A 53517-nucleotide genomic window follows, 5' to 3' on the forward strand; every position below is an offset into this window, starting at 1 on the left:
GCGGATGCCGCTGCGGGAGGTGATCGACCTGTCGATCAACGAGACGCTCTCGCGCACCGTGATCACTGGCCTGACCGCGATCCTGGCCCTGGGCGGCCTTGCGCTGTTCGGCGGTCCGACGCTGTTCGGGTTTTCGATCATCATGATGTTCGGCATTGCGCTCGGCACCTATTCGTCGATCTACGTGGCCGCTCCGGTGATCCTGCTTTGGGGCGTCAAGCGCGGCGAGGAAGCCGAACCCATCAAGCCGGTCGGCGCGCGGCCCTGAGGCATGGCGCGCGACGCCCCCAGCGTGGACGCCTACGGCGAGGGCGGCTTTCGCCTGTCCGGCGCCTGGTGGTCCGGCTCGGTCCTGATCCTGCGGGACGAGGCCAGGGCCTGGACCGTGTCGACCCTGGCCGAGGCGACGCCCGACAGCCTGGCCGACGTGATCGCCGCCGGGCCCCGCGAGGTCGAGTTCGTGCTGATGGGCGTGGGCGCGGCCAACGCCCTGCCGCCGCGGGCGACGCGGGAGGCGCTGCAGAGGGCCGGGATCGGCCTGGAGTTCATGGATACGCCGGCGGCGGCGCGGATGTACAACGTCCTGACGGCCGAGGGGCGACGGCTGGCCTGCGCCCTCATCGCCGTCTGAAGCCCCCTCACACGGTTGAGCTCGGCTTTACCTTGAGCCGAAAGGCCCTATACCTGACTCCCAGGGCAGGAAATGTGAGGGCTTTCCCATGGCAGGACTTCTCTCGAACCTTCGCAACACGATCATCGTCAGCCTGGTGCTGTCGGTCATCGTCATCGCGGGTTACGGGATCCACAACGGCGCCGCGGACGCGCTCTTCTGGCAGGCGCTGTTCCGCTGGTTGCACGTCTTCTTCGGCATCCTGTGGATCGGGCTGCTGTACTATTTCAACTTCGTCCAGATCCGGAAGATGCCGGACATTCCCGCCGAGCTGAAGCCGGCGGTCTCCAAGTACATCGCCCCCGAGGCGCTGTTCTGGTTCCGCTGGGCGGCGCTCTTCACCTGGATCATGGGCGTGATCCTGGCGTGGAACCGCGGCTACCTTGTCCAGGCGTTCACCCTGGGCGCGATGGACGGCTTCTCGGTGCCGCAGCACACCTTCATCGGGCTCGGCATGTGGCTGGCCACGATCATGTTCATCAACGTGTGGGCCTTCATCTGGCCGGCGCAGAAGATCGCCCTCGGCATCGTCGAGGCGGACGCCGACGCCAAGGCCAAGGCCGGGCGCACGGCCATGCTGTTCTCGCGCACCAACACGCTGCTGTCGCTGCCGATGCTGGTGACGATGACCATGAACCAGACGCTCTTCGGCTGATCGTCGAGGCGCCTTATGACTGAGGGGCCCGCCGCGAGGCGGGCCCTTTTCGTTAGTGCAGGGCCCATGGCCGATTCCCCAGAAGATCTCGACGCTCAGGTCCGCCGGACCGATCCGGACCGCTGGCTTTCGAGCCGCTTTGTCGCCGAGCCGGCCGCTCGGGCGCATGTGATCGCGATCTACGCCTACGACTACGAGCTCGCCAGGGCGCCTCGGGTGGCGTCCAACTCGCTCCTCGGTGAAATCCGCCTGACCTGGTGGCGCGAGGTGCTGGACGAGATCTTCGAAGGCCGCGCCGTTCGCATGCATCCCACCGCCCAGGCTCTGGCCGCCGCGGTGCGCGCGCATGACCTGGCGCGAGCGCGGCTGGAGACGATGATCGACGCGCGCTACCGCGAACTCGATCCCGCCGCGATGAACGCCGAGGAGGCGCTGTCATGGGCGCGCGACTCCGCGGGCGCCGCCGCGCGCCTCGCGGCCGGGCTCCTGGACCCGAACGGCGATACGGCGGCGGCGGGCGATGCGGGGGCGGCCTGGGCGCTGGCCAGGCGCGCCGGAGCCGGCGGCGCTGATGCGCACGCCTTCGCCGAGGCCCTGGCCGGCCTGTGGCCCCAGGCGCGGCGGGGGGCGCGCTCGATGCCAGTGGCGGCGTTCCCTGCGATCGCCCATGCGGCCCTGGTGGATCGACTGGCCGCCGGCGGCCGCCCTGCGGATTGGGCGGTCCGCCTGCGCCTGGTCTGGGCGGTGGCGAGGGGCCGGCTCTGACCTATTCGGCGGCGGCCAGGTTCAGCGCCCCGGCGAGCCAGGCGTCCAGCTCGGCCAGCGCTCGCTCGCCCATCAGCCGCTTCTTGGCCCGGCCGCGTTCCTTGGGCGCAAGCCGCTTGCCCTCGGCGTCCCGGCGCGGGGGCTCCAGCGGGGGAAGCAGGCCGTAGTTTATGTTCATCGGCTGGAACGAGCCGGCGCCGGCGTCCAGATGCCCGCCGGTGATATGGCCGATCAGGGCCCCGAGGGCCGTCGTGGGCGGAGGCGGGGCGAGGCTGCGGCCCTGCGCCTGGGCGGCGGCGAAGCGCCCGGCCAGGAGCCCGACGGCCGCGCTCTCCACATAGCCTTCCACGCCGGTGACCTGACCGGCGAAACGCAGCCGCGGCTCGGCCTTGAGCTGCAGGCTGCGGTTCAGGAGGCGCGGGCTGTTGATGAAGGTGTTGCGGTGCAGGCCGCCCAGTCGCGCGAAGACCGCTTTCTCCAGGCCCGGGATGGTCCGGAAGATCTCGGTCTGCGCGCCGTGCTTCAGCTTCGTCTGGAAGCCGACCATGTTCCAAAGCGTGCCGAGCGCGTTGTCCTGGCGCAGTTGCACGACGGCGTAGGGCTTTTCCTCGGGCCGGTGGGCGTTGGTCAGGCCGACCGGTTTCATGGGGCCGTGCCGCAAGGTTTCGCGCCCGCGTTCGGCCATCACCTCGATCGGCAGGCAGCCGTCGAAGTAGGGGACGTGCTCCCACTCCTTGAACTCCGACTTCGGGCCGCTCAGCAGGGCGTCGATGAAGGCCTCGTACTGCGCCTTGTCCATCGGGCAGTTGATGTAGGCGGCTGCGTCGCCGCCGGGCCCGGCCTTGTCGTACCGCGACTGGCGCCAGGCCACGTCCATGTCGATCGACTCCAGGGTGACGATCGGGGCGATGGCGTCGAAGAACGAAAGCTGGCCTTCCCCGGTGAGTTCCAGGACGGCTTGGGAGAGGGCGGGCGAGGTCAGCGGGCCGGTGGCGACGATGACGTTGTCCCATTCCGCCGGCGGCAGTCCGGCGATCTCGCCGCGCTCGATGCGAACGTTGGGATGCGCCTCGAGCCGCTCGGTGACCGCCTGGGAAAAGCCCTCGCGGTCCACGGCCAGCGCGCCGCCGGCCGGCACCTGGTGGGCGTCGCCCGCGGCCATGATGATCGAGCCGCATCGGCGCATTTCGGCATGCAGCAGCCCGACGGCGTTTCCGGCCCAGTCGTCGGCGCGGAAGGAGTTGGAGCAGACCAGTTCGGCCAGGCGGTCGGTCTGGTGCGCATCGGTGCCGCGCACCGGGCGCATCTCGTGCAGGACGACGCTCGCCCCGGCTTCGGCGGCCTGCCAGGCTGCCTCGGAGCCGGCGAGGCCGCCGCCGATGATGTGGATGGTGGAGGTGGACATTCGCCCTAACTAGCAACGAACGCGGTCCTCCGCGAGCGGGGCCTTGTCGGGCGCCGCGAAGGCCCTACGTTGCAGCCAATGGGCCGCCGACTCGTTGATGCGGGAACGGTGAGGGCCTGGGGGATGCTATGACCACGTTTTCGCCAAGCGACGCGGCTCTGGAGGGTTTCCGGCTCACGCGCGAGCAGCCGCGCGTCCTGCTCCTGTGGGCGTTGTTGCAGTTCGCTGTCAGCATGGGAACGGCGGCGGTCATGATCGGCCTCGGCGGTCAGCACCTGATGGCCCTGGAGGCCGCGGGCGCGGATCCCTCGCCCGACCCGGCCCTGATGATGGAGGAGATCCGCAATCTGGCGCCTCTCTACGGCGTCCTGCTGCTGGCGGGGCTGCTGATGATGGCGGTCATGTCGGCGGCGGTCTACCGGGCGATCCTGGAGCCGGGCGAGTCCAAGTGGGGCTACCTGCGGCTTGGCGCCGACGAACTGCGGCTGGCGGCCCTGAAGGTCATCTACTTCTTCATCTGGGGCGCGATCATCTTCGTCGTGGTGTTGATCGCAGCCATCGCCGGACCGATTGGCGCAGGTCTCGGCGGCGCCTTCGGCCAGCTCCTGCGGCTGTTCGTGGGCCTGTTCTCGCTCGGCTTGCTGCTGTTCATCGCCGTGCGCCTGTCGCTCGCGCCGGCGATCAGTTTCGCCGAGCACCGCATCAGCGTCTTCGACTCCTGGGGCCTGACCCGGGGCTACTTCTGGCGGCTGCTGGGCGCCTACACCCTGGCGCTGGCGGCGATCGTCGTCGTGGCGCTGTTGGGCATGGTGATCTTCGCCGCGATCAGCGGCGTGGCCGTCGTGATGCGCGGCGGGGATCTGGCCGAGGCCGGGGCGGCCTTCAGCCCCGACCCCACCTCCCTCGGCAGCTATTTCACGATCCTGACGGTGGCCTACCTGGCGTTCGCCGCGGTGCTGACGGCGCTCTACTACGCCGTCGTCACGGCGCCGGCGGCGATGGCCTACCTGGCGATCAGGCCCCGCGCCGGCTAGGCGGCGGCGCTCGGCCGCGCCGAGACGCGGTCGTGCCAGTCCTTGAGCGCGCCGAACTCCTCGCCGAGCTCCAGGCCGATCCAGGTGGCGAAGTCCACCGTCGACAGGGCGCAGATGTCGGCCATGGTGAAGGCGTCGCCGGCGATGAATTCGCGGTCCTCCAGCTCGCGGTTCAGCCACCGCTGGGCGCCCGCGTAGGCCTCGCGGTTGGATTCGCCGAAGTCCTTGTACTGGGTCAGCAGGGCCGCCGTGCGCGGGTGGGCGTGGCGCCAGAAATTGCCGACCGGCGTCATCAGCACGAACTCGATACGGCGCACCCACATGTCCACCAGGGCTTTTTCGACGGCCGTGGTCCCGAACAGCGGCGGCTCGGGGTTGGTCTCCTCGAAGAAGCGGCAGATGGCGACGGTCTCGGAGATGACGGTCCCGTCGTCGAGCTCCAGGGCGGGGATCTGGCCCAGCGAGTTCTTGGCCCGGAACTCCGGCGACTTGTGCTCGCGCTTCATCATGTCGACGCGCGTCTCAGGCAGGTCGACGCCCTTCTCGGCCAGGAACATGCGCACGCGGCGAGGGTTCGGCGCCGGCATGGGCGCGCCATAGAGAATCATCGTCGTCTCCCCAATGAACAAAGCTATGGGGCGACGCTATTTCGAACGCGCGTTTGAGAGCAAGCCAGCTTTCCTGACAGCGGCGGGCGCGCAGAGCGGCCTTTGTCCGCCGCGCGGCAGGGTTTAGTCTGCGCCCAAGGCTAGTGGATGGAAGCAATGAGCGACGCCGTCGGCCCTGGCGATCTGGTGCTTTGCGTCAACGCCGCCCCAAACCACGTTACGGGAAGGCCGGTGCCCCTGCAGGCCGGCGAGACCTACCGCGTGATGGGGGTCATGGAGTTCGCCTGCCCGTGCGGGCGGTCCGACGCCCTGCTCGACGTGGGCGTCGACTTCGCCTGGTGCCAGAGCCGCTTTCGCCGGCTGCCCAAGCCCAAGGCCCAGGCCAGGACGCGCAAGGCTTCGGCGCCCAGGGAGAAGGAAACGATCCGCTGAGGGGCGGGGCGCGGCTTCGGCCGTCCGCCGACGTTCCGAAGTTCGGCTATTGGGGGGAAGCCGTCATTTCAGCTGTGTCAAAGCCCCTGCTGACATGGCCTCATAACCTTCTCGAACTGAAACGCATCCCCATCGCCCGGTAGATCGTCCTGCTCTCCCGGTTGGTTGGGGTCAGGGTGGTGTTCGTTGAAGAACTCGATGATCTTGAAGCCGCACTTGTTGACGTAGAAATGGATGTTGCGTCTCTCGAAGTAGGGTGTGTGCGTCTGCCAAGTTATCGTCTCGGGAAATCGCTGCTCGATGGCGAACCAGGCCTTGAGCCCGAGACCACGCCCATGCTCTCCGACCCTGATGAAAAACAGATCGAGCGAGTTGTGGTGAGTCTCGGCGTTGATCGTGACGATCGCACCGCCGACCTTGCGGCCATCGCACAGGATCCGGAGCGCCAAAGCGCCAGGCGCGTTGATGGCTTCATCCAAGGTCTGGTCTGACGGAATCGGCCCGTCCGGCAGGCCTCCAAATTCATCGACCACCGCCAATGCAAAGGCGTCCTGTAGCTCCGTCTTGAAGGACGTGAGGTCGTCCGGATGAGCATTCGCGAGCGTTACAACTTCGTCTGTCATGCGGCGTTTCCATTGCGTACCGGAATATCCCGCTGCCGATCCGAAGCCCGTCAGCGGCGCGTCCAAACGGCTATTACCCCAAAGCCCTCCAGATCTGGTGTCTTCGGGAAAGCGCGTCGCTTACGAATTCCAAGCGGAGCCAATAGCCCGCGCCGCCAGCGGGAGAGACCGCTCAACCCAAGTCTCATCGTTCAGAACCGTATTGATGTCGGTCATTTCTCTCCCTGCATGCAATCCAGCGGGTGCGCCCTCGCTGTCGATGGGGCGTTGGAGGGAATGGAGGAATGCTGCAAAGCGGCCTTTCCCAAGGTCGCCTGAGGGTCGGAAGCCGGCGTCTTTCGCCGCGGAGCCATCAGGCGCGCCGGCGAAATCGAGATCGGCTCGCGCATGACGCCAGTACGTCGGGCGATATCGTTCCTTGAGGCAGGACAACGCATCCTTCTGACCGCCGCCCTGGCGGCGCGCGTCCCAGCCGCTGCGAGTGTCCGCCGGGAGTCGATAGACGCCTCGCGTTGAGCACCCGAACGGTCCGATGGACGCCGCAGGTGCCGGCACGCCTGCGCCAGCGCCTCTGGCCGGCCGCCTCTACGCCGTGAGCAGCGTTCGCCGCTCGCCCCGGCGGGCCTCGTGGCGGTCGAGGAGGTCCTTCAGGTAGCGGCCGGTCCAGCTCCTGGTGTTGGCGGCCACCTGCTCCGGGCTGCCCACGGCGACGATTTCGCCGCCGCCGTCGCCGCCCTCGGGGCCGAAGTCGACCAGCCAGTCGGCGGTCTTCACCACGTCGAGGTTGTGCTCGATCACCACCACGGTGTTGCCCTGGTCGACCAGCTCGTGCAGCACCTCCAGCAGCTTCTTGACGTCCTCGAAGTGCAGGCCCGTGGTCGGCTCGTCGAGGATGTATAGGGTGCGGCCGGTGGCGCGGCGCGACAGCTCCTTGGACAGCTTCACCCGCTGGGCCTCGCCGCCGGAGAGCGTCGTCGCCTGCTGGCCGACCTTGATGTAGCTCAGGCCCACGCGCTTGAGCGTCTCCATCTTCTCGCGCACTGGCGGGACGGCCTTGAAGAAGTCGGCGGCCTCCTCGACGGTCATGTCCAGCACGTCGGCGATCGACTTGCCCTTGAACAGGATCTCAAGGGTCTCGCGGTTGTAGCGCTTGCCCTTGCACACGTCGCACGTGACGTAGACGTCAGGCAGGAAGTGCATCTCGATCTTGATGACGCCGTCGCCCTGGCACGCCTCGCAGCGCCCGCCCTTCACGTTGAACGAGAACCGGCCCGGCCCGTAGCCCCGGGCCTTGGCTTCCGGCAGGCCGGCGAACCAGTCGCGGATCGGCTGGAACGCGCCGGTGTAGGTGGCCGGGTTGGAGCGCGGCGTGCGCCCGATCGGCGACTGGTCGATGTCGATGACCTTGTCGAAGTGCTCCAGGCCCTCGATCCGCTCGTGCGGGGCGGGCGCGTCCGAAGCGTTGTGCAGCCTGCGGGCGGCGGCCTTGTAGAGGGTCTCGATGGTGAAGGTCGACTTGCCGCCGCCGGAGACGCCGGTGATGCAGGTGAAGGTCCCGACCGGAATGTCGGCGGTCACGCTCTTCAGGTTGTTGCCGGCGGCGCCGACGACCCGCAGCACCTTCTTCTTGGAGATCGGCCGACGGTCCAGGGGCACGGCGATCTCGCGCGCGCCGGAGAGGTATTGGCCGGTGACGCTCCGGGGATTGGCCATGATGTCGGCCGGCTTGCCCTCGGCCACCACCTCGCCGCCGTGAACCCCCGCCGCCGGGCCCATGTCGATGACGTAGTCGGCGGTGAGGATCGCCTCCTCGTCATGCTCGACCACCAGCACCGAATTGCCGAGGTCGCGCAGGCCGCGCAGGCTGTTGAGCAGGCGGGTGTTGTCGCGCTGGTGCAGGCCGATGGACGGCTCGTCCAGCACATAGAGCACGCCGGTCAGGCCCGAGCCGATCTGACTGGCCAGCCGGATGCGTTGGCTCTCGCCCCCCGACAGGCTGCCCGAGCCGCGGGACAGGTTCAGGTAGTCCAGTCCCACGTCCACCAGGAAGCGCAGGCGGTCGTTGATCTCCTTCAGGATGCGCCGGGCGATCTCCATCTGCTTGGCGCTGAGCTTGGGCTCCAGGCCGACGAACCAGTCGCGGGCGTTCTTGATGGAGAGCTGCGAGACCTCGCCGATGTGCCGCCCGTCGATCTTCACCGCCAGGGCCTCGGGTTTCAGGCGATAGCCCTCGCAGGCGAGGCAGGGGGTCTCGGACTGGTAGCGGCCGAGCTCCTCGCGCACCCAGGCGGAGTCGGTCTCGCGCCAGCGCCGCTCGAGGTTCGGCAGCACGCCCTCGAAGGTCTTGCTGACCTCGTATTTGCGGGCGTTGTCGTCGTAGACGAACTTGATCTTCTCGGCGCCTGAGCCGTACAGCACCACGGTCTTGGCCGGCTCCGGCAGCTTCCACCACGGCTCGTCCATCGAGAAGCCGTAGTGGCGCGACAGCGCCTGCAGGGTCTGGGTGTAGAGCGGCGAGGGGCCCTTGGCCCACGGCGCCACCGCGCCCTTGTGCAGGGTCTTGTCCTTGTCCGGAACCACGAGGTCGGCGTCGAAGGCGAGCTTGGCGCCCAGGCCGTCGCACACCGGGCACGCCCCGTAGGGATTGTTGAACGAAAACAGCCGGGGTTCGATCTCGCTGATGGTGAAGCCGGAGACCGGGCAGGCGAACTTCTCCGAGAAGATCAGCCGCCGGGGCTCGCTCTCGCCATCGGCCACGTCGGCCCATTCGGCCACGGCGATGCCGTCGGCCAGGCGCAGCGCGGTCTCCAGGCTGTCGGCGTAGCGGCTCTCCAGCCCGCCCTTCGTCACCAGCCGGTCCACGACGATGTCGATGTCGTGCTTGAACTTCTTGTCCAGCGTCGGGGCGTCCTCGATGGGATAGAACTCGCCGTCGATCTTCAGCCGCTGGAAGCCGGCCTTCTGCCACTCGGCGATCTCCTTGCGGTACTCGCCCTTGCGGCCGCGCACGACGGGGGCCAGCAGGTAGAGCCGCGTCCCGTCTTCCAGGGCGGTCAGCTTGTCCACCATCTGGCTGACGGTCTGGCTCTCGATCGGCAGGCCGGTGGCCGGCGAATAGGGCACGCCGACCCGCGCCCAGAGCAGGCGCATGTAGTCGTGGATCTCGGTGACCGTGCCGACCGTCGATCTCGGGTTGCGGCTGGTGGTCTTCTGCTCGATCGAGATGGCCGGCGACAGGCCCTCGATCAGGTCCACGTCCGGCTTGCTCATCAGCTCCAGGAACTGGCGCGCATAGGCCGACAGGCTCTCCACGTACCGCCGCTGGCCCTCGGCGTAGATGGTGTCGAAGGCCAGCGAGCTCTTGCCCGACCCCGACAGTCCGGTCAGCACGACCAGTTCGCCGCGCGGGATGTCGACGCTCACGTCCTTCAGATTGTGTTCGCGCGCGCCGCGCACGCGGATGAAGTTCAGCTGTTCGGCCATCTTTTCCGGAAACTCCCCGTCCGCCGCCGCACGGCGGACACCGCCTAATGTAGTTCCGCGACTCTCCGATAGCACGGGAACAATAGGCGAACAAATCTCTCCGTTCCGGCTCCCGCCACCATGCCGCCATCCTCCCTTGACGCTTCAGCCGAAGCCGCCGATGCGTGGACGTCCACAGGAGCGAAGCGCATGAGCGTGATGGCCGCCTACGCCTACAAGAACGGCGCGCGCGCCCGCGCGGTTTCGCTCGACGGCCCGGACGGCCTCAAGCTCGAGCCGGACGAGTTCGTCTGGATCGGCATCGTCGAGCCCGACCCCGACGAACTCGCCAAGCTGCAGGCCCGCTTCGGCCTGCACCCGCTGGCCGTGGAGGACGCGCTCAAGGCGCACCAGTCGCCCAAGCTGGAGATCTATGGCGACCAGCTCTTCGTCGTGGCCAAGACCGCCCATCTGGGAGAGGTGCGGATCGAGTACGGCGAGACCGACATCTTCGTCGGCGAGAACCACATCATCACCGTGCGGCACGGATCGGCGCGCGCCCATACCCAGCTGCGCTCCCAGCTCGAAGCCTCGCCAGGCCTCCTGAAGAAGGGCGTCGACTACGTCCTGCACGCCATCCTCGATTTCGTGGTCGACGGCTACCTGCCGATCGTGGAGTCCATGGAGGAGGAGGTGCTGGCCATGGAGCGCCGGGCCCTGGACACCTTCATGAGCCGCGGCGAGGTCAATCGCCTGTTCCACCTCAAGCGCGACCTGATGCGCTTCAAGCGGGTGCTGGCTCCCATGGGCGAGGTCTGCAGCCGCCTGGAGCATTTGGATACGCCCTGCCTGGACGCCGACGTGCGGCCCTATTTCCGCGACGTCTACGACCATGTGCGCCGTGTCGAGGGCATGACCGACGCCCTGCGCGACGTGATCACCTCGGTGTTCGACGTCTCCAACCTGTTCGAACAGCAGCGCCAGAGCGCGATCACCCGCAAGCTCGCGGCCTGGGCGGCGATCCTGGCGGTGCCCACGGCCGTCGCCGGGATCTACGGCATGAACTTTCAGCACATGCCCGAGCTGCACTGGCGCTTCGGCTACCCTCTGGTGCTGGCCGCCATCGCCGCCGTCTGCGCGGTGCTGTACGTGCGCTTCAAGCGTAGCAACTGGCTCTAGGCGATCGCGCGCCCGCGCCGGCTACCTGGCCGCGCCGTCCTCCGCCGCCTTCAGGACGCGAAGCGCGTTGCCGCCCCAGATCTTGGCCACGTCCGCCTTGGAATAGCCGGCGGCGATCAGCCGCTCGGTGATCTTGGGGTAGTCGGCCACGTCCTCCAGGCCCTCGATGCCGCCGCCGCCGTCGAAGTCGCCCGACACCCCGACGTGGTCGATCCCCGCCACCTCGATCGCGTGCAGCATGTGCTTCATGAAGTCGTCCAGGTTCGCCCGGGGCACGGGCCACTTGGCGTCGATCGCGTTGCGCCCCTCCAGGTAGGCCTTGCGCTGCGCCGGCGTCATGTCGCGGCCTCCCGCGCCGATCGACTTCGCCAGATCGGCCAGGGCGGCCTCCCGCTCCGGGATCTTGGGCGTCGGCACCATGTAGTTCGAAAAGGCGTTGATCTGGATGACGCCGCCCTTGGCGGCCAGCTTGCGCAGCAGGTCGTCCGGGATGTTGCGCGGATGCTCGAACACCGCGTCCAGCCCCGAATGCGACAGGATGATAGGCGTGGCCGACAGCTCGATCATCTGCTCGGTGGCCGCGTCGGAGGCGTGGGAGGCGTCGATCACCATCCCCAGCCGGTTGGCCTCGGCGACGAACCGGCGGCCCAGCGGCGAAAGCCCGTTCCACTCCGGGCCCTTGGGGTCCGTGGAGCTGTCGGCCAGATCGTTGTTCAGGAAGTGGACCGGCCCGATCATCCGCACCCCGAGGGCGTAGAACGTCTGCATCAGCGACAGGTCCTGGCCGAGCGGATAGCTGTTCTCCACGCTCATGAAGACGAAGCGCTTGCCCGCGGCGTTGATCGCCGCCGCGTCGGCGGCCCGGGTCGCCAGGGCGAACGCCTCGCCGTGCTTGGCCACCATCTCGTGGATCTCCACGGCTCGGACAATGGCCGCGTCGCGGGCCTTGGCGTCGGCCTGCGGCGAGCGCTCGCCCTGCGGGGTGAAGATCACGAAGAAGCCGCCATCGACGCCGCCCTCCACCATGCGCGGATGGTCCACCTGGCTGCCGTCGGCCTCGTAGTCGTGCCGGTCCATCATGTCCCAGCCGGGCAGGTGGAAGTTGGCCGGCGTATCGAAGTGGGTGTCCAGCACCAGGGCCTCGGCGTGGGCGGCCTGGGCCGGCGTCTGGGCGTGCGCCGCGCCCACGCTCAGCGCCAGGCCGAGCGAACACATCAGGACAGCTTTGAACTTCACTTGGACTCTCCCCGAACAGGGCCGTAGCTGAGCCTGTCGCCGCCGCCCGGGCAAGGCCCTGGCCGCCGTTCGGAGGTCTAGCTGCGGTCGATGCGCGCGGCGTAGCAGCCGCGGCCCGCGTTATGGGCGTGCAGATAGGCCGTGTCCGGCCGCGCCAGCAGCTTCAGGATCGACGGCTCCAGGTCCGCGCCGGGGGCGATCGCCGCATCGAGCATCATGCCCGCCGCGTCGAAGGCCCGAAGCGATATCCAGGGGCGCGCCGACAGCACCGGCGGAATCTCCCCTGCGAAGCGGCGTGTGCTCCGGGCCGCCTCGTTGACGAAGATCGCGTGGCGCGAACGATAGGGGGTGTCGACCGCAAGGTGCTCGTAATTGAGCAGCAGCAGGGTCTCGCCGGGCTGGGCGTCCTCGAGCTGCACGCGACAGGGAAAGCCGATCGGGGCGTCGGCCGTCACGCGCAGCACGCCGCGGGCGGCGAGGTCCGCCTCGCTCAGGCCGAACAGGGGCGCGAAGGCGTCCAGCGGCAGGCCGCTGATCACATAGCTCATGGGGATCTCCAAGGTGTCAGGCGGCGTCGTGGAAGATGACGCCGAGGGTATGGCGGCGGCCGGAGCGAACGCGGCTGACGCCGTGGCGCATGGCCACGCGGTAGGTTCCGCGCGACCCTCGCACAGGCCTGTGGGCCACGGCGAACACCAGCGCGTCGCCCTGGGCGAGAGGGGCCACCTCGGCGCGCGACTGCATGCGCGGCCGCTGCTCGGTCAGCACGAACTCGCCGCCGGTGAAGTCGCGGCCGGGCTGCGAGAGGAGCACCGCCGCCTGCAGCGGGAACACCTCGGCGCCGTAGAGGTCCTGGTGCAGGCAGTTGTAGTCGTCCGGTCCGTACTGCAGCAGCAGCGGCGTCGGCCGGGTCTGACCCGCCGCATGGCAGCGGGCCAGGTACTCGGCATGGCTCGCCGGGAAGACCTGCTCCAGGCCCATGGCCGCGTTCCAGCGGTTCGCGATCCGGGCGAGGGGCGGGAACAGCTCGGTCCTCAGCGTCTGCACCGGCTCGGGCAGGGGATAGGCGAAGTAGCGGTACTCGCCCCGTCCGAAGCCGTGGCGGCTCATCACCACCCGGCTGCGGAACCCCTCCTCGGCGGCGTAGAGGCCGGCCACGGCGGCGCAGGCGGCGGGATCGAGCAGGCCCGGGATCACCGCCGAGCCCTGCGCGTCGAGATCGCGTCCGACGGCCTCCCAGTCGATGGCGGCGAGCCGCCGTTGCAGCAGGCCGCTCACGCCGCAGCCTCGCGATCCAGCAGGGTCTGCTTGCGCTCCACGCCCCAGCGGTAGCCCGAGAGCTCCCCGTCCTGCCGCACCACACGATGGCAGGGAATCGCCACCGCCAGCGCATTGGCCGCGCAGGCGCCGGCCACGGCCCGCACCGCCTTGGGCGCGCCGATCCGGCGGGCCACGTCGGCATAGCTTTCCCGCCCGCCCGGCGGGATCTCCCGCAGCGCCTGCCAGACGCGATGTTGGAAGGCGGTCCCGCGCACGTCGAGCGGCAGGTCGAGCCCCCGGCGGGGATCCTCCACCAGGCCCACCACCTGGGCCACCACCGCTTCGAAGGCTTCGTCGCCGCCGACCAGTTCGGCCCGGTCGAAGCGGTCCTGCAGGTCGCGCACCAGCGCCTCGGGATCGTCGCCGAGCAGGATCGCGCACACGCCCCGGTCGCTGGCGGCCACCAGCACCGCGCCCAGCGAACACTCGCCCACGGCGAAGCGGATCACCGCGTCGCGCCCGCCGGCCCGATAGGCGCCGGGCGTCATGCCCAGGACCTCGCCCGCGGTCTCGTAGAATCGGCCGCCCGAATTGAAGCCGGCCTCGTAGATCGCCTCCGTCACCGTCTCGGCCCGCTTCAGGCCCGCCCGCACGCGTTCGGTGCGGCGCGCCGCGGCGTAGGCGCGGGGCGTGACCCCCACCACCTCCTTGAAGACGCGATGGAAGTGGTGCGGGCTCATGCCCGCGGCGCGCGCCAGCGTCTCGAGTTCGGGCGGGGTCTCGGCCTCCTCGATCATGCGGCAGGCGAGGGCGGCCGCCGCGGCCCGGCGCTCGTCCAGCGAAGGCTCCTCCGGCCGGCACCGCTTGCACGGCCGGAACCCGGCCGCCCGGGCCTCCTCGGCGGTGGCGTGGAACGCCACGTTCTCCCGCAAAGCGGGGCGCGCGGCGCAGGACGGACGGCAGAACACGCCGGTGGTCCTCACCGAATAGAGGAACGCGCCGTCGGCGGCGCGGTCCTTGGCGACCACGGCGGCCCAGCGGGCCTCGTCGGTCACGGAAAGGGTCTGCATCTTCGACTCCATCGAACAACTCCTGTCCGCTGGTCTAGGCCCCGGCGGCGCGCCGCGAACTCCGCCGCTTGCGCTCAAATTCGCCGCCGGGCCGGCGGCCGCAAGGGGACGCCGAACGCCGCGTCCGATTTGCGCCAGGACGGCTCAGCGCCTATATCGGCCGTCTCACTTAATGGAGGCCCCGGCCATGGAACGCGTTCTGGACACCCGCTTCGTCCTCGCCGTCCACCGCGCCCAGGTCTCCCATGCCCGCCTTCATCACCCTCGACAGCCTCGCCTTCAGAACGCCTGAGGGCCGCACCCTCTTCGACGACCTGACCCTGGCGTTCGGCGCCGAGCGCACCGGCCTTGTCGGCCGCAACGGCGCCGGCAAGACCACCCTGCTGCGCCTGATCCTCGGCGAACTGGAGCCGGCGGGCGGGAGCCTCGCCGTCAACGGCCGTCTGGGCGTGCTGCGCCAGGCGCACGAGCCGCCACCCGGCGCCAGCCTCGCCGACCTCATGGGCGCGGCCGCGCCGCTCGCGCGCCTGCAGCGCATCGCAGAGGGGCGGCCCGAAGCCGACGATCTCGACCTGGCCGACTGGACCCTTGAGGAGCGGCTCGCCGCCGCCCTGGCCGAGGTCGGTCTGGAGGGGCTCGACCTGTGGCGGCCGGCCGCCTCGCTCAGCGGCGGCCAGGCGACGCGGGCCGCCCTGGCCGGGCTGCTCGCCGCCGAGCCGGACGTGCTGATCCTCGACGAGCCCACGAACAATCTCGACGCCGAGGCCCGCGACCTGGTGGCCCGGGTCCTCGCCCGCTGGAAGGGCGGGGCGATCGTGGTCAGCCACGATCGCGGCCTGCTTCGCCAGATGGACCAGATCGTCGAGCTCTCCTCGCTGGGCGCGAAGGTCTATGGCGGCGACTACGACCTCTACGCCGAGCGCAAGGCGCAGGAGGCCGCCGCCGCCGCCCGCGAGCTCGAGGCGGCCGAGCGCAACGTCCAGCGCGTCGCCCGCGAGGTCCAGGCCGCCGCCGAGCGCAAGGCCCGCCGCGACGCCGCCGGCCGCAGGTTCGCGGCCAAGAAGAGCGAGCCCAAGATCCTGCTCGGCGCCATGGCCGAGCGGGCCGAGAACTCGGGCGGTCGCGCTGACCGCCTGGCCGAGCGCCAGCGGTCCGAAGCGGCCGCCGGGCTCGAACAGGCGCGCAGCCGCGTCGAGCGCCTGCGCCACCTGGACTTCGAGCTGCCGGCCTCCGGCCTGGCCGCCGGCAAGACGGTGCTCTCGCTGGAGGGGGTGGGCTTCGCCCATCCTGGCCAGGCGCCGATCCTGACGGGCGTCGACCTGCGCATCTCCGGGCCCGAGCGCGTCGCCGTCGTCGGACCGAACGGGGCGGGCAAGACCACGCTCATCCGCCTGGCCGTCGGCGAACTCCAGCCCACGCGCGGGCGCGTCACCTGCGGCGCGCCCGCCGCCTTCCTCGACCAGAACACGGGACTCCTGCGCCGGGACGAGACCCTGCTCCAGGCCTTCCGCCGGCTCAATCCGGCGTCCGACGACAACGCCGCCCATGCGGCGCTCGCGCGGTTCCTGTTCCGCAACACCGCCGCCCACAGAACGGTCGCCAGCCTCAGCGGCGGCGAGCGCCTGCGCGCGGCCCTGGCCTGCGTGCTGATGTCCGCGCGCCCGCCCCAGCTCCTGGTGCTGGACGAGCCCACGAACCACCTGGACCTCGATTCCATCGCCGCCGTCGAAGCGGCGCTCCGCGGCTACGACGGGGCCCTGCTCGTGGTCAGCCACGACCCGGACTTCCTCCAGGCGGCGGGGGTGGACCGCGAGGTGCGGCTCGGCTGACCGCGCCTCGCGTCCCGGTCTGCGTCAGTCCACGCCTTGCGCCAGCAGGACCACGCCGTCGCTGGCGGCCAGGCGGTCGACGGCGATCGCCTGGTAGTCCGGCGAGCGGGACCAGGCCAGGGCGGCCTCCTGGTCGGGGAACGCCAGCACGATCAGCTTTTGGCGGTCCCAGTCGCCTTCCATCACCTGCGCCGCCTCGTCGGCGACGAGGAGTCGGCCGCTATGGCGCTGCAGCACGGGCATGAAGCCCGCGACGTAGCGGTCATAGCGGGCGCGGTCGCGGATCGTGATCTGGGCCACGACATAGGCGGTCATGCGGCGGCCTCCCTGGGCTCGGCCTTGCGCACCACGCGGAACACGGCGTTGGCCTTGGCGCAGGGCTGGCCGTCGGCGGTCACGAAGGCCTGGGTGAAGCACAGCGTTCCGCCTGGCTTGACGAACACCGTGTCGAACTCCAGCCACTGGCCCATCCGGGCCGAAGCCAGGAAGTCCAGCGAAAGGTTCACCGTCACCAGGCTCTGCAGGTCGCCCAGCCGCCGCGCGCAGGACAGGCCCATGGCGTTGTCCGCCAGGGCGCTGATCAGGCCGCCGTGGACGAACCCGCGGCTGTTGGTGTGCGCCGTGTCGGCCAGGAAGCCCAGGATCACCGCCCCCTCGGCCTTGCGGCTGTAGAGCGGCTCCCAGGGGTCGGTCACCGGGCTTTGGCGGTCGTGACGCTCGAAGCCCGGCGGGGGCGAGAAGGTCGGGTCCATGGTCGCCGCCTCACGCCGCCGCCAGCCGCGCCAGGCTCTCCAGGGTCTGGGCGCAGGCGCGGGCCGCCTCGGCGCCCTTGACCAGGAAGTGCTCGCGGAAGAACTCGGCGTGCACCTCGTGTTCGTGGAAGTGGTGCGGGGTCAGGACGACCGAAAACACCGGCGTTTCGGTGGCGAGCTGCACCTGCATCAGGGCGTCCACCACGGTGGCGGCGACGAAGTCGTGGCGGTAGATGCCGCCGTTGACCACGAATGCGGCCCCGACGATGGCCGTGTAGCGGCCGCCCTTGGCCAGGGCCTGGGCGTGCAGCGGGATCTCGAAGGCGCCCGGCACCTCGAACACGTCGATGGCGTTTTCGGGAAAACCCAGCTTGACCATCTCAGCGACGAAGCCCGCCCGCGCCTGGTCCACGATCTCGGCGTGCCAGCCGGCCTGGATGAAGGCGATGCGCGTGGCGCGGAAGGCGCCGTTGGCGGTGGGGAATTCGAGGGGTTGGGTGACAGTTTGGGTCATGGTCGACTCCCAGAGGGGTTGAAACCACGACTCAGGGAGCGCCGCAGGCGCACGCCCGCGCAGGCGCGGACGGACGCGATCGGCGGTTCTCATAACCGGACTCTAACCGTCGGCCCCGGGATCTCACCGGTGTCTGCTAGTCCCCGGCGGCGATGTGGCCGCCGGGCGCCCGCGGGCTCGTGCGATGCGGCCTTCGCCGCAGAGCGCCATTACCGCCGGTGGGGACTTTCACCCCGCCCTGAGAACGCGGCCGCCGGAACAGCCCGGCGACGTCGCCAGAGTAGGCGCCGATCCAGCCGTCAAACAAGTGTTTAAGCGTGACTGCGCCGCAAAATCTGCGGCGCGCGGATCAGGCGCGCTGGTTCAGGGTGATCGCCGTCGCCGCGCCCGTCGCCGGGGTCGCCGCCGCCCGCGGGCCATAGCCGCCGGCGTGGCTGCGCTGGCTCGCCACTTCCTCGGCGATCGCCCGCACGATGCCTTCGGTCACGGTCTTGGCCGCCTCCAGGGCCCGGCCCTGGCGGGCCAGCACCGCATCGAACGCCTCGGTCGCCCGCACCAGCCGGGTGCGCTGGGTGAGGGGCGCGTCGGACACGAGCTTGGGATTGGCGCGGATGCGCATCGACTCGTGGCGATAGATGTTGGCCAGCTTGGTCGTCTCGGCTTGGTGCGCCAGCGCGTCCTGCGGCCTGCGCGCCTCGAACGCCTGGGCCTCCAGCGCGATCAACTCGGTCAGCCGTTCGGTCAGGATGATCATCTGTTCGACGCGGTCGCTGGCGTCGGCGGCATGGATCGCCATCGCGCTCTCCCTTACTCGAGACCCTGAAGCTTCAACATTTCGCGGCCGACCGTGTCGGCCAGGCCGATCCCGCCGCTCTTGGCCATCTGCTTGGCGAAGGCGTCGGTCATGAACGACTTGAACATTTCCTCGCCGTCGCCGCCGCCGAACGGCTTGGAGGTCTGCACGTCCTTGAACATCTGCTGCAGCATGATCGACAGGAACGAGGCCTCGAACTCCTCGGCCGACTTGCGGATGTTCGAGCGCGTGGCCAGCTCGGCCGTCGAGGCCGGCGCGGCCTGGGCCTGGATCAGGTTGGTCGGGGCGACGATCGGGCTGAAGTCGGCCATCACATCACCTCGATGTCCGCCTGCAGGGCGCCGGCCGCCTTGATGGTCTGCAGGATCGAGATCATGTCCCGCGGCGTCACGCCAAGGGCGTTGAGGCCCGAGACCAGGGTGGCGAGCGAGGCGCCGTTCCGCACGGTGAGGAACTGCTTGCCTTTCTCTTCCTCGACGCTGACGCCCGACTGCGGCACCACCGCCGTCTCGCCGCGGCTGAACGGGGCCGGCTGGCTCACCGCCGGGCTCTCGGTCACCGTGATCGTCAGGTTGCCCTGGGCGATCGCCACGGTCGACACCCGCACGTTCTCGCCCATGACGATCACGCCGGCGACTTCGTCGATCACCACCTTGGCGGCGTTGTCCGGCTCCACGTTCAGGTTCTCCACCTGGGCCACGAAGCTCGTCATGTCCTGGCCGGCCGGCGGGCGGATCGACACGATCGTCGGGTTCTCCGCGGCGGCGGCGCCGGGGAAACGCCGGTTCACCGCATCGGCGATCCGCCGGGCGGTGGTGAAGTCCGGGTTGCGCAGGGTCATGCGCATCTGGCCCATGTTCGCGAGCTGGAAGCCGAGCTCGCGCTCGACGATCGCGCCGGCGGCGATCCGGCCCGCGGTCGGCACCCCCTTGGAGATGCTGGAGCCGGACGCCCCGCTGGCCGAGATCGCGCCCGTCTGCACGGTGCCCTGGGCCACGGCGTAGGCCTCGCCGTCGGCCCCCATCAGCGGCGTCACCAGCAGGGTGCCGCCCTGCAGGCTCTTGGCGTCGCCCATCGCCGAGACGGTCGCGTCGATCTGCGAGCCGGAGGCGGCGAAGGCGGGCAGCTTGGCCGTCACCATCACGGCGGCGACATTCTTGGTGTTGAGGTTGGCGTCGCGGGTATTGACGCCCAGGCGCTCCAGCATCGCCTCCAGGCTCTGCTTGGTGAACGGGGCGTTGCGCAGCGAGTCGCCGGTGCCGTTCAGGCCCACGACGATGCCGTACCCCACCAGCATGTTGTCGCGGACGCCCTCGAACTCGACGATGTCCTTGATGCGCGAGGAGGCGAACGCCGGCCCGGCGATCAGGCTGGCGGCGAAGGCGAGGGCGCTAAAGAGACTCAGCGAACGGTGCATGGCGACCTTGCGGCGGACTGTGTTCCCACCGCCCATGCGACCGCCGTGCCAACTCTGCCGGGTCGAAAAGCTGTGTAAAAACAACGATTAGGTGATTCGGGGCGACTCCATCGATCCTGCCTGACGGCAGAAATTGCCCGGCATTAACCATACCCTAAGCATGGCCGCGGCAGGGTGCAGGGGTGAGAGTCTCAGCTTGAACGAAGTGCGCGCATGAAGGTCAGCGGAACAGGCGGCGTCGGCGGTCCGGCGAGCGGCGGTCGGACGCGGGCGGCTGGCGGGGGAGAGGGCTTTCGCCTGAACGGCCCGTCCGCCTCGGCCCCGGCGGCCCAGGCCGCCCCAGCCGCGGGCGTCTCCGGCGTCGTGAGCGTCGATGCGCTGCTGGCGCTGCAGAACGTGGGCGGGCCGCTCGAGCGCCGCCGCCGCGCGGTCGGCCGGGCCGGCCGCATCCTCGACGTGCTGGAGGAGGTCAAGCTCGCCATGCTCGCCGGCGGCGTCAGCGCGGCCGATCTGGAGCGCCTGGGCCGGGCCGTCCGCGACCAGCGGGAGGCCACCGACGAGCCCGGGCTGGAGGGGGTGCTCGACGAAATCGAAACGCGCGCAGCGGTGGAGCTTGCAAAGCTTGAACTAGCCAAGCGTGCGTTCTAATAGCACGCGTCACGCGACGTGCGTTGAAAGCGTCGCCGGGTTTGCTATAAGCCCCGAACTCGTTCTTGGGGTGTTGTCCAGGGGGCGTGAGGTGTCGATGACCGCAGCCGCTGTTCTGGCTGAAGAAGCTTATCGTCCTTCCGAGGACGAGGAGTTCATGAACGAGCGTCAGCTTGAGTATTTCAAGCAGAAGCTCTTGAACTGGAAAGAGGACATCCTTCGCGAATCTCGCGAGACGCTGTCCCATCTCCAGAGCGAAACCGAGAACCATCCCGATCTTGCGGATCGCGCCTCCTCGGAGACCGATCGAGCGCTTGAGCTGCGCACGCGCGATCGCCAGCGCAAGCTGATTTCCAAGATCGACGAGGCCCTGCGCCGGATTGAGGACGGCTCCTACGGCTGGTGCGAGGTGACGGGTGAGCCGATCGGCCTGGCCCGCCTCGAGGCGCGGCCGATCGCGACCCTGAGCCTTGAGGCCCAGGAGCGGCACGAGCGCCGCGAGCGCGTCCACCGCGACGACTGACCCCTTGCGCGCCGCAACGCCCGATAAGCCGGCGTTCGGCGCCTAGCGTTTGTTCAGACTTCACCAAGCTGACACGCCGCCGTAGCCGTAGGGTCACGGGTCAGGACTAGCGACCGCCCCCGAACAACAAATCGGGGATCTCCATGAAGCTTCTGTCCACCACCGCCTGGGCCGTGCTCGCGTTCGCCCTGGCCCAGCCGGCGCACGCCGAAACGGCCGCCGATGCGGCCAGCGTCGACGAACTGATCGTCACCGGCACGCGCCGGGCGGACCGCACCGCCTTCGATTCCGCCGCGCCGGTCGACGTGGTCTCGGCCTCGGCCCTGGAGTCGATCGTCTCGGACCAGATCATGGACAAGCTGGCGGCCACCACGCCCTCGTTCAACGTCCAGCGCCTGCCCACGGCCGACGGTCAGCAGTTCGTCCGTCCCGCCACCCTGCGCGGGCTTTCCCCCGACCAGACCCTCGTGCTCGTCAACGGCAAGCGCCGTCACCGCTCGGCCTTCCTGGGCTCGCGCGGGGCGCAGGGCGTGGACCTCGGCCAGCTCTCGGCGATCTCCATGGAGCGGATCGAGGTGCTGCGCGACGGCGCCTCGGCCCAGTACGGCTCGGACGCCATCGCCGGGGTCATCAACATCATCCTCAGCGACGAGCCGGGCTTCTCTGGCTTCGCCCAGGCGGGCCAGTACTACGAAGGCGACGGCGAGAAGGTCGAACTCGGCGCCCGCTACGGCTGGCGGCTGGGCGAGCGCGGCTTCGTGGTCGCCAGCCTCGACTACACCGACGCGGGCCTGACCTCGCGCACCCGCCAGCGGGCCGACGCCATCGCCTTCCAGGCGGCCAATCCGACGCTCGACGTGCCCAACCCCGTGCAGCGCTGGGGCCAGCCTGACCGGCAGATGTGGCGCGGCGCGCTGAACGCCTCCTACCAGGCGGCCGACGGCGTGGAGCTCTACGCCTTCGCCACCTACACCGACTCCACCGGCGTCAACGACTTCAACTGGCGCAATCCCTCGACCGACAGCTCCTTCCGCACCGCCGCGGTGTTCCCGGGGTGGAACCTGCGCTCGATCTATCCGACCGGTTTTTCGCCGCAGTTCGGCCAGGACGAGACCGACTATGCGGTCAACGCCGGCGTCCGCGGCGCCTTCGCCGGATTCGACTGGGACCTGAGCGCCTCCGTCGGGCGCGACGAGATCGACTACTTCATCGAGAACACCATCAACGCCTCCCTGGGCCCCAACTCGCCCACCTCCTTCCGCCCGGGCGTGCTGATTCAGGACGAGAAGAACGTGAACCTCGACGCCGTGCGCCCGCTGGCGTTAGGCTTCCTGGCTCAGCCGGCCAACCTCGCCCTCGGCCTGGAGCGGCGCGAGGAGACCTACGAGATCGAGGCTGGCGATCCCGCCTCTTGGCAGGTGGGCCCCGGCGCGGCCAACGGCCTTCCGTCCGGCTCCAACGGCTTCCCCGGCTACAGCCCCTCCCAGGCCGGTTCCTGGGACCAGACCAGCTATGCGGCCTATGTCGACCTGGACCTGCCCTGGACCGACGCCTTCTCCACGGATCTCGCGATCCGCTACGAGGATTTTTCGGAGTTCGGCTCCACCACCGACGGCAAGATCGCGCTCCGCTACGAGATCTCGCCGCAGCTCGCCCTGCGTGCGGCCTTCTCCACCGGATTCCGCGCGCCCACGCCGGGCCAGCTCAACAGCACCCGGACGTCCCAGGGCCTGGACACCACCACCCTGCAGCTCTTCACGGCCGGGCGGCTTTCGCCCCTGGATCCGGTGGCCGTCTTCTTCGGCGCCAAGCCGCTGAAGCCTGAGACCTCGCAGAACCTCTCCGCCGGGCTGGTCTATCGCAACGACGCGGGGTTCACCGCCTCGCTCGACGCCTACCAGATCGAGGTCGAGGATCGCTTCGCGGTCTCGCGCAGCTACACCGTGACGCCGGCGATCCGCGCCACCCTGCTGGCCCAGGGGGTGCCGGGGGCCGACTCGCTGACGTCCCTCAACTACTTCACCAACGCTTTCGACACCCGCACCCGCGGCGTCGATCTCGTGGCCTCCTGGCGAACGGACCTGGCCGGCGGGGTGCTGACGCTCACCGGCGCCTACAACTGGAACGACACCAAGGTGACCCGCTACTCGACCGCCGAGCTCTCCGAACTCGCCGTCATCAATGTCGAGGACGGGCTGCCGCAGCAGGCGGGCAACCTCACGGTGACCTACGCCCGCGGCCGCTTCGAGGGCATGGTGCGCGCCCGCCACTACGGCGACTGGACCGACGCCCAGTTCCAGTCCTCTGCGAATCTGATCCAGGAGTTCGGCGCCAAGACCTTCGTGGACGTCTCGGTCAGCATCGACGTGACCGAAGCCATCAAGGTCACCGCCGGCGCGGAGAATCTCTTCGACACCTATCCCGACGAGGCCACGTTCCAGGCCTCGCGCGGCCTGATCTACTCGCGCAACGCCGTCTATGACACCGACGGCGGCCTCTACTACGTGCGGGTCAGCGCCAGCTTCTGACGCCCTCGGCCGGCCTCCGCGGCGCTCGCCGCCGCGGAGCGCCATGCGGAGTGGCCTGCGCGCGCGGCGCGGGATAAGAACCGGCCATGACCGATCGTCTCGTCATCGCCGCTGTCCAGGCGAATCCCATCGTCGGCGCCGTGGAGCGCAACGAAGCTCTCGCCCGCGATCTGCTCGCCCAGGCCTGCGCCGCGGGCGCCGACCTCGCGCTGTTCTCCGAGCTCTTCCTGACCGGCTATCCCCCGGAGGACCTGGCGTTGAAGCCGGCGCTCTGGATGGCGAGCCGCGCGGCGGTGGAGCGCCTGGCCGGCGCCACGGCGAACGGCTGCGCGGCCCTGGTGGGCGCGATCTGGCCGCCGGAGATCCCCGGCGGGCGGCCGCGCAACGCGCTGGCCTACCTGGCCGACGGCGTGGTCAAGGGCGTGGCCTTCAAGTGCGACCTGCCCAACTACGGCGTGTTCGATGAGAAGCGCATCTTCGATGCCGGCATGGGGCCGGAAGTGTTCGAGCTGAAGGGCGTCAAGATCGGCGTCCCGATCTGCGAGGACATCTGGGACAAGGCCGTCTGCGCCGAAGTGAAGGCCAAGGGCGCGGAGCTGATCCTGGTCCCCAACGGCTCGCCCTTCCGCGTCACCGCCGACGACGAGCGCATGGACGTGGCCCGCGCCCGGGTCGCCGAGACAGGCCTGCCGCTGATCTATGTGAACCAGGTGGGCGGCCAGGACGAACTGGTGTTCGACGGCGGCTCGTTCGCCCTGCAGGCCGACGGCGCCCTGGCCATGCGACTGGCCATGTTCGAGGACCGCCTGGCCCTCACCACCTGGGAGCGGGGCGAGCGGGGCTGGTCCTGCGTCGAGGCGCCTATGGAGGACTGGTGCGCCGGCGCCGAGGAGATCTACCGCGCCATGGTCCTGGGCTTGCGCGACTATGTGAGGAAGTCGGGCTTTCCCGGCGTTCTTCTTGGACTTTCCGGCGGCGTCGATTCGGCGATCACGGCGGTGGCGGCGGCTGACGCCCTGGGCCCGGACGCCGTACGCTGCTTCATGCTGCCCTCCCGCTACACCAGCCGCGAGAGCCTCGAGGACGCCGCCGACTGCGCCGCTCGCCTGGGGGTGCGCCTGGACGAAATCCGGATCGAGCCGGCGGTCGGCGCCTTCGCCGAGATGCTGACGCCGCTCTACGAGGGCAGGGCGCCCGACATCACCGAAGAGAACATCCAGGCCCGCATCCGCGGCCTGTCGCTGATGGCCCTGTCCAACAAGCTCGGTCACATGCTGCTCACCACCGGCAACAAGTCGGAGATGGCGGTGGGCTACGCCACGCTCTACGGCGACATGTGCGGCGGCTACAATGTGCTGAAGGATCTCTACAAGACCGACGTCTACGCCGTCTGCGTCTGGCGCAACGCCAACAATCCCTTCGGCGTGGCCGACAATCCGATCCCCGAGCGCATCCTGACCAAGCCGCCCTCGGCCGAGCTGCGCCCGGACCAGAAGGACCAGGACAGCCTGCCCGAATACGCCGAGCTCGACGCCATCCTGCACGGGCTGGTGGAGGAGGAGGCGACCCTGGACGAGATCGTGGCGCGCGGCCACCACCCCGACACGGTCGAGCGCGTCCAGCGCCTGCTCTATTCCTCGGAGTACAAGCGGCGCCAGGCGCCCCCCGGCGTGAAGATCGGCCGCCGCGCCTTCGGACGCGACCGGCGCTACCCGATCGTCAACGGCTTCCGGGACAAGGCGTCTAGGTGATCTGCGCCGCCGCGGCGGCCGCGTCGGGACCGCGCCGCTTGGCGCCGCGAAGGGCCGGGATGATGTCCTCCACCGCGTCCACTTCCACCCAGGCGTCCAGGAAGCTGGGCGGCGTCAGGCTGCGTTCGACCGTGTGCTGAAAGAGGTCGAACAGGGGCCGCCAGAAGTCGCCGGGGCTGTGGAACACGATCGGCTTGGCGTGCAGGTCCAGCCGCCGCCAGGACAGCAGCTCCACCACCTCTTCCAGCGTGCCGATGCCCCCGGGCAGGACGACGAAGCCGTCGGCCTCCTCGAACATCATCATCTTGCGCTCGTGCATCGAGCCGACGACCACGGTCTGCACCGACTCCAGCGCCCGCTCGCGGCTTGTCAGGAAGCCGGGGATCACGCCCAGCACCTGGCCGCCGGCCTCGTGCGCCGCGCGTGCGCAGGCGCCCATCAGGCCCACCCCGCCGCCGCCATAGACCAGGCGCAGGCCCTCGCCGGCCAGGGCCGCGCCCAGGGCGGCGGCGTCGGCCAGGAAGGCCGGGTCGGCGGCGTCGGACGATCCGCAGAACACGCAAACGGACCGCAGCCTGGGCGCTTGCCCCATGATGGAGGACTCCAGATGAACTCGACGCGCGCTTGCGGCGGCGTCGCAAAAGGCCAAATAGCTATGGCCGGTGCCGGGAGATTCAAGCAAGCCGTGAACAAAGCGTCGATTCTGATCCTGGCGGGCGCCGCCGCTTGCCTCTGCGCCTGCTCCAGGGACGTCGGCGCGGCCAAGGCGCCGGCGGCGGGCGAGGCGGCGGCTGGCGCCGGCTACGTCACGCCGCCCAGCCTCCTGTCCGGCGCGGCGACGGCCGAGGGCGTGGCGCTGTCCGGACGCGCCCAGCCGGGCGCGCGGGTGCGCCTCGCCAGTCCCGACGGGCGGGCGCAGGTCGCCGACGCCGACGCCGAAGGCCGCTGGCGCATGGTGCTGCCCCGGCTCGACCCGCCGCGGCTCTACGGCCTGTCGATGGCCGCCGACGGTCGCCAGGTCCAGGCCCAGGGCTACGTCCTGGTCGCTCCGGGCGGGGAGGTGGCGCTCATGCGGGCCGGGTCGGGCGCCCAGGTCCTGTGGGGCGACGGCGGCGCGACCCGCATCACCGCCCTGGATTTCGACGCCGAGGGCGGCGCCGTGGCCTCCGGGTTCGCGCCGCCGGAAGCCACCGTCACCATCCGCGCCGACTCCGTGCAGGTCGCCGAGGGGCGCAGCGATGCGGCCGGGCGCTTCAGCATCGCCTTCAACCAGCCGCTCGCCGCCGGCCGCCGGCTGATTCAGGCCTCGGGCGAGGAGTGGGAGACGCAGGCGGCGTTCGACGTGGCGCCCGCCGAGCCGGTGGCCGGCGCCCCCTACCGCGCCCGCGACCTGGGCGATGTCATCCGGGTGGACTGGAGCACGCCGGGCGGCGGGCTGCAGTCGACCCTGATCCGCAAGCGGAGCTGACCCTTGGCCTTTTCCCACGCCGGCCACGGCCACGGCCGCGGCCTTGCGACGCCCGGCGCCGTCGCGCCGGCTTCGGTCAAGTTCGACTTCTGGACCTCGATGGCCGACCTGTGGCGGCTGGTGATCCGCTCGGGCGCGCCGCAGTTGCGCCTGCGCCTGGGCCTCGCGGTCGGACTGGTGCTCGTGGGCAAGCTCGCGGGGGTGGCCGCCCCGGTGATGCTGGGCGACGCCATCAACACCCTGACGCCGGCGGGCGGCGCGGTCGTCCTTGGCGCCGGCTTCGTCGCCCTGGCCCTGGCCTTCGCGGGTCTTCGGCTGCTGGCCGCCTGCGCCCCCTACGCCCGGGACGCGGTGTTCACCCCGGTCTCGCAGGCCACCCTGGCGCGGGCGGCGGTGGAGACCTTCGGCCATGCCCTGGCGCTTTCCCTCGACTATCACCAGACCAAGCAGACCGGCGCGCTCGCCCGCATCATCGACCGCGGCGCCCGCTCCACCGACTTCCTGATCCGCAGCGTCGCCTTCAACCTGGGGCCGACGGCGGTGGAGCTGGTGCTCGCCATGGCCGTCATGGTTCTGCGCCTCGACTGGCGTTTTGCGCTCACCGCCTTCGTCACCATCGTCGTCTATGCGGTGCTGACCTTCCGCATCACCGACTGGCGCCTCTCGCATCGCCGCGAGCTCAACGAGGCCGACTCCCGGGCCGCTGGCCTCTCGGTCGACGCCCTGATGAACTACGAGGCGGTCAAGACCTTCGGCTCCGAGGCGCGGACGGTCGACGCCTATCGCGCGAGCCTCGCCGATTACGTGCGCGCGGCGGTCAAGGCCAACACCTCCCTGTCCCTGCTCAACTCCGTCCAGGCGGTGGTGCTCAACGGCGGTCTCGCCCTGATGGCGATCATGGCCGGCATGGAGGTGCTGGAGGGCCGCATGCGCGTGGGCGACGTCACCACGGCCATCCTGCTGCTGATCGGCATCTACGGCCCGCTGAACATGCTGGGCTTCAACTACCGCGAGATCCGCCAGGCCTTCATCGATATGGAGCAGATGGTGGCGCTGACCTCGGTCGCCCCGGACATCGTCGACGCCCCCGACGCCCGCGACCTGCCGCCGGCGACGGGGCAGGGGGCCGAGGTGGTCTTCGAGGGCGTGGATTTCCGCCACGACGCCCGCTCCATCGGCCTGATCGACGTCAGCTTCCGCGCCGCCCCCGGCGCCACCGTCGCCCTCGTCGGCCCCTCGGGCGCGGGCAAGACCACCGCGGTGCGCCTCGCCCTGCGGCTGGTCGATCCCCAGGCGGGCCGGGTGCTGATCGACGGGGTCGATCTGCGCCACGCGACCCAGGCGTCCCTGCGGCGCGCGGTGGCCCTGGTGCCGCAGGACGTGGCCCTGTTCAACGACACCCTCTACGCCAACATCGCCTTCGCCCGCCCCGACGCGCCGCCCGCCGCGGTGCGGGCCGCGGCGGATGCGGCGGAACTGGGGCCCTTCATCGACGGCCTGCCGGAAGGGCTCTCCACCCGCGTCGGCGAGCGTGGGCTGAAGCTTTCGGGCGGGGAACGCCAGCGCGTCGGCATCGCCCGGGCCCTTTTGGCGAATCCGCGCCTGCTCATCCTGGACGAAGCCACCAGCGCCCTGGACGGGCGCACCGAGGAGGCGATCCAGGCGACCCTGCGCAAGGTGCGGGCCGGCCGCACCACCCTTGTGGTGGCCCACCGCCTCTCGACCATCGTCGACGCCGACGAGATCATCGTCCTTCGCCGGGGCCGGGTCGCCGAGCGGGGAACCCACGCCGAACTCCTCGCCAGGGGCGGGGAATACGCGGCCCTGTGGCGGCGCCAGACCCGGGAGAGCTGAGCCCTATTCCGCGGCCTTGCTGAGGCCGCCCTGGACGACCGGTCCAGGCGCAGCGCCCCGGCCCTTGCGGAAGCGGCCGAACATCCGGCCGAACCGCTCGGCGTAGACCTTGGGCGCGGCCAGCAGCACCGGCGTCAGCACCAGGGTCAGCAGGGTGGCGAACGACAGGCCCCAGACCACGGCCGAGGAAAGCTGCACCCACCACTCCGAGCCCGGCGCGCGGTATTCGATGTGCGCGGCCCGGAAGTTGGGGTGGATCTGGAACATCAGCGGCAACAGGCCCACCACCGTCACCAGGGTGGTCAGCATCACCGGCCGGAACCGCTGCACGGCCGAGCGCAGGGCCGCGTCGTCGGCGGCATAGCCTGAGCGCCGCAGCTGGTAGAAGGTGTCCACCAGCACGATGTTGTGGCCCACCACCACCCCCGCCAGGGCGACGATGCCGGTGCCCAGCATCAGCACCGAGACGTAGTCGAAGGTGTGGGCGACGTTGAGTTGGATGCCCAGCAGGACGCCCATGGTCGAGAGCACCACCGCCGACAGCGTCACCAGCACGCCGTAGAAGCTGTTGAACTGCCACAACAGGATGATCATCATCATGAACAGCGTGGCCGCCATGGCGGTCGCGAAGAACTTCGCCGCCTCCTGGCCTTCCTCGTCGGCGCCGGTGAACTTCCAGCGCACGGAGGGGGCGATGTCGGCCTTTTCCAGCCAGGGCCTCAGCTCCGCGATCTTCTGGTTCGCCGCCACGCCCTCCACCGTATTGGCCTGCAGCAGCACCAGCCGCTGGGCGTCCCGCCGCTGGATCGTCGTCACCTGCTGCGCAGGGACGCGGTCGATGAAGTAGCTCGCCGGCACCGGCCCCAGGGCCGTCGACACCTTCAGGGTGTCGAACGCCGCCAGGTTGCGCGCTTCGGGCGGGAAGCGCATGCGGATGTCCAGTTCGTCGTCGGCGTCGTCGGGACGGAAGCGGCCCACCAGCACCCCTTCGGTGACGAACTGGATCGCCTGGCCCACCGACAGCACGTCCACGCCGTAGCGCCCCGCCGCCTCGCGGTCGACGGTCAGGTTCCACTCGATGCCGGGCGAGGTGCGGTTGTCCTCCAGCTCGATCAACTGGCGGTCGGAGGCGAGCTTGGCCTTCACCATGTCGGCCGCCCGATTCAGCATCAACGGATCGGTGCCCAAAAGCTCGACCTGCACGTCCTTGCCGACGGGCGGCCCCCCCTGCGGCTCGCGCACCTCGATCTGCACCCCCGGGACGTTGGCGACCCGCTTGCGGATCACGGCGGCGATGTCGCTGCCGCGCAGGCCCATGGCCACCCGGTCCTCGTATTCCTTGAAGTTGATCCAGATCCGACCCACCGTGTCGTTCGGCGCCGCGTTCGGTCCGCCGCCGGGGCTCGTGGCCCCCGAGCGCACGTACATGGACTCCACGCCCTTGACGCCCTGCAGCCGGTTCTCGACCTGGCGCACCAGCACGTCGTGCGCCTCGGGCGAGAGGTTGCCGCGGGCCTTCACGTAGACGGTCACGAACTCGGGGTCCTGGCGCAGGAAGAACTCGGTCGGGTGATCGGTGATGGCGAACCAGACGAAGATCCCGACCACGATCGTCAGCGAGCCCGCAATGGTGCGCGACGGGTGGCGGCCCAGGTACTCCAGCACCCGGGCGTAGCGGCCCATGAAGCCGCTCATTTCACGCGGGTCGCCGTGCTCGGACTTCTCGATCTCCGCCAGGGCCTCTTCGTCCACCGCCGCCTTGCGCCCGAAGATCGAGCCCAGCGCCGGGGTGAAGATCAGGGCCACGAAGATCGAGGCGCCCAGCACGAAGAACAGCGTCAGCGGCAGGAAGCTCATGAACTTCCCGGCGATCGAATTCCAGAACATGAACGGCAGGAAGGCGCAGAGCGTGGTCAGCGTCCCGTTCACCACCGGCCAGAACATGCGCTTGCCGGCCGCCGCGAAGGCCTCCTCCTTGGTCAGGCCCTCGGCCATCTTGCGGTCGGCGTACTCGACCACGACGATGCCGCCGTCCACCAGGATGCCCACCGCCAGCACCAGGCCGAACATCACCATCTGGTTCAGGGTGATGCCCATGGCGTTCAGCATCAGGAAGGCCAGCATGAAGCAGGCCGGGATCGCCGCGCCCACCATCAGCCCCTGGCGGATCCCCAGGCTGGCGATGATGATCACCATCACCAGGATGGTCGCGATCAGAAGGCCGGATTCCAGCACCACCAGGGTGCGGGCGATGAAGTCGCTCTCGTCGTAGGTGTAGGCGACCTTCACCGTGCTGGGCCAGCGCGCCTGCTCCTCCTTCACCACGTCGCGGACGCGTTGCACGGTCTCCAGGATGTTGGCGCCGCTGCGCTTGGCCACGTCCAGGGCGAACGCGGGCTCGCCGTTGAAGCGGGTGATCAGCGTCGGTTCCTTGAAGGTGCGCCGCACGTCGCCGATGTCGCCGACCGTGATCACCCGGTCGCCGCTCTTCTTGATCGGCAGGGCCAGGATGTCCTGCGGCTCCTCGACGACGCCGGGCACCTTCACCGCGAACTGCCCCTGGCCCGAGCGCAGGTTGCCCGCCGGCACAAGCTGGTTGTTGCGGCTGATCACCTGGGCGAGCTCGCCGGTGGTGATGTTGTAGGACTCCATCCGCACCGGATCGACGGTGACTTCCAGAAGCTCGTCGCGGGCGCCGTTGAGATAGACCTCCAGCACGCCCGGCGTGGCTTCCAGCCGCTCCTTCAGGTTTCGGGTGATGCGGAACAGCTCCCGCTCGGGAGCGGCCCCCGACAGTACGATGCCCACCACCGGGTCGCCGGCGAAGTTGGCCTCCTCGATGATCGGCTCCTCGGCGTCGGGCGGGAACTTGCCGCGCGCCAGGTCGACCTTGGCGCGGACGTCGGCCAGGGCCTTTTCCTTGTTGAAGTCCGCCTCGAACTCCATGTTGACGACCGCCATGCCCTGGCGGGCCACCGCGTTCATCTCCTTGATGCCTTCGATGGTCTGCAGCTCCACCTCGAGCGGCTTGACCAGCAGGCGCTCGGCGTCTTCGGGGCTGACGCCGGGGTAGGGGACCACCACCGTGATGAACGGGATGTCGATGTTCGGCTCCGACTCCCGCGGCATGCCGAGGTAAGCCAGAATCCCGAACAGGCTGGCGATCAGCGTGACGCCGAGTACGACCTTGCGTCGCTTGATGGCGCCGTCGATCAGGGAACCGATCATCTACAGCCTCCAGGGCGAGCGTCGCGTCAGCGCGCGGACGCCACCCGAACCTTTTGTCCTTCACCCACGTAGGACTGCCCCACGGTGATGATCTTCACGGCGCCGCGCAGACCGCGCACCCAAACGCCTTCGCTCGTCTCTTCCATCACGCTCACCGGCGAGAAGCCCACCGTGCCGTCGGCCTTCACGAAGCGCACCCCCTGCCGGCCCGCGGCGTCCAGCACCAGGGAGGAGACGGGCACCAGGTGGGCCGGCCCCACGCCCGCGCCGATCCGCACTTCCGCCGACAGGCCCGAGCGCGCCGCCAGCCGGGGGTTCGAGGCGAGCACCTCCACACGGTAGGTCCGCGTCTGGGCGTCGGCGTCGCGCGCGACGTAGCGGACCTTGCCGCTGACCTTCTCGCCGGAGACCAGGGTCGCCGTGGCCGGCGCGCCGATGGCGAACCGGCCCGCTTCGGTTTCCGGCAGGTCGCCGACCACCAGGATCGGGTCGAGTTCGATGACCGTGCCGCAGGCCTGGCCGGGGGACAGATAGGTCCCGATCTCCGCCTCGCGCCGATCGAACACCCCGTCGAAGGGCGCGCGCAGGTTCACCTGCTCCAGCGCGATCTCGGCCTGGCGCACGGCCGCCGCCGCCGCGTCGAGGTTGGCCTGGTCCTGCAGCACCTGGGTCTGCGAGCGATAGCCCTTCTTGGCGAGCTCCATGGTCGCCTGGCGGGTCAGCTCCCGCGAGCGCAGCGCGGCGCGCGCCTGGTCCAGCGTCGCCTGGCGCGCATCCACCGCCAGGCGGCAGAGCACCGCGCCCTTGCGGACGACGCTGCCTTCCACCGCCGGAGTCTGGGCGACCACGCCGGAGGTTTCCGAGCGCACCACCACCGAGCGGGCCGCCTCGGTGCGGCCGCGGATCACGACCGTGTATTCGCGCGAGACCTCGGGCGAGACCTTGGCCTGGACGGTGGCCGTGTCGTCGGCCGCCTTGGCCGTGGCGGGCGCGTGGTCGCCGCCCCCTGTCAGCGCGCCGACGATGAAATAGAGCCCGACCAGCCCGACGATCACCAGGGCGAATAGGTGTGACGACTTCAAACGCATAAGTGCTTCCCCGAGCGCAGGGCGCCGTCCTCCCGGTCCCGACGCGCCAGCCCCTCGTAAATCCGAACATCGGTTTCTCAGGGCGCCCGTGACCAAGAGCAAATGAAATCGCCGACAGAATGATGATGGCGCAGAGGTTGTGCCCGGCGCGCCGCACTCGCCGGCAGGGGCTTGCGTTGCTCCGCCGACAGGCCCAACTGCGGCTCTTCATGAAGGGCGCCCTCGATGAAATACCTGCACACCATGGTCCGCGTCTCCGACCTCGACGCCTCCCTCGACTTCTATTGCGACAAGCTCGGCCTGCGCGAAGTCTCGCGCATCGAGAATGAAGCCGGCCGCTTCACCCTGGTGTTCCTCTGCGCGCCGCAGGACGTCGAGCGCGCGGCGCAGGATCGCGCGCCTCTCGTCGAGCTCACCTACAACTGGGACCCGGAGAACTACGGCGGCGGCCGCAACTTCGGCCACCTGGCCTACGCTGTGGACGACATCTACGAGACCTGCGAGCGCCTGAGGGCCGGCGGGGTGACGATCAACCGGCCGCCCCGCGACGGCCGCATGGCCTTCATCCGCTCGCCGGACGGCATCTCCGTGGAGCTGCTGCAGGCCGGTCCCGCCAAGGCGCCGGCCGAGCCCTGGGCCTCGATGCCCAACGTCGGGACCTGGTAGCCGGCCCCTCAGAGGGTTGTGGCCGCGCCCCTGAGGCGCCACTGTTCATTCATGACCTCGCACGGGACGATCTCTCGTCGAGGCGCAGTCGGGCGCGGCCTGGTCCACCTTTGCCTCCTGGTTCTCGCGCTCGGCCTCGCCGCGGCTTCGCCGCCGCCGGCCGCCGACGGCGGACGCCGGGCCGTCCTGCTGCAGGTCGACGGCGTGATCGGCCCGGCGAGCGCCGACTACGTGCGCCGCGGTCTCGCCGAGGCCGCCGCCTCGGGGGCGGCGATCGTCGTGCTCCAGATGGACACGCCCGGCGGTCTCGACGCCTCCATGCGCGACATCATCCGCGCGATCATCGCCTCGCCGACGCCGGTGGCCAGCTATGTCGCGCCGGGCGGGGCGCGGGCGGCCAGCGCCGGAACCTACATCCTCTACGCCAGCCACGTGGCCGCCATGGCGCCCGGCACCAACCTGGGCGCCGCCACGCCCGTCCAGATCGGCGGCCCTCCCGGTCTGGCGCCGCAGGAGCCGCCCGACAAGGCCGCGCCCGCGGGCAAGGACGAGGCGGGCGCCGCCCCCGCGCCGCAGCGGGGCGGCGCAATGGAGGCCAAGGCGACCAACGACGCGGTCGCCTACATCCGCGCCCTGGCCCGGCTGCGCGGGCGCAACGCCGACTGGGGCGAAGAGGCCGTGCGCGAGGCCGCCAGCCTCGACGCCCGCGCGGCCCTCGAGGCGAACGTCATCGACCTGGTGGCCGTAGACGCCGACGACCTGCTGGCGCAGGTGGACGGCCGTACAGTGGACGTCGCCGGCGAGCCGAGAACCCTGCGCACCCGGGGCCTGGCCGTCGAGGTCGCGCCGCCGGACTGGCGGCACGGTCTGCTCGCCGCCATCACCAATCCGAACGTCGCCCTGATCCTGATGATGATCGGCGTCTATGGGCTGATCTTCGAGTTCATGAACCCCGGAACGCTCTATCCCGGGGTGATCGGGGCGATCTGCCTGCTGGTCGGCTTCTACGCCCTGGCGGTGCTGCCGGTGAACTACGCCGGCCTGGCGCTGATCCTCCTTGGCGTCGCCCTGATGGCGGCCGAGGCCTTCGCGCCCTCGTTCGGCGCGCTCGGGCTTGGCGGGGCGGCGGCCTTCGTCCTGGGCGGACTGATCCTGATCGACACCGACACCGCCGAGTTCGAGGTCTCTCTCGCGCTGCTCGCCGGCATGGCGGTGGTCAGCCTGGCCTTCATCCTGCTCGCCGCCCGCCTGGCCCTGGGCGCCCATCGGCGGCGGGTGGCCACCGGCCGCGAGGAGATGATCGGCGAGTCCGGAAAGGTGCAGGACTGGAACGGGGCCGGCGGCCATGTGTTCGCCCATGGGGAGCGCTGGCGCGCGGTCTCGTCCGGCCCTCTGGCGCCGGGGGATCGCGTGCGGGTCCAGGCGGTGGAGGGGCTGACCCTCGTCGTCGCGCCCGAGCCGCCCGACGATTCCCGGTGAGGTCAGGAGGACCCCATGCTCACCAGTCTCGCGTTCTACACCCCCATACTGATCCTGCTGCTGGCGCTGCTCGCCTCGGCGATCAAGATCCTGCGCGAGTACGAGCGCGGGGTGGTCTTCACGCTCGGACGCTTCACCGGCGTGAAGGGGCCCGGGCTGATCCTGCTGGTGCCGTTCGTCCAGCAGATGGTCAAGGTGGACCTGCGCACCATCGTCCTCGACGTGCCCAGCCAGGACGTCATCAGCCGCGACAACGTCTCTGTCCAGGTCAACGCCGTGCTCTACTTCCGCGTGGTCGAGCCGGAGCGGGCGACGATCCAGGTGGAGAACTACCTGCAGGCCACCAGCCAGCTCGCCCAGACCACCCTGCGCTCGGTGCTCGGCAAGCACGACCTCGACGAGATGCTGGCCGAACGCGACAAGCTGAACGCCGACATCCAGGAGATCCTGGACTCCCAGACCGACGTCTGGGGGATCAAGGTCGCCAACGTCGAGATCAAGCACGTCGACATCGACGAGAGCATGGTCCGCATGATCGCCCGCCAGGCCGAGGCCGAACGCGAGCGGCGGGCCAAGATCATCACGGCCGAGGGCGAGGAGCAGGCGGCGCAAAAGCTGCACGAGGCCGCCGTCATCCTCAGCCGGCAGCCCGAGGCGATGCAGCTTCGCTATCTCGGAGCCTTGCAGGTGATCGCCAACGACCGGTCCAACACCATCGTCTTCCCGTTCCCGGCCGAGGCCGGCGCCATGCTGGCGGGCCTGGGGAGGGGCGGGGGGGGCGCCCCCCGCCTGAGCCCCGTCAGGGCAGCGAGTGGGCGCCGCCGGTCTTGCCCGGCTGGATCGCATCGGTGTCGACCCCCGTGGCCAGGCTCCGGTCGGGGTCCTGCCGGCGGCCGCGGCCCGGCTGTTCGTCGTCGTGGCGGGGCTTGGTCCCGGTCTGGCTGCGCTCGGCCGCCTTGTCGGTCTTCCGCGGGTCGGTGGTTTGTCCCATGACAGCTCTCCTCTTCGGCTGCAGGGCAAACGAGGGGCGCAGCCGGGCGTTCCTTCGGCCAAGCCTTTGACGATCCACGCCTTGCGCGTCCCGCGGCCGGACGCGGGCGCTAGATCTGGCGCAGCCAGACCTCGCCGATGGAGTGGTCCGCCCGCTTGCGCAGCACCACGTCCGCGCGCTCACGGGTCGGCAGGATGTTCTGCAACAGGTTCGGCCGGTTGATGTCCCGCCAGATCCGCCGCCCGGCGGCCGGCGCCTCCTCGGGGTCCAGGTTGCGCATGTGGTGGAAGTAGGATTCCCCCTGGCGGAACACCGTGCGCTGCAACAGCACGAAGCGCTCGACGTACCAGCGCTCGATGTCGGCCTCCTCGGCGTCCAGGTAGAGCGAGAAGTCGAAGAAGTCCGAGACGATGGCCGAAGGCGCCCGACCGGCGGCCGACCCCGTCTGCAGCACGTTCAAGCCTTCGAAGATCAGCACGTCCGGCCGCTCCACCACCTGGGTCTCGTCGGCGACGATGTCGTAGGTGACGTGCGAATAGACCGGCGCCTCGACCCGGTCTTCGCCGGCCTTGACGTCGGACAGGAAGTCGACCATCCGGCGCAGGTCGTAGCTTTCCGGGAAGCCCTTGCGCTGCATCAGCCCGCGGGCCTCCAGCTCGGCGTTGGGGAACAGGAAGCCGTCGGTGGTCACCAGCTCCACCCGCGGGTGTTCAGGCCACCGCGACATGAGCGCCTGGATGATGCGGGCCAGGGTGCTCTTGCCGACGGCCACGCTGCCGGCGATGGCGATGATGTAGGGTCCGCCCGCCGCGGGCCGGCCCAGGAAGGCGTCCTTCACCCCCGTCAGGCTGCGCGCCGCCTTCACGTGCAGGTTCAGGAGCCGCGAGAGCGGCAGGTGCACGTTTTCCACGTCGTCCAGGGAGACCTTGTCGTTGACCCCGCGCAGGCTGGCGAGGTCCGCCTCGGACAGGGTGAGGGGCGTGGCCGCCCGAAGGCGCGCCCAGGTCTCGCGGTCGAAGGTGAGATAGGCGTTGTCATGCATGGCGACCCCCGACGTCGCGGCGGCGCCCGGCGACCGCCGCTCGCGTGCTGCCACAAGCCCGGCTCGGACGCCAGATTGCGCTGCGTCAAGGCCTGGCGCGGCGGGAGGCGCTAGCGTTTGATGGTGACGGGCGCACCCGCCCGTCAGATGCGGAGAGTTCGACCATGGACCAGCGGACTTCGCCCCGCAGGCGCGCCCCGGCGCAGGCCGCGGCCGGCGCCGCGCTGGCGGTCCTGGGCTCGCTGACCCTCAGCCTTCTGGTCTGGATGTCCAACAGCGCCTCGCCGGCGGCGCACAAGCTGATGTTCGCCCTCGGGCTCGGCCTGACCAGCCTGGTCTCGGCGGCGGCGCAGGCGCTGGTCTTCTACGGCCTGTGGACGATGTGGCGTGCGTTCAGGCGCGAGCGCTGAGCCAGGGGCGGCGGCTGCGGCGACGACGGCGACGATGTGCGGAAGAAGCCGCCGATGGCTCCCCGGGCAGGAACCTAACTGCCGTCTCTGGCCGGAAATAGCTGGATCGGACCCCCTTGCGCCACAAGGGTTTGCAAGGCCAAGGTGTCGCCACGCGGTGCTGCGCAGCGCCACGAAACACCGTCAACTTTTAGGGTTGGATTTAGGGTGGCGCGCCGGCCTCTGAACCGTCTGACCGCCGTGGAGGTGCGCACGATCCGCGCGCCGGGCCTGCACGCCGACGGCGGCGGGCTCTACATGGAGGTGGACCGCGACGGGGCTGACGGCGCGCCCGGAGCCCGGCGCTGGGTGTTCATCTATCAATGGCGCGGCAAGCGCCGGCAGATGGGCCTGGGGCCGGTGGAGCTGGCCAAGGGCTCCGACACCCTGCGCCGGGCCCGCGACGCCCGCGACCAGGCGCGCCGCTGGCTGGCCGACGGCCTCAACCCCATCGACGAGCGGCGCGCGGCCGCCGCGGCGCCGGCGGAAGTCCCGGCCTTCGGGGTGTTCGCCAAGGCGGTGGTGGCGGGCCTGGCGCTCGCCAGCGACAAGCATCGCGCCCAATGGGAACGCACCCTGACGGACTACGCCCCGACCCTGCAGGCCCGGCCGGTGGACGAGGTGACCACCCAGGACGTCCTCGAGGCGCTCAAGCCGCACTGGCGGCGGGTGGACGAGGCCACGGCGGACGCCCTGGCGCAGATCCTCTCGGACACCTCGCCCCAGCGCTTCCGCTACGTGAAGGACCGCCTCACCGCGGCGCAGAGGCGCCAGGCGCTGCTCGACGCGCTGCGCGACAGCCTGTCGCGGGGAAGCCAGGCGGCCGCCGGCGGGGCGGCGGCGGGACAGCAGCAGACGGGGCCGTGAGTATGGAGCGCACCTTCTACCATCCGAGCCTCGGTCGCTGGCTGGCCGCCGCTCTGTCAGCCTGGGATGATCGCCGTGACCAGGTCGATCGCCAGCACCAGGCCGACCAGCAGCGCCAGCGTCGCGAAGGCGGCGACGGGAATCCCCACGATCACCAGCAGCGGATACCAGCGCCGAATGAAGGCGCGACGGCGCCACCAGCTCGGGTGGCGCATGAAGAGCGGGTCGCCGGAGGCGTTATACTGGCCGGTGAAGTACCAGCCCTTTTCGCGCCGATGCTCGTCGCCGACGCGGTAGGGGCCGCCCACCACCTCAAACTCGGCGTCAACGATTTCCCGAACGTCTCCCACGGCCGCGAACATGACGCGCGGCGCGGGCCTGGGCAAGAGCCCCCGCGCGGGCCCAACGTCGGGCTGATCTGGTCGACCCTTCTGTGTGTGGCCGTGTACGCCGTGGCGTTGCGGGCCTGCGTCTCCTGAGAGTCTGATGCCCGTCACCAACCGTCCCAAGCTGATCCCTGTGGCCGACGTGAGCTCTGGCCCGATCGCCGACGCGATCCTGACCCACGCCGAGGCGATGAATCGGGTGGCCGCCTCGATCGAGGCCGTCGGCGCAGCGATCGAGGCCGCGACCGACCAGCGCAAGCCCGTCGACGAGTTCTACGAGGGCGCGACGCGGCGGCTGGAGATGCTCTGCCGCTGGCTGCGCCGCAAGGGCCCCTGGATCCTGGCTACAATCCCCGGGGTGCTGGTCGCAATTCAGGCGATCTCGCCGCAGGCCGCCAAGGGCCTGGCCGTCCTCCTGCAGGGCCTGGGCGGCTGATCTGGGGTTCTGACCGGGGGAGCGGGCATGGGCTACAAGCTGGGCAGGCGCTCGCTGGCCAACCTCGAGGGCGTGCATCCCGACCTGGTGGCGGTGGTGCGCCACGCCATCAACTTCTCCGAACAGGACTTCACCGTCATCGAAGGCGTGCGCACGCGCGAGCGCCAGCTGGAGCTCTACGCCCAAGGGCGGACCAAGCCGGGCAAGATCGTCACCTGGACCCGCAACAGCCGCCACTTCCCCGGCCCCGACGGCCTGGGCCGCGCAGTGGACATCGCGCCCTATCCCATCGACTGGGCCTCGACCCCTGAGAACCTGGCGCGCTTCGACGCGGTGGCGAAGGCCATGTTCAGAGCGGCCATGGATCTGGGCCTGCGGATCCGCTGGGGCGCGGACTGGGACCGGGACGGCAAGCCGCGCGAGAAGGGCGAGCACGATTCCCCGCATTTCGAGCTGGCGGACTGAGCCGTGGACCTGGCCGCGCTTTTCCGGTCCAACAGCTTCACGCGGGCGCTGACGACGCTGGGCCTCGTCGGCACGGTCCTGTGGTCGTTCGTCCATATGGTGATGTACGGCGTGCCGGCCGGCGCCGAGGCGCCGCTGCTGCTGACCGTCCTGGGCTGGATCGTCAGCGAGGCCTCGGCGGCCCTGAAGTACCTAAACGGAACGACGGAAGGCAGCGGCGCGAAAACCGCCGCCATGGTGGCCATGGCTGAGCGCGCGCCGCCGCCGCCGCCGCTTTCGCCGCCCCGCCCTGATCTCGACATCCCGCCGGCGCCGCCGGCCACATAAGGAAGCGGTTATGTCTTCATACCTCTCGCGCCTGAAGTCGGGCGAGTTCACCGCGCTGGAGTTCCTCAAGCGCTCGGCCGGCTGGCTGGCGCGCCAGGCCGGCGCCACCGACGAGACCATCGACGAGCTGGTGTTCAAGGCCGACCGGGCCACGGACGAGGCGGTGATCGTCGTCGAAGGCGCGATCCTGGCGGTGCTCGCCAAGGGCTTCCCGGCTCTGCCGGCCGCCGCCGCCGCGGTGGTGGCGCATCGCGTGGCGGTGATCGCCATGGAGCAGGTGGACACGGCGATCTCGGCCGCCGGCGCCGTCATCAAGGACGCCAACTAGTGCCGGCGCTGCTGGCCAGGCTCGTCGCGTGGCTGGTGGCGCGGCTGACCCAGTCCAAGGCCCCGCCGCCCGCCGAACGGGCGGCGGCGGCCGAAACCCGCAACCAGACCCACGAGGCCAACCAGGATGCGCTACGCCGCGCCCTTGATGCTCGCCGCGGCGCTGACGCTCAGCGCGTGCGCGACCCCGACTCCCTTCGCGCGCCCGACCCCTACAGCCGCGACTGAACCTGTCGTCGACGGCTCGGTGGTGGCCTGCAGCGCGTTCGGGCCGATCGGGTTCTCCCGGCTTTCCGACACGCTGGAGACGATCGCGGCCGTGAAGGCCCACAACGCCGCGTGGGAGGCGCTCTGCAAGCGCTGAGCACCCGTTGGGCGGCCTCGGCCGCGAGCGCCAGCAAGGAGACTGCTATGACTGTATCGGTGCGCGTCAGCGTGAATGGACCCTACAAGCTGCCGGTCAGCTACCGTCAGGGCGACCGCGAGGAGAGCTTCGTGCTGTCCGGTCTGGGCAAGGCGGGGCCCGACGAGCGGCACATCGCCTTTACGCATGGGCCCGACGCCATGACGCTGCAGATCGGCCCGGAAGAATATGACCATGGCGAAGCCGACGCGGCCTAGCGGCTCCAGGTCGGTTCTCGGCCCGGCCCTTCCTGCGAGGGGCCGGGCTTTTCTATTTGGCCCTGGCGGCCGCCGCGGCGGTCCTGGCCAGCCACTTCATGAAGCGTTCCGCCGTCTCCCGCGTCGGGCGGTCCATGGCCGTCGTGCCGGGCCGTCGGATGTAGGTGTAGCCGAAGCGCAGGCCGTTGGCGTCCTCGAGCCACAGGGCGTCGTCGGTGCTGCGGATCTTGAAGGGCGGGGAGAGGCGTTCGGCCATGCGCGACCTCGTCCAAGGGCGATCAGCTTTTAGGGTCGGATTTAGGGTCGGCCGGATGGGCCTAGACGCGAGCCCTTGCGCGGTAAGGCTTTGGGCCCTCCGCGATGGCTCCCCGGGCAGGACTCGAACCTGCGACCCGGCGGTTAACAGCCGCCTGCTCTACCAACTGAGCTACCGAGGATCATCGTCGGAGGCCGGGCGTATACTGCGCGCCGCGCGGCCGCGCAACCCGCCGTGCACGGCCTTTTGTCACGCCGGGCCCGGCGGCGGCGCTGTGCGGAGCTAGAACCCCGCCGCCTTGCCGTTGGGAACCCCGTCCACGATCTGGTCCAGGTATTCGCTGAGCCCATAGCCGACAAGGTCGCCGCAGCGGTACTCGGTCATGCCCTCGGTGATTCGGGTCTGCAGTTCCCGTCCGTCGGGGGTCGTTCGCCGGTTGCGCAGGGGAATCAGCGACAGGACCTTGCCCGTGACCTCGTAGGCGTGGCCCGCCTCGGTGGTCACCTTGGCCCGCAGCGCGGTCTGGTAGCCGTGCTCGTCCCAGTCGCTCTCGATCCGGCACTGCTTGATCAGGTCGTAGACCCCGTCGCGGAACACCATGCCGCCTTCGCGGGCGCCGCCTTTGCCGTCGCCGATCACCGACAGCATCATCCCGAAGTCGCGGCCGAAGTTCATCGGGCACCAGCGGTACCATTCGATCGCCTGCCAGTGGCGCGGTCCCCACGACTTGTCGCGCAGGCCGAAGCCGCTGATCTCGAACCGTTCGTCGCCGACGGTGATCACGCCCCTGGCCGCACAGTGCTGCTCGTAGTGCGCCTTCGCGAAGGACTTCTCGGGGTCGATCTCGATCGGGCCGCCGTCCGCCTTGACCGTCTCCCCGCCGTACATCGGCGAAACCCCCTCGTAGTCGAGGTCCACCGTGCAGGGGACCGAGGGGTTGTCCCGATAGGCCTTCTTCGGATCGGCCATCTCGTGCGGCCGCTCCAGCACCAGCGCCTTGCCCGAATAGCTCACCCTGAGTCGCTTGAACGGCTCGAGGACCTCCACCTTCAGGCCGCCGGCGTTCATCTCGCGATTATGCTCGATCGCGGGCCGGCCGAACATGAACGCCACCCGTCCGTCCGGCAGGTAGAGGCACACGCTGGTCTCGGCGTAGTTCTCGTTCGGCCGATTGCCGATCCGGAACCAGCCCCCCGTCTTCTTCACCGGATCGAAGACGTTGAAGTACATGCTTTCGTTGTAGTTTTTTGCATCGCCGGGATCGTGCGGAAACTCGTCGTGCGGCTCCAGGCGGGTCTTGAACCCTTCGGCGGCCTTGGCCATCGCATCACCTCCCGTCGTCTGTCTTTGCGCCCAGACTAGGTCGCTTGACGCCGGGGCCGCCAAGAGCTTGCGGCGGCAAAAAAAGAGCCCGGCCGAAGCCGGGCTGATCCAAGTCGGTGATGGTGGGGTGTCTTCGGAAGAAGACGAGGCGAGAGTCCGCTCGCATGGTTAACGCCTGATTAATCGGCTGGGGTTGCGGCGTCCCGGGCGGCGACATCGGCCAGGGCGCGGTCGCGCACCGACGTCAGGATCTCCCTGGCCAGCAGGCTTTCGGCGGGGAGGGCGCGGGCCAGGATCATCGCGCCCGCCATCCGGCAGAAGAGGTCGATCGCCTGGGCCCGGCGGTCCTCGCCCGCCGCCAGGCGCTCCTCGAGCGAGTCGAAGATTCGCTGCAGCCCGCTCTCGAACACGGCCTTCACCGCCGGCGGCTGCCGCGCCGCATCGCTCCCCAGGGCCGCGGCCGGGCAGGTGCGCCCCGGCGCCTTGCGGGCGGCCTCCGACAGATAGCCGTGGACCAACTCCTCCAGCGAGCCGGCCTTGGCGCGCTCGGCGTCCATCTGGCGAAAGGCGGCGTCGATCGCCTCGGCCGCCAGGGCGTCCTTGGAGGCGAAGTGGTTGTAGAAGCCGCCGTGGGTGAAGCCGCAGGCCTTCATCAACTCGCCCACGCCCACGCCGTCGACGCCGCGCTCGCGGAACAGCCGCGCGGCCGCCTCCACCACCTTGTCGCGGTTTTCTTGCGCCTGGACCCGGCTGATGCGCATGTCCGCCTCCTTTGCTGACGTTCATCATCAATAAGCCGTGATCGGCGCTTCGGCAACCGGTCGGCGCGTTGACCTCGGTCACATAATGATGATGCTCATCATCGAAGCGGCCGGGCGGTCCGGCCGTCAATTCGGGAGAGCCTCATGCCGCTCTGGAAAATCTACCACCCGCCCGGCGCCTTCAGCCGCGAGGACAAGGCCGGACTGAGCGCCGCGATCACGCGGCTCTATTCGCGCCTGCCGAAATTCTACGTGGGGGTGGTGTTCCACGCCGTGGAGCCCGACGACTTCTGGGTCGGCGCCGAACCGCGGGACAACTTCGTGCGCATCTGGGTGGACCACATCGCCCGGACGCTGCCGACCCCCGAGGCGCGGGCAAGGGCGGTGGCCGCCTTCGACGCGGCGCTTGCGCCCTACATCCGCGACAAGGACCTGGACTGGGAGTTCCACATCGACGAGACGCCCTTCGACCTGTGGTCCATCCAGGGCCTTCGTCCGCCGCCGCCCGACTCCGAGGCGGAGAAGCGCTGGATCGCGGACAACCGACCCAGCGCCTACGAGCCGGCCTGAGGCTCCGGTCGGGGGCGGCCGCCGCCGCCCCCGACGCCGTCAGCCGTGCCGCGCCGGGATCGGCTGGGTGTACTCGCCGCCCGCGGCGTCCGCGTCGGCGTAGGCCTTCTTGCGCGGGCCCATGTAGCCGAACAGGAACGCGGCCACCTTGCGCATCTGGATCTCCTCGGAGCCCTCGGTGATCCGGTAGCGGCGGTGGTGGCGATAGATGTGCTCGAACGGCTTGTGGCGCGAATAGCCGATGCCCCCGTGCACCTGCATCGCCCGGTCTGCGGCTTCGCAGACCAGCCGGTTCGCCCAGTAGTTGCACATCGAAACCTTGTCGGAGAGCTCCTTCTCGATCTGCTTGTGCTCCATGCGGTCCATTTCCCAAGCCGTCTTGCGGATCAGCTGGCGCAGCATCTCGCACTGGGTGTGCAGTTCCACGAGCGGCCACTGGATCGCCTGGTTGTCGGCCAGCGGCTTGCCGAAGGGCTTGCGCTGGCGGGCGTACTTCACGCTCTCCTCGACGCAGTAGACCGCCGCCCCCAGCGAGGACGCCGCCTGCCGGATCCGGTTCTGGTGAACGAAGCTCTGGCCGATGCCCAGGCCGCGGTCGACCTGGCCCCAGTAGCTGTCCTCCGGCACCCACACGTTGGTGAAGCTCACCCGCGGGTGGTCGGTGGGCATGTTGAAGGTCCAGAGCCACTCCTCGACCTTCACCCCCGGCGCGTCGGCGGGAACGATGAAGCAGGTGATGCCCAGGGCGTCCCCGTCCTCGCCGCTGGTGCGGGCGAAGACCATGCAGTGGGTCGCCACGTGCATGCCCGTCGACCACATCTTCTCGCCGTTGATCAGCCAGCCAGGCTTGCCGTCCTTGTCCTGCCGGACCGCCCTGGTCTCCATGTGCGTGGCGTCCGAACCGTGGTTCGGTTCGGTCAGCCCGAAGATCGTGCGCATCTTGCCCGACAGCAGCGCCTCGGAGTCGCGCTCGTACTGCGAGTTGGTCGCGAACTCCTTGAACATCAGGATGAACGGGTTGTTGCCGACGATCGAGTGCTCGTTCTGCAGGTCGTTGTGCAGCCCCAGCCCCTTGGCCGCCAGATGTTCACGGATCACCGCCATGGCCAGGTTCGAGCCGCCCTTGCCGCCCATCTCCTTGGGCCAGGCGAAGCGGTAGTGGCCGGCCGCGTCCGCCCGGCGGCGGGCCTCTGCCAGCAGCGCCTCCCACTCGTGCCGGGGCAGGCCGCCGCGATCCCAGTCGGTCCGGGCCCATTCGCGGCGGTGGTCGAAGAAGCGCTCGTTGTCGTCCTGCGCCTGCAGCGGCTTGATCTCAGCCTCGATGAAGGCGTCGAGCTCGGCCAAGTAGGCTTCCAGCTCCGGCGGCAGATTGAAATCCATGGCGCTTCCTCGGTCAGTCTGATTTTGATGTGTTTATGTAGTTCGCCATTTACAGGAGCACGCAAGACCTTCCACAACAAAGTAACGTGCGCTCCGGTCGCTGACGCAGGGTGAACCAAAGCAAGAAACGGGAGGATGACGCCGCGTAATGAGCAATCTGGTTGCAGAGGGACTGGCCGGGCTGGGGCCGCGCCTTGCCGGCGACGGCGCGCAGCTCGAGGGACCGACCCGCCTCTCCGGCGGCGCCAGCATGGAGACCTGGGCCTTCGCCTATGTCACACCGCAGGGCCGGCGCGAGCTGATCCTGCGCCGTCGCCCGGGGGGCGCCCCGCCGCCGGACGCGGACGGCCGCGCCAACGGCCTGGCGGTCGAGGCCGCCCTGATCCGCGCCGCCGCCGCGGCCGGGGTGCCTGCGCCGCCGGTGGTCCACGTCTGCGAGCCCGGGGACGGCCTGGGGGAGGCCTACGTCATGGGCCGGGTCGAGGGAGAGACCCTGGGCCGCAAGATCGTCGGCGACGCCCGCTTCGATGCGGTGCGTCCGAAGCTCGCCCGCCAGTGCGGCCAGATCCTGGCCCGCATCCACGCGACCCCGCCGCCGGCCGGGCTAGACCTGCGGGTGGCCGACGCCGCCGACGAGCTCGACAAGTACGAGGAGATCTACCGGTCCAGCGGTGCGCAGCGGCCGATCCTGGAGCTGGCCTTCCGACACCTGCGCGGCCGCCTCCCGCCGCCGTTGGCGCCGCGTCTGGTGCATGGGGATTTTCGCAACGGCAACCTGATGTTCGACCCTGACGCGGGGGTCGTGGCGGTGCTCGACTGGGAGCTCACCCATGTGGGCGACCCGGCCGAGGACCTGGGCTGGCTCTGCGTCAATTCCTGGCGCTTCGGCCGCGCCGATCGTCCGGTGGGCGGCTTCGGAGACTACGCCGAGCTGCTGACCGGCTACGCCGAGGCGGGCGGGCAGGGGATCGACCTGGACCGCGTGCTCTTCTGGCAGGCGCTGGGCTCCCTGAAGTGGGGCGTCATGTGCCTGATCATGTACATGAGCTTCCGCACCAACACCGAGGCGGGCGTCGAACGCGCGGTGATCGGCCGGCGCGTCAGCGAGACCGAGATCGACATCGTCAGAATCCTGGAGCGCGGCCTGTGATCACCCATCCCACCGCCGTCGAACTCGTCGACGTCGTCGCCCGCTGGATCGACTCGGTGCGTCCCAGCCTTACCGGACGCGACGCCTTCATGGCGCGGGTGGCCGCCAACGCCCTCGGCATCGTCAGCCGCGAGCTGACCTCCGGCCAGGCGCTGGAGGCGGCCGCCGTCGAACGGTTCTCCGCGCTGTTGGGCCAGGAGGGCGACTTCCAGACCCTGAACGCCGAACTGTGCCGGCGCCTGCGCGAGGGGGAGATGGACCGCGACACCCCGGGGCTTCTCGCCGCCCTGGAGGCCTGCGCCGTCGAGCAGATCGCCATCGACCAGCCGAGCTACAGGGCCGACAAAGCCTGACGCCGGCGTCACCAAGGCTTGTGCGACGCCGGGTAACGCTGTTTTCTTCGCCGCACGGCGCCGGCGGAGCTCGGCGGGACGGGCGGCGCATCCGCCCGTGACGACCGGATGCGGAGGAGATTTCATGGTTGCGACCAAGGCCCACGACAGCGCTTCGATGAACGCCATCCTGGCGCGGCAGAAAGCGGCCTTCCTGCGGGACGGCGCGCCCAGCGCCGAGGTCCGGATCGAGCGCCTGAACCGCTGCATCTCCCTGCTGGTCGACAACCGCCGCGGCATCGAGGAGGCGCTCAACGCCGACTTCGGATCCCGCTCGCGGGAGGCCACGGCCTTCACCGACATCGCCGGCTCCATCGGGCCGCTCAAGCACGCCCGCGACCACCTGCGCAAATGGATGCGGCCCGAGCGGCGCAGGACCACGCCGGCGATCCTGGGCCTCTTCGGCGCCAAGGCCGAAGTGCGTTTCCAGCCCAAGGGCGTGGTGGGGGTGATCAGCCCCTGGAACTTCCCGGTCAACCTCACCTTCGCGCCGCTCGCCGGCATCCTCGCCGCCGGCAACCGGGCGATGATCAAGCCCTCCGAGTACACCCCGGCCACCTCGGAGCTGATGGCCAGGATGTTCGCCGACGCCTTCGCCGAGGAGGAGATCGCGGTGATCACCGGGGGGCCTGAAGTCGGGCAGGCCTTCTCGGGACTGGCCTTTGACCACCTGATCTTCACCGGCGCCACGGGCGTCGCCCGCCATGTCATGCGCGCGGCCGCCGACAACCTCGTTCCGCTCACACTGGAGCTCGGCGGCAAGAGCCCGGTGGTGATCGGAAAGTCGGCCGACCTCGCCGTCGCCGCCGCGCGGATCATGAACGGCAAGACGCTCAACGCCGGCCAGATCTGCCTGGCGCCCGACTACGTGCTGGCGCCGCGCGAAAGCATCGACGGCTTCGTGGGCGAGGCGCAGAAGGCGGTCGCGCGCATGTTCCCGACCATCAAGGACAACCCCGACTACACCGCCATCGTCGCCCAGCGCCACTACGACCGGATCATGGGCTACGTCGAGGAGGCCCGCGCCAAGGGCGCCCGCGTGATCGAGATGAAGCCCGAGGGCGAGGACCTGTCCCAACAGGAGCACCGCAAGATCGCGCCCACCCTGATCCTCGATCCCACCGACGACATGAAGGTGATGCAGGAGGAGATCTTCGGCCCCGTCCTGCCGGTCAAGACCTACGGCGCCGTCGACGAAGCCATCGACTACATCAACGCCCACGACCGGCCGCTGGGCCTCTACTACTTCGGCGCGGACGCCGCCGAGCAGGAGCGGGTGCTCTCGCGCACCACCTCCGGCGGCGTCACCGTCAACGACGTGATCTTCCACGTCGCCCAGGAGGAGCTGCCCTTCGGCGGCGTGGGCCCCGCCGGGATGGGCAGCTATCACGGCCACGACGGCTTCCTGGAGTTCAGCCACAGGAAGGCGATCTTCAGCCAGATCAAGAAGGATATCGGGCCGCTGCAGCAGATGCGTCCGCCCTACGGCCCCGGCATCCGCAAGTACCTGGACGCCCAGATGAAGGGCTAGGCGCTCCGGCCCTTGCGCTGCGGGCTGTCCGGCGCGGCGATCGGCGTCCGCGGCTGGTCCAGGCCGAAGTCCCGGGGATGGACGAACTCCTGGCGGTACCACGGGGCGGTGGCCGGGTCGAAGATGCTCTTCAGCCACTCCACCACCGTGCGGATCCGCGCCGACTGGCCCACGTCGCGGTGATGGACCAGCCACAGCTTGGCGGCCGGCAACGGCGGGATGTCCAGCATCACCAGCGACGGCTCGACCGTCAGGATCGCCGTCGGCAGGGCGCCCACGCCGACCCCCTGCTTGACCGCCTGCACGACTACCGCGCTCGAATTGGTCTCCACCCGCTTCTTCGTCAGGGTCTGGAAGGCGATGGCCCGCTCGCCCCAGATCTCCTACTGATGGGTCTGGGCGACGTGGTGGATGTAGGGATGGCTCAGCACGTCCGTCGCGGTGACCGGGGAGCCGTAGAGGTCCAGATAGGCCTGCGAGGCGAACAGGGCGTAGTGCACATAGGCCAGGGTGATGCCGACCGCGTCGGCGTAGGCCGGCTCGCTGAAGGTCAGGGTCAGGTCCGCTTCGCCCTCCAGCGGCCGGTCAGGCCAAAGGCCGCAGTCGATCACCAGGTCGATAGCCGGGTTGGCCCGCAGGAAGGCGGGCATGTGCGGACTGACGAAGAAGCCAGCCAGGCCGTCGGGCGCCGCCAGCTTGACCCGGCCCTCGGGCATGCGCTCGGCGTTGGCGACCTCCAGCTCCAGCGCCTCGGCCGTCTGCTCCATGGTGCGCACGCGCTGATAGGCCATCAGCCCTGACTGGGTGAGCGTCACCCCGCGCGGCCCGCGGGTGAACAGGCTCACGTTCAGCTGGCGCTCCAGCTCGTCGATCGTGCGCGTCACCGTCGATGGATTGAGCCGCAGGGCGCGCGCCGCCGCATTGAATCCGCCTGTCTCGGCGACCGCGAAGAACACCCGCAAGTGCGACCAGTCGGCTCGGCGCCGAGGGACGTCCATCATTCAAAGCCCCAGCAAATACGCCGTCACCCTATTGCAAAGTTTGCGGGCGCCCAAGCGCGTCAAGCGATCCTAGCCCTGCCGGCATCCGGGTTCCTTCAGGAGACTTGCGATGCCAGCCATGGAACTGAAGCCGGCCTTCGGGCCGGTCGTCGGCGTCATCCGACGCGAACTTGCCGCTTTCGACCTCGATCCCGCGCGGGACCGGGACATCGCCGAAGCCCGGGCCTTCGCCGCCGGCCTGATCGGCCCCCAGATCGTCTCGGCCGAAGCCCTGCAGCGGGTGCACGAGCAGAGCGGCGCGGGCCTGTTCCTGGCGCGGGAGGAGGGGGTGCTCACCGGGGTCCTGGCCTTCGTGCTCCTGAACCGCGCCGGCCTCGCGGCCGTCTGGGCCGAGAGCTTCGAGGCCACCGATCCATCGCCCTCCCATGTCAGCCTGGCGCACGAGGACCCCGTGGCCCTCTACGGCTGGGGCGTGGCCGCCACCACCAGGGCCTCCGCCGATCGGGTGATCGAGGGGGCGCGGGCGATGTGGGCCAGCGCCGTGGCCGGACTGCCCTACTTCGCCCGGCCGACCACCCCCAAGGGCGAGCGGCTGATGCGCGAGCGGCTCAATTTCGAAGACTGCCCGGGCTCGAAGACCGGCCTCGTGTGGCTGCCGCCGGACCGGGCCCAGAGGATCGCGGCATGAACCCCGGAGATCCCATGCGTCCCAACACGCCGCCCTATTCGGTCCGCGTCGCCCGCTCCCTGGAGGATCTCATGCAGGTCCAGGCCGTGCGCACCCTGGTCTACATGGGCGACCAGGCCTGCCCCTACGAGGAGGAGTTCGACGGCAACGACTTCGCCGGCGCGACCCACCTGCTGCTCACCTGCGGCCGCGAGCCCGTCGGCGTCGTTCGCCTGCGCTGGTTCGGCGAGTTCGCCAAGATGGAGCGCCTGGCGGTGCGCAGGGAGCATCGCGGCGGCCCCGGCCTCCTGATGCTCAGCCGCGCGGCCTTCGACCTCGCCGCGCGCAAGGGCTACCGCAGGCTGATGGGCCACGCCCAGGTCCGCGGCGAGGCCTTCTGGAAGCGCTACTTCAACGGTCGGCCCCGGGCGGGCCGGCCCCGGTTCAACTTCTCCCAGTACGACTACGTGGAGATGGAGTTCGACCTCGCGCCGCGGGCCGACGCCATCGGCCTGGACACCGATCCGTTCGTGCTCCTGCGCCCGGAGGGCGACTGGGATCGGCCCGGCGTCCTCGACTATGCGGCCGGCGAGCCGCGCCAGCGGGACCTGGCGGCATGAGCGGGCGCCCTGTCTCCCTCCTCGGCGCGCGGCCGCGGCTCCTGCTGTGCCTCGATCTGCTGACGCCGCCGTCGGCCTCGGACGTCGAGGCCGTCAGCCCCGTCTTCGTCGCCAACTGCCGTCGCGTGCTGGACCATGCCCGCGGCGCCGGCTGGCCGGTGGTCCACGTCCATGCGGCGGCCAGCTTTGGCGCCGGTGCGCGCGCCATCGACGGGCTGGAGCTGCTGCCCAGCGAGCCGCTGTATCACCGGCTCGGCGTCTCGGCCTTCTCGTCGCCTGAGTTTCGCGGCCTGGTGCGGGCCAATCCCCAGGCCGAGCTGATCATCGTGGGCGCGTCCCTCGATTCCACCTGCCTGGCCACCGCGCTGGCCGCCTTCGACCGCGGGATGGCCGCGGCCCTGGTCAGCGATGCGGTCTCCGTCAGCCCCAAGGAACGGGAAGGGCTGGATGGGCTGGAGCAGATCGTGCGTGCGCTCGCCGCGCCCTTCGTGAGGTTCGTCAGCACCGACGTCCTGGTCGGGCGTGCTCGTAAATTCGCCGTGATCGACGGGGGAGGGGCGCCGAAAGCGCGCGTAGCGCCCTAGTTTGCGCAACAGCCCCCTCGCGCTTCCGTAATGCCCAAAGCTTGGCTAGGGTCGCGCTCGCGGGGCGAGCCCAGTTCGAATGCGAGATGTGACACCATGGCCGACAACGATCGCAGCGATCCCATCGATGTGGCTGTCGGCTCGAGGATTCGCGTCCGCCGCCAGGCGCTGAAGATCAGCCAGTCCGCCCTGGCGGAAGCCCTGGGTCTCAGCTTCCAGCAGATTCAGAAGTACGAACGCGGCGCCAACCGCGTGTCGGCCTCGATGCTGGTCAAGATCGCCCGCAAGCTCGAATGCTCGGCCGCCGCTCTGCTCGGCGAGACCGAGGGCCACGCCGGCGACGAGGAATTCCTGCAACTGCTGTCGACGCCCGGCGCCGTCGACCTGCTCGCCGCCTTCAGCCGGATCTCCGACGCGGCCACCCGGTCGGCGGTCATCAGCGTGGCCCGCGGCCTTGCGACCAACGGGACCCGCTGCACCGCCTGAGCGGGTCTAGGCCGACTTGGCGCGCCCCGCACGGCGCGGCGCGGCCTCCGTGCTCTTGCGGCCGAGGCCCAGGGACTTGGCCATCGCCGACCTGGCTTCGCTGTAGCTGGACGCGACCATCGGATAGTCCCGCGGCAGGCCCCACTTCTGGCGATATTCTTCCGGCGTAAGGCCGCGGGTCGACAGGTGCCGCTTCAGGGTGCGGTAGGGCTTGCCGTCTTCAAAGCTGATCAGTGCATCCGGCGTGATCGACTTGCGGATCTGCGCAGAGGTCAGTTTCGGCGCCGCCTGCTCTTCTTGAACCTCGGCCTGCGGCGCAGTCTCGACCGCGCTGACGTTCATCAGGCTGGACGCGATCTGCTGGATCACGTGCGGAATCTCGGCCGCGGCCACGTGGGTGTTCGAGAAGTACGCCGCTGCGACGTCGGCGACGAGTTCGCGCAGGCGATCGTTGTCTTCAGACATAATCATACCTCTGAAATTCCGATGACTTAGCGCCTGCGATAGGCGCAGAACTCCACGGCCGCAAGGACAAGGCGCGGGAACGATAAAAGAAAGCATCTTGAGGTTGTTCGTTCCGAAGATGTGCGCGCTGTGGTGCGTCGAAAGTTATTGGCCTTCACGCCCTTCTGGTGGCGATTCACACAAATTTTGCCTTGCCGAGCTCGGGAGGGCCGACTCGATTGCCGGTTCAGGCCGGCGCGACTAGCGTCGCAGCCTTTGGCGGCCTGCGCCGACATGGAGAGTCTGAATGCACCGGATCGTCGCCGTCGTCTTGGCCCTCGCCGCCCTGGTCGCCGGGCCCGCCAGGGGCGCGGAGGCCGGCGAGGCCCAGCGCTGGGCCCGCCGCGCCGAGGCGGTGACGATCACCCGCGACGACTGGGGGATCGCCCACGTGCGCGGCGCGACTGACGCGGACGCGGTCTTCGGCGCCATCTACGCCCAGGCCGAGGACGACTTCGCCCGCATCGAAGCCAACTATCTCTTCGCCCTGGGCCGCCAGGCGGAAGCCGAGGGGGAAAAGGCGATCTGGGCCGACCTTCGCATGAAGCTGTTCGTCGACCCCGCCGATCTGAAGGCGCGATATGCGGCGAGTCCGGACTGGCTGAAGGCGCTGATGGACGCCTGGGCCGACGGCCTGAACCACTTCCTGGCCACCCATCCGCAGGTGAAGCCCCGCGTCATCACGCGCTTCGAGCCCTGGATGGCCCTCAGCTTCACCGAAGGCAGCATCGGCGGCGATATCGAGCGGGTGTCCGTGTCTGAGCTCGAGGCGTTCTACGGCGGGCGGACGGTGGCGCTCACCGAGGACGAGACCGGCGCGCGCTTCCGCGAGCCCACAGGGTCGAACGGGATCGCCATTGCGCCGTCCAACACCCGCGACGGCCACGCCCTGCTCCTGATCAATCCCCACACCTCGTTCTTCTTCCGCTCCGAGCTGCAGATGACGAGCGGGGAGGGGCTGAACGCCTATGGCGCCTCCACCTGGGGCCAGTTCTTCATCTACCAGGGCTTCAACGACTCCGCGGGGTGGATGCACACGTCCAGCGGCGTCGACGTCATCGACGAGTTCGCCGAGACCATCGTCGAAAAGGACGGCGGGCTCTTCTACCGCTACGGCCAGGAACTGCGGCCGGTGCAGGTGCGCACCGTCGTCGTGCCCTACAGGACCGCCGATGGGGCCATGGCCGAGCGGCGCTTCACCGTCTACCGCACCCATCACGGCCCGATCGTGCGGGAAGCCGACGGCAAGTGGATCAGCGTGGCCCTGATGTTCAAGCCGGTGGAGGCGCTCAGCCAGTCCTTCCTGCGCACCAAGGCCAAGGACCTCGCCGGCTTCCTCGAGGTCGCCGCCCTGAGGGCCAACTCGTCGAACAACACCCTGTTCGCCGACGCCAAGGGCGAGATCGCCTATCTGCATCCCCAG

General features: G+C 69.9%; 58 protein-coding genes, 1 tRNA gene and 1 pseudogene (2 of these 60 running past the window's edge). 34 read left to right on the forward strand and 26 right to left on the reverse strand.

The window, feature by feature from the left end; all coding sequences use genetic code 11:
• The 4 genes from secF to ACK4YQ_RS08380 form a co-directional block, all read left to right on the forward strand.
• A protein-coding gene (secF, locus tag ACK4YQ_RS08365; protein WP_409610252.1) for a protein translocase subunit SecF crosses the window boundary here: on the forward strand, nt 1–268 show its 3' portion. The gene continues 689 nt to the left of window position 1, outside the view; only the last 268 of its 957 coding nucleotides appear in the window; the start codon falls outside the window, past its left edge; the stop codon is at nt 266–268.
• A 3-nt stretch (nt 269–271) separates the two neighbouring features.
• Nucleotides 272–631, forward strand: coding sequence for an Mth938-like domain-containing protein (locus ACK4YQ_RS08370; protein WP_409610254.1), 360 nt, complete (start codon nt 272–274; stop codon nt 629–631).
• An 88-nt stretch (nt 632–719) separates the two neighbouring features.
• Entirely contained in the window at nt 720–1325 is a 606-nt protein-coding gene (locus tag ACK4YQ_RS08375; RefSeq protein WP_409610256.1) for a urate hydroxylase PuuD, read from the forward strand.
• 66 nt (nt 1326–1391) lie between these two features.
• A complete protein-coding gene (locus ACK4YQ_RS08380; protein WP_409610258.1) occupies nt 1392–2090 on the forward strand; it encodes a squalene/phytoene synthase family protein in 699 nt (232 codons plus the stop codon).
• Nucleotide 2091: 1 nt separating this feature from the next.
• On the opposite strand, the gene trmFO is transcribed toward ACK4YQ_RS08380, so the two are convergent.
• A complete protein-coding gene (trmFO, locus tag ACK4YQ_RS08385; protein WP_409610260.1) occupies nt 2092–3495 on the reverse strand; it encodes a methylenetetrahydrofolate--tRNA-(uracil(54)-C(5))-methyltransferase (FADH(2)-oxidizing) TrmFO in 1404 nt (467 codons plus the stop codon).
• 128 nt (nt 3496–3623) lie between these two features.
• On the opposite strand from trmFO, the gene ACK4YQ_RS08390 reads away from it, so the two are divergent.
• Nucleotides 3624–4529: a hypothetical protein gene (locus tag ACK4YQ_RS08390; protein ID WP_409610262.1), complete on the forward strand. Its 906-nt coding sequence runs from the start codon at nt 3624–3626 to the stop codon at nt 4527–4529.
• On the opposite strand, the gene ACK4YQ_RS08395 is transcribed toward ACK4YQ_RS08390, so the two are convergent.
• Nucleotides 4526–5137, reverse strand: coding sequence for a glutathione S-transferase family protein (locus ACK4YQ_RS08395; RefSeq protein ID WP_409610264.1), 612 nt, complete (start codon nt 5135–5137; stop codon nt 4526–4528). The genes ACK4YQ_RS08390 and ACK4YQ_RS08395 overlap by 4 nt on opposite strands.
• A 156-nt stretch (nt 5138–5293) precedes the next feature.
• Between ACK4YQ_RS08395 and ACK4YQ_RS08400 the strand changes: the two genes are divergently transcribed.
• Nucleotides 5294–5569, forward strand: coding sequence for a hypothetical protein (locus tag ACK4YQ_RS08400; RefSeq protein ID WP_409610266.1), 276 nt, complete (start codon nt 5294–5296; stop codon nt 5567–5569).
• A gap of 77 nt (nt 5570–5646) precedes the next feature.
• Here ACK4YQ_RS08400 and ACK4YQ_RS08405 read toward each other — a convergent pair whose 3' ends face one another.
• Nucleotides 5647–6192 (reverse strand): GNAT family N-acetyltransferase, encoded by a 546-nt coding sequence (locus ACK4YQ_RS08405; RefSeq protein ID WP_409610268.1) that lies wholly within the window; start codon nt 6190–6192, stop codon nt 5647–5649.
• Nucleotides 6193–6777: 585 nt separating this feature from the next.
• On the reverse strand, nt 6778–9675 hold the full coding sequence (gene uvrA / locus ACK4YQ_RS08410) for an excinuclease ABC subunit UvrA (RefSeq protein ID WP_409610270.1): 2898 nt from the start codon (nt 9673–9675) through the stop codon (nt 6778–6780).
• A gap of 189 nt (nt 9676–9864) precedes the next feature.
• Here uvrA and corA point away from each other — a divergent pair, with 189 nt between their 5' ends.
• Nucleotides 9865–10833 carry a magnesium/cobalt transporter CorA gene (gene corA, locus ACK4YQ_RS08415; RefSeq protein ID WP_409610272.1) on the forward strand — a complete coding sequence of 323 codons (969 nt, stop codon included), beginning with the start codon at nt 9865–9867 and terminating at the stop codon, nt 10831–10833.
• Nucleotides 10834–10854: 21 nt separating this feature from the next.
• Here the strand turns inward: corA and ACK4YQ_RS08420 are convergent, their stop codons facing one another.
• The 4 genes from ACK4YQ_RS08420 to ada all read right to left on the reverse strand — a co-directional run bounded on the left by ACK4YQ_RS08420 (nt 10855) and on the right by ada (nt 14399).
• On the reverse strand, nt 10855–12069 hold the full coding sequence (locus ACK4YQ_RS08420; RefSeq protein WP_409610274.1) for a dipeptidase: 1215 nt from the start codon (nt 12067–12069) through the stop codon (nt 10855–10857).
• A gap of 77 nt (nt 12070–12146) precedes the next feature.
• Complete coding sequence (locus tag ACK4YQ_RS08425) at nt 12147–12617, reverse strand: DUF1203 domain-containing protein (protein WP_409610275.1); 471 nt, start codon at nt 12615–12617, stop codon at nt 12147–12149.
• Nucleotides 12618–12633: 16 nt separating this feature from the next.
• The gene (locus ACK4YQ_RS08430; protein WP_409610277.1) at nt 12634–13347 is read right to left on the reverse strand and encodes a 2OG-Fe(II) oxygenase; all 714 of its coding nucleotides are present in this window, start codon (nt 13345–13347) and stop codon (nt 12634–12636) included.
• Nucleotides 13344–14399: a bifunctional DNA-binding transcriptional regulator/O6-methylguanine-DNA methyltransferase Ada gene (ada, locus tag ACK4YQ_RS08435; protein ID WP_409610279.1), complete on the reverse strand. Its 1056-nt coding sequence runs from the start codon at nt 14397–14399 to the stop codon at nt 13344–13346. The genes ACK4YQ_RS08430 and ada overlap by 4 nt, the downstream gene beginning before the upstream one ends.
• A gap of 245 nt (nt 14400–14644) precedes the next feature.
• Here ada and ACK4YQ_RS08440 point away from each other — a divergent pair, with 245 nt between their 5' ends.
• A complete protein-coding gene (locus ACK4YQ_RS08440) occupies nt 14645–16228 on the forward strand; it encodes an ABC-F family ATP-binding cassette domain-containing protein (RefSeq protein WP_409610281.1) in 1584 nt (527 codons plus the stop codon).
• Nucleotides 16229–16252: 24 nt separating this feature from the next.
• On the opposite strand, the gene ACK4YQ_RS08445 is transcribed toward ACK4YQ_RS08440, so the two are convergent.
• The 6 genes from ACK4YQ_RS08445 to ACK4YQ_RS08470 all read right to left on the reverse strand — a co-directional run bounded on the left by ACK4YQ_RS08445 (nt 16253) and on the right by ACK4YQ_RS08470 (nt 19725).
• Nucleotides 16253–16543, reverse strand: coding sequence for a DUF1330 domain-containing protein (locus ACK4YQ_RS08445; protein ID WP_409610283.1), 291 nt, complete (start codon nt 16541–16543; stop codon nt 16253–16255).
• Nucleotides 16540–16980 (reverse strand): PaaI family thioesterase, encoded by a 441-nt coding sequence (locus tag ACK4YQ_RS08450; protein ID WP_409610285.1) that lies wholly within the window; start codon nt 16978–16980, stop codon nt 16540–16542. Before ACK4YQ_RS08450 ends, ACK4YQ_RS08445 begins: the two co-directional genes overlap by 4 nt.
• Before the next feature lie 10 nt (nt 16981–16990).
• Entirely contained in the window at nt 16991–17494 is a 504-nt protein-coding gene (locus ACK4YQ_RS08455; RefSeq protein ID WP_409610287.1) for a 6,7-dimethyl-8-ribityllumazine synthase, read from the reverse strand.
• A 349-nt stretch (nt 17495–17843) separates the two neighbouring features.
• Nucleotides 17844–18290, reverse strand: coding sequence for a flagellar basal body protein (locus ACK4YQ_RS08460; RefSeq protein WP_409610289.1), 447 nt, complete (start codon nt 18288–18290; stop codon nt 17844–17846).
• Nucleotides 18291–18301: 11 nt separating this feature from the next.
• The gene (locus ACK4YQ_RS08465) at nt 18302–18619 is read right to left on the reverse strand and encodes a rod-binding protein (RefSeq protein ID WP_409610291.1); all 318 of its coding nucleotides are present in this window, start codon (nt 18617–18619) and stop codon (nt 18302–18304) included.
• Nucleotides 18619–19725 (reverse strand): flagellar basal body P-ring protein FlgI, encoded by a 1107-nt coding sequence (locus ACK4YQ_RS08470; protein ID WP_409610293.1) that lies wholly within the window; start codon nt 19723–19725, stop codon nt 18619–18621. Before ACK4YQ_RS08470 ends, ACK4YQ_RS08465 begins: the two co-directional genes overlap by 1 nt.
• A gap of 213 nt (nt 19726–19938) precedes the next feature.
• On the opposite strand from ACK4YQ_RS08470, the gene ACK4YQ_RS08475 reads away from it, so the two are divergent.
• The 4 genes from ACK4YQ_RS08475 (at nt 19939) to ACK4YQ_RS08490 (ending at nt 25175) form a co-directional block, all read left to right on the forward strand.
• Nucleotides 19939–20373, forward strand: coding sequence for a flagellar assembly protein FliX (locus ACK4YQ_RS08475; protein WP_409610295.1), 435 nt, complete (start codon nt 19939–19941; stop codon nt 20371–20373).
• A gap of 97 nt (nt 20374–20470) precedes the next feature.
• Nucleotides 20471–20896: an RNA polymerase-binding protein DksA gene (dksA, locus tag ACK4YQ_RS08480; RefSeq protein WP_409610297.1), complete on the forward strand. Its 426-nt coding sequence runs from the start codon at nt 20471–20473 to the stop codon at nt 20894–20896.
• Between the two features lie 143 nt (nt 20897–21039).
• Nucleotides 21040–23424: a TonB-dependent receptor plug domain-containing protein gene (locus tag ACK4YQ_RS08485; protein ID WP_409610299.1), complete on the forward strand. Its 2385-nt coding sequence runs from the start codon at nt 21040–21042 to the stop codon at nt 23422–23424.
• Nucleotides 23425–23510: 86 nt separating this feature from the next.
• Nucleotides 23511–25175 carry an NAD+ synthase gene (locus ACK4YQ_RS08490; RefSeq protein WP_409610301.1) on the forward strand — a complete coding sequence of 555 codons (1665 nt, stop codon included), beginning with the start codon at nt 23511–23513 and terminating at the stop codon, nt 25173–25175.
• Here the strand turns inward: ACK4YQ_RS08490 and ACK4YQ_RS08495 are convergent.
• A complete protein-coding gene (locus ACK4YQ_RS08495; protein WP_409610303.1) occupies nt 25168–25767 on the reverse strand; it encodes a TIGR00730 family Rossman fold protein in 600 nt (199 codons plus the stop codon). The genes ACK4YQ_RS08490 and ACK4YQ_RS08495 overlap by 8 nt on opposite strands.
• 93 nt (nt 25768–25860) lie before the next feature.
• On the opposite strand from ACK4YQ_RS08495, the gene ACK4YQ_RS08500 reads away from it, so the two are divergent.
• Both ACK4YQ_RS08500 and ACK4YQ_RS08505 read left to right on the forward strand, forming a co-directional pair.
• On the forward strand, nt 25861–26643 hold the full coding sequence (locus ACK4YQ_RS08500) for a hypothetical protein (protein WP_409610305.1): 783 nt from the start codon (nt 25861–25863) through the stop codon (nt 26641–26643).
• Nucleotides 26644–26742: 99 nt separating this feature from the next.
• Nucleotides 26743–28497 (forward strand): ABCB family ABC transporter ATP-binding protein/permease, encoded by a 1755-nt coding sequence (locus tag ACK4YQ_RS08505; RefSeq protein ID WP_409610682.1) that lies wholly within the window; start codon nt 26743–26745, stop codon nt 28495–28497.
• Between the two features lie 3 nt (nt 28498–28500).
• Here the strand turns inward: ACK4YQ_RS08505 and ACK4YQ_RS08510 are convergent, their stop codons facing one another.
• Both ACK4YQ_RS08510 and ACK4YQ_RS08515 read right to left on the reverse strand, forming a co-directional pair.
• Entirely contained in the window at nt 28501–31725 is a 3225-nt protein-coding gene (locus tag ACK4YQ_RS08510) for an efflux RND transporter permease subunit (protein WP_409610307.1), read from the reverse strand.
• 26 nt (nt 31726–31751) lie between these two features.
• Complete coding sequence (locus ACK4YQ_RS08515; protein WP_409610309.1) at nt 31752–32813, reverse strand: efflux RND transporter periplasmic adaptor subunit; 1062 nt, start codon at nt 32811–32813, stop codon at nt 31752–31754.
• A gap of 225 nt (nt 32814–33038) precedes the next feature.
• On the opposite strand from ACK4YQ_RS08515, the gene ACK4YQ_RS08520 reads away from it, so the two are divergent.
• The 3 genes from ACK4YQ_RS08520 to ACK4YQ_RS08530 are packed head-to-tail and all read left to right on the forward strand — an operon-like array spanning nt 33039 to nt 35951.
• On the forward strand, nt 33039–33479 hold the full coding sequence (locus ACK4YQ_RS08520) for a VOC family protein (protein WP_409610311.1): 441 nt from the start codon (nt 33039–33041) through the stop codon (nt 33477–33479).
• Between the two features lie 51 nt (nt 33480–33530).
• Nucleotides 33531–34958 carry an NfeD family protein gene (locus tag ACK4YQ_RS08525; RefSeq protein WP_409610313.1) on the forward strand — a complete coding sequence of 476 codons (1428 nt, stop codon included), beginning with the start codon at nt 33531–33533 and terminating at the stop codon, nt 34956–34958.
• Nucleotides 34959–34973: 15 nt separating this feature from the next.
• A complete protein-coding gene (locus ACK4YQ_RS08530) occupies nt 34974–35951 on the forward strand; it encodes a slipin family protein (protein ID WP_409610315.1) in 978 nt (325 codons plus the stop codon).
• Nucleotides 35952–36058: 107 nt separating this feature from the next.
• On the opposite strand, the gene coaA is transcribed toward ACK4YQ_RS08530, so the two are convergent.
• Nucleotides 36059–36991, reverse strand: a complete 933-nt coding sequence (gene coaA, locus ACK4YQ_RS08535; protein ID WP_409610317.1) for a type I pantothenate kinase — start codon at nt 36989–36991, stop codon at nt 36059–36061.
• A 164-nt stretch (nt 36992–37155) separates the two neighbouring features.
• Here coaA and ACK4YQ_RS08540 point away from each other — a divergent pair, with 164 nt between their 5' ends.
• Both ACK4YQ_RS08540 and ACK4YQ_RS08545 read left to right on the forward strand, forming a co-directional pair.
• Nucleotides 37156–37401: a hypothetical protein gene (locus tag ACK4YQ_RS08540; protein WP_409610319.1), complete on the forward strand. Its 246-nt coding sequence runs from the start codon at nt 37156–37158 to the stop codon at nt 37399–37401.
• Nucleotides 37402–37608: 207 nt separating this feature from the next.
• The gene (locus ACK4YQ_RS08545) at nt 37609–38307 is read left to right on the forward strand and encodes an Arm DNA-binding domain-containing protein (protein WP_409610321.1); all 699 of its coding nucleotides are present in this window, start codon (nt 37609–37611) and stop codon (nt 38305–38307) included.
• Nucleotides 38308–38363: 56 nt separating this feature from the next.
• Here the strand turns inward: ACK4YQ_RS08545 and ACK4YQ_RS08550 are convergent, their stop codons facing one another.
• Nucleotides 38364–38657, reverse strand: a complete 294-nt coding sequence (locus tag ACK4YQ_RS08550; protein WP_409610323.1) for a hypothetical protein — start codon at nt 38655–38657, stop codon at nt 38364–38366.
• 136 nt (nt 38658–38793) lie between these two features.
• Between ACK4YQ_RS08550 and ACK4YQ_RS08555 the strand changes: the two genes are divergently transcribed.
• The 6 genes from ACK4YQ_RS08555 (at nt 38794) to ACK4YQ_RS08580 (ending at nt 40869) form a co-directional block, all read left to right on the forward strand.
• Nucleotides 38794–39129 (forward strand): hypothetical protein, encoded by a 336-nt coding sequence (locus tag ACK4YQ_RS08555; RefSeq protein WP_409610325.1) that lies wholly within the window; start codon nt 38794–38796, stop codon nt 39127–39129.
• A gap of 27 nt (nt 39130–39156) precedes the next feature.
• Nucleotides 39157–39594 (forward strand): M15 family metallopeptidase, encoded by a 438-nt coding sequence (locus ACK4YQ_RS08560; RefSeq protein WP_409610326.1) that lies wholly within the window; start codon nt 39157–39159, stop codon nt 39592–39594.
• Between the two features lie 3 nt (nt 39595–39597).
• Nucleotides 39598–39921: a hypothetical protein gene (locus ACK4YQ_RS08565; RefSeq protein ID WP_409610328.1), complete on the forward strand. Its 324-nt coding sequence runs from the start codon at nt 39598–39600 to the stop codon at nt 39919–39921.
• Nucleotides 39922–39931: 10 nt separating this feature from the next.
• Nucleotides 39932–40249 carry a hypothetical protein gene (locus tag ACK4YQ_RS08570; protein ID WP_409610330.1) on the forward strand — a complete coding sequence of 106 codons (318 nt, stop codon included), beginning with the start codon at nt 39932–39934 and terminating at the stop codon, nt 40247–40249.
• The gene (locus tag ACK4YQ_RS08575) at nt 40249–40476 is read left to right on the forward strand and encodes a hypothetical protein (RefSeq protein WP_409610332.1); all 228 of its coding nucleotides are present in this window, start codon (nt 40249–40251) and stop codon (nt 40474–40476) included. The genes ACK4YQ_RS08570 and ACK4YQ_RS08575 overlap by 1 nt, the downstream gene beginning before the upstream one ends.
• Nucleotides 40477–40659: 183 nt before the next feature.
• Nucleotides 40660–40869, forward strand: a complete 210-nt coding sequence (locus ACK4YQ_RS08580) for a hypothetical protein (RefSeq protein ID WP_409610334.1) — start codon at nt 40660–40662, stop codon at nt 40867–40869.
• A gap of 52 nt (nt 40870–40921) precedes the next feature.
• Here the strand turns inward: ACK4YQ_RS08580 and ACK4YQ_RS08585 are convergent, their stop codons facing one another.
• The 4 genes from ACK4YQ_RS08585 to ACK4YQ_RS08600 all read right to left on the reverse strand — a co-directional run bounded on the left by ACK4YQ_RS08585 (nt 40922) and on the right by ACK4YQ_RS08600 (nt 43209).
• On the reverse strand, nt 40922–41125 hold the full coding sequence (locus ACK4YQ_RS08585) for a hypothetical protein (RefSeq protein ID WP_409610336.1): 204 nt from the start codon (nt 41123–41125) through the stop codon (nt 40922–40924).
• A 105-nt stretch (nt 41126–41230) separates the two neighbouring features.
• Nucleotides 41231–41306: transfer RNA gene (locus ACK4YQ_RS08590), tRNA-Asn, on the reverse strand.
• Between the two features lie 101 nt (nt 41307–41407).
• Entirely contained in the window at nt 41408–42448 is a 1041-nt protein-coding gene (locus ACK4YQ_RS08595; protein WP_409610338.1) for a hypothetical protein, read from the reverse strand.
• Between the two features lie 179 nt (nt 42449–42627).
• The gene (locus tag ACK4YQ_RS08600) at nt 42628–43209 is read right to left on the reverse strand and encodes a TetR/AcrR family transcriptional regulator (protein ID WP_409610340.1); all 582 of its coding nucleotides are present in this window, start codon (nt 43207–43209) and stop codon (nt 42628–42630) included.
• A 144-nt stretch (nt 43210–43353) separates the two neighbouring features.
• On the opposite strand from ACK4YQ_RS08600, the gene ACK4YQ_RS08605 reads away from it, so the two are divergent.
• On the forward strand, nt 43354–43779 hold the full coding sequence (locus ACK4YQ_RS08605) for a tautomerase family protein (RefSeq protein WP_409610342.1): 426 nt from the start codon (nt 43354–43356) through the stop codon (nt 43777–43779).
• Nucleotides 43780–43818: 39 nt separating this feature from the next.
• Here the strand turns inward: ACK4YQ_RS08605 and ACK4YQ_RS08610 are convergent, their stop codons facing one another.
• Complete coding sequence (locus ACK4YQ_RS08610; RefSeq protein ID WP_409610344.1) at nt 43819–45159, reverse strand: acyl-CoA dehydrogenase family protein; 1341 nt, start codon at nt 45157–45159, stop codon at nt 43819–43821.
• 148 nt (nt 45160–45307) lie between these two features.
• On the opposite strand from ACK4YQ_RS08610, the gene ACK4YQ_RS08615 reads away from it, so the two are divergent.
• The 3 genes from ACK4YQ_RS08615 to ACK4YQ_RS08625 all read left to right on the forward strand — a co-directional run bounded on the left by ACK4YQ_RS08615 (nt 45308) and on the right by ACK4YQ_RS08625 (nt 48232).
• Nucleotides 45308–46309, forward strand: coding sequence for a phosphotransferase family protein (locus tag ACK4YQ_RS08615; protein ID WP_409610346.1), 1002 nt, complete (start codon nt 45308–45310; stop codon nt 46307–46309).
• Nucleotides 46306–46662, forward strand: a complete 357-nt coding sequence (locus tag ACK4YQ_RS08620; RefSeq protein ID WP_409610348.1) for a DUF6285 domain-containing protein — start codon at nt 46306–46308, stop codon at nt 46660–46662. Before ACK4YQ_RS08615 ends, ACK4YQ_RS08620 begins: the two co-directional genes overlap by 4 nt.
• Nucleotides 46663–46786: 124 nt before the next feature.
• Nucleotides 46787–48232 (forward strand): coniferyl aldehyde dehydrogenase, encoded by a 1446-nt coding sequence (locus ACK4YQ_RS08625; protein ID WP_409610350.1) that lies wholly within the window; start codon nt 46787–46789, stop codon nt 48230–48232.
• Here the strand turns inward: ACK4YQ_RS08625 and ACK4YQ_RS08630 are convergent.
• Nucleotides 48229–49233 (reverse strand): annotated as a pseudogene (locus ACK4YQ_RS08630) (LysR family transcriptional regulator). The gene ACK4YQ_RS08625 and the pseudogene ACK4YQ_RS08630 overlap by 4 nt on opposite strands.
• Before the next feature lie 109 nt (nt 49234–49342).
• Between ACK4YQ_RS08630 and ACK4YQ_RS08635 the strand changes: the two are divergent.
• From ACK4YQ_RS08635 to ACK4YQ_RS08650, 4 genes are all read left to right on the forward strand, one after another.
• A complete protein-coding gene (locus tag ACK4YQ_RS08635; protein ID WP_409610352.1) occupies nt 49343–49921 on the forward strand; it encodes a hypothetical protein in 579 nt (192 codons plus the stop codon).
• Nucleotides 49918–50520: a GNAT family N-acetyltransferase gene (locus ACK4YQ_RS08640; RefSeq protein WP_409610354.1), complete on the forward strand. Its 603-nt coding sequence runs from the start codon at nt 49918–49920 to the stop codon at nt 50518–50520. Before ACK4YQ_RS08635 ends, ACK4YQ_RS08640 begins: the two co-directional genes overlap by 4 nt.
• Entirely contained in the window at nt 50517–51104 is a 588-nt protein-coding gene (locus ACK4YQ_RS08645; protein ID WP_409610356.1) for an isochorismatase family protein, read from the forward strand. Before ACK4YQ_RS08640 ends, ACK4YQ_RS08645 begins: the two co-directional genes overlap by 4 nt.
• A gap of 96 nt (nt 51105–51200) precedes the next feature.
• A complete protein-coding gene (locus tag ACK4YQ_RS08650; RefSeq protein ID WP_409610358.1) occupies nt 51201–51590 on the forward strand; it encodes a helix-turn-helix domain-containing protein in 390 nt (129 codons plus the stop codon).
• A gap of 6 nt (nt 51591–51596) precedes the next feature.
• Here the strand turns inward: ACK4YQ_RS08650 and ACK4YQ_RS08655 are convergent, their stop codons facing one another.
• A complete protein-coding gene (locus ACK4YQ_RS08655; protein ID WP_409610360.1) occupies nt 51597–52055 on the reverse strand; it encodes a MucR family transcriptional regulator in 459 nt (152 codons plus the stop codon).
• Between the two features lie 286 nt (nt 52056–52341).
• Between ACK4YQ_RS08655 and ACK4YQ_RS08660 the strand changes: the two genes are divergently transcribed.
• Nucleotides 52342–53517, forward strand: the 5' portion of a protein-coding gene (locus tag ACK4YQ_RS08660; protein ID WP_409610362.1) for a penicillin acylase family protein. It continues 1005 nt past the right edge of the window; only the first 1176 of its 2181 coding nucleotides appear in the window; the start codon lies at nt 52342–52344; the stop codon falls past the right edge of the window.

The organism is Phenylobacterium sp. (genome assembly GCF_046291545.1).
Lineage (GTDB): Bacteria > Pseudomonadota > Alphaproteobacteria > Caulobacterales > Caulobacteraceae > Phenylobacterium.

Coding starts and splice junctions, on each gene's coding strand:
- uvrA (WP_409610270.1), bottom strand. CDS start 9,675: ATGGCCGAACAGCTGAACTTCATCCGCGTGCGCGGCGCGCGCGAACAC.
- ACK4YQ_RS08395 (WP_409610264.1), bottom strand. CDS start 5,137: ATGATTCTCTATGGCGCGCCCATGCCGGCGCCGAACCCTCGCCGCGTG.
- ACK4YQ_RS08525 (WP_409610313.1), top strand. CDS start 33,531: ATGACCTCGCACGGGACGATCTCTCGTCGAGGCGCAGTCGGGCGCGGC.
- ACK4YQ_RS08445 (WP_409610283.1), bottom strand. CDS start 16,543: ATGACCGCCTATGTCGTGGCCCAGATCACGATCCGCGACCGCGCCCGC.
- ACK4YQ_RS08390 (WP_409610262.1), top strand. CDS start 3,624: ATGACCACGTTTTCGCCAAGCGACGCGGCTCTGGAGGGTTTCCGGCTC.
- ACK4YQ_RS08610 (WP_409610344.1), bottom strand. CDS start 45,159: ATGGATTTCAATCTGCCGCCGGAGCTGGAAGCCTACTTGGCCGAGCTC.
- ACK4YQ_RS08650 (WP_409610358.1), top strand. CDS start 51,201: ATGGCCGACAACGATCGCAGCGATCCCATCGATGTGGCTGTCGGCTCG.
- ACK4YQ_RS08645 (WP_409610356.1), top strand. CDS start 50,517: ATGAGCGGGCGCCCTGTCTCCCTCCTCGGCGCGCGGCCGCGGCTCCTG.
- ACK4YQ_RS08530 (WP_409610315.1), top strand. CDS start 34,974: ATGCTCACCAGTCTCGCGTTCTACACCCCCATACTGATCCTGCTGCTG.
- ACK4YQ_RS08400 (WP_409610266.1), top strand. CDS start 5,294: ATGAGCGACGCCGTCGGCCCTGGCGATCTGGTGCTTTGCGTCAACGCC.
- ACK4YQ_RS08490 (WP_409610301.1), top strand. CDS start 23,511: ATGACCGATCGTCTCGTCATCGCCGCTGTCCAGGCGAATCCCATCGTC.
- ACK4YQ_RS08380 (WP_409610258.1), top strand. CDS start 1,392: ATGGCCGATTCCCCAGAAGATCTCGACGCTCAGGTCCGCCGGACCGAT.
- ACK4YQ_RS08475 (WP_409610295.1), top strand. CDS start 19,939: ATGAAGGTCAGCGGAACAGGCGGCGTCGGCGGTCCGGCGAGCGGCGGT.
- dksA (WP_409610297.1), top strand. CDS start 20,471: ATGACCGCAGCCGCTGTTCTGGCTGAAGAAGCTTATCGTCCTTCCGAG.
- ACK4YQ_RS08460 (WP_409610289.1), bottom strand. CDS start 18,290: ATGGCGATCCATGCCGCCGACGCCAGCGACCGCGTCGAACAGATGATC.
- ACK4YQ_RS08370 (WP_409610254.1), top strand. CDS start 272: ATGGCGCGCGACGCCCCCAGCGTGGACGCCTACGGCGAGGGCGGCTTT.
- ACK4YQ_RS08635 (WP_409610352.1), top strand. CDS start 49,343: ATGCCAGCCATGGAACTGAAGCCGGCCTTCGGGCCGGTCGTCGGCGTC.
- ACK4YQ_RS08555 (WP_409610325.1), top strand. CDS start 38,794: ATGCCCGTCACCAACCGTCCCAAGCTGATCCCTGTGGCCGACGTGAGC.
- ACK4YQ_RS08470 (WP_409610293.1), bottom strand. CDS start 19,725: ATGCACCGTTCGCTGAGTCTCTTTAGCGCCCTCGCCTTCGCCGCCAGC.
- ACK4YQ_RS08640 (WP_409610354.1), top strand. CDS start 49,918: ATGAACCCCGGAGATCCCATGCGTCCCAACACGCCGCCCTATTCGGTC.
- ACK4YQ_RS08600 (WP_409610340.1), bottom strand. CDS start 43,209: ATGCGCATCAGCCGGGTCCAGGCGCAAGAAAACCGCGACAAGGTGGTG.
- ACK4YQ_RS08625 (WP_409610350.1), top strand. CDS start 46,787: ATGGTTGCGACCAAGGCCCACGACAGCGCTTCGATGAACGCCATCCTG.
- ACK4YQ_RS08540 (WP_409610319.1), top strand. CDS start 37,156: ATGGACCAGCGGACTTCGCCCCGCAGGCGCGCCCCGGCGCAGGCCGCG.
- ACK4YQ_RS08585 (WP_409610336.1), bottom strand. CDS start 41,125: ATGGCCGAACGCCTCTCCCCGCCCTTCAAGATCCGCAGCACCGACGAC.
- ACK4YQ_RS08405 (WP_409610268.1), bottom strand. CDS start 6,192: ATGACAGACGAAGTTGTAACGCTCGCGAATGCTCATCCGGACGACCTC.
- ACK4YQ_RS08440 (WP_409610281.1), top strand. CDS start 14,645: ATGCCCGCCTTCATCACCCTCGACAGCCTCGCCTTCAGAACGCCTGAG.
- ACK4YQ_RS08520 (WP_409610311.1), top strand. CDS start 33,039: ATGAAATACCTGCACACCATGGTCCGCGTCTCCGACCTCGACGCCTCC.
- ACK4YQ_RS08425 (WP_409610275.1), bottom strand. CDS start 12,617: ATGAGCTATGTGATCAGCGGCCTGCCGCTGGACGCCTTCGCGCCCCTG.
- ACK4YQ_RS08450 (WP_409610285.1), bottom strand. CDS start 16,980: ATGGACCCGACCTTCTCGCCCCCGCCGGGCTTCGAGCGTCACGACCGC.
- ACK4YQ_RS08510 (WP_409610307.1), bottom strand. CDS start 31,725: ATGATCGGTTCCCTGATCGACGGCGCCATCAAGCGACGCAAGGTCGTA.
- trmFO (WP_409610260.1), bottom strand. CDS start 3,495: ATGTCCACCTCCACCATCCACATCATCGGCGGCGGCCTCGCCGGCTCC.
- ACK4YQ_RS08580 (WP_409610334.1), top strand. CDS start 40,660: ATGACTGTATCGGTGCGCGTCAGCGTGAATGGACCCTACAAGCTGCCG.
- ACK4YQ_RS08515 (WP_409610309.1), bottom strand. CDS start 32,813: ATGCGTTTGAAGTCGTCACACCTATTCGCCCTGGTGATCGTCGGGCTG.
- ACK4YQ_RS08375 (WP_409610256.1), top strand. CDS start 720: ATGGCAGGACTTCTCTCGAACCTTCGCAACACGATCATCGTCAGCCTG.
- ACK4YQ_RS08595 (WP_409610338.1), bottom strand. CDS start 42,448: ATGGCCAAGGCCGCCGAAGGGTTCAAGACCCGCCTGGAGCCGCACGAC.
- corA (WP_409610272.1), top strand. CDS start 9,865: ATGAGCGTGATGGCCGCCTACGCCTACAAGAACGGCGCGCGCGCCCGC.
- ACK4YQ_RS08655 (WP_409610360.1), bottom strand. CDS start 52,055: ATGTCTGAAGACAACGATCGCCTGCGCGAACTCGTCGCCGACGTCGCA.
- ACK4YQ_RS08465 (WP_409610291.1), bottom strand. CDS start 18,619: ATGGCCGACTTCAGCCCGATCGTCGCCCCGACCAACCTGATCCAGGCC.
- ACK4YQ_RS08505 (WP_409610682.1), top strand. CDS start 26,743: ATGGCCGACCTGTGGCGGCTGGTGATCCGCTCGGGCGCGCCGCAGTTG.
- ACK4YQ_RS08485 (WP_409610299.1), top strand. CDS start 21,040: ATGAAGCTTCTGTCCACCACCGCCTGGGCCGTGCTCGCGTTCGCCCTG.
- ACK4YQ_RS08495 (WP_409610303.1), bottom strand. CDS start 25,767: ATGGGGCAAGCGCCCAGGCTGCGGTCCGTTTGCGTGTTCTGCGGATCG.
- ACK4YQ_RS08615 (WP_409610346.1), top strand. CDS start 45,308: ATGAGCAATCTGGTTGCAGAGGGACTGGCCGGGCTGGGGCCGCGCCTT.
- ada (WP_409610279.1), bottom strand. CDS start 14,399: ATGCAGACCCTTTCCGTGACCGACGAGGCCCGCTGGGCCGCCGTGGTC.
- ACK4YQ_RS08560 (WP_409610326.1), top strand. CDS start 39,157: ATGGGCTACAAGCTGGGCAGGCGCTCGCTGGCCAACCTCGAGGGCGTG.
- ACK4YQ_RS08605 (WP_409610342.1), top strand. CDS start 43,354: ATGCCGCTCTGGAAAATCTACCACCCGCCCGGCGCCTTCAGCCGCGAG.
- ACK4YQ_RS08455 (WP_409610287.1), bottom strand. CDS start 17,494: ATGACCCAAACTGTCACCCAACCCCTCGAATTCCCCACCGCCAACGGC.
- ACK4YQ_RS08570 (WP_409610330.1), top strand. CDS start 39,932: ATGTCTTCATACCTCTCGCGCCTGAAGTCGGGCGAGTTCACCGCGCTG.
- coaA (WP_409610317.1), bottom strand. CDS start 36,991: ATGCATGACAACGCCTATCTCACCTTCGACCGCGAGACCTGGGCGCGC.